Here is a 56,279-nt window from a genome sequence, read left to right as displayed (position 1 = left end):
CTCAACTGCGACGGCCGGCAGGACCACCGGCCCGCCGCAGTGCGCACCCACCCCGACCACCGCGAACCACCGAACCACCCCGCAAACGGGACCCGGCCGAACCAGTCGGGATGGTCAGTCGGCGGAGCGGGCGGCGCGGTGGCGGAGGAGGAGCATGGCGGCGTCGTCGGCCAGCGGGCGGCCGACGTGGTGGAGGAGGTCGGCGCGGAGGGCGTCCAGGGCGAGCTGCGGGTCGGCGCCGTCCAGCAGGTGGGCGCGGGAGTCCAGGGGATAGAACCGGCCCGAGCGGTCCCGCGCCTCGATGACCCCGTCGGTGTAGAAGAGGACCTGGTGGCCGGGCTCGAACGGGAGCTGGTACGGCACCGGCTCCCCGGCCTTCAGCGCGCCCATCCCCAGGGGAAGCGCGTCCTCCGGCGGACCGGCGAACCAGTGGTCGCCCTCGGCGGTGAGCACCATGGGCGGCGGATGGCCGCAGTTCAGGACGGTGATGGAGGCGCCGCCGGTGATCTCGGCGAGTACGGCGGTGACGAACTGCTCACCGGACAGCTCCCGGCTCAGCGCGTTCTCCAGGCGGGACACCACGCCCTGGAGCTTGGACTCGTCGTAGGCGGCCTCCCGGAAGGCGCCGAGCACCACCGCGGCCGTCTCGACGGCCTCCAGCCCCTTGCCCTGGACGTCGCCCACGATGACCCGGACCCCGTGCGGGGTGGTGACCACCTCGTACAGGTCACCGCCGATCCGGGCCTCGGCCGTGGCGGAGGTGTAGGAGACGGCGACGCCGATCCCCGGTCCGGCGCGGCGCGGCACCGGCCGGAGCAGGACCCGCTGGGCGGCCTCGGCCACCGAGCGGACGTCGGCGAGCCGCCGTTCGTGGCGGAGCCGCCCGGCGCTGGCCAGGACGCTGGCCATGGTCACGCCGAGGATGGCGATGACGGTGACGTTGGTGCGGGGCGTCCAGAGGATGTCGTTGTAGGCACCGAGGGCCACGCCGAGCAGGAGGGCGATGACGCCGACCAGCGTGGTGCGGGCCAGGCCGCAGGCCACACTGGCGAAGGCGGGGCCCAGGGCGAGCAGGGGGAGGAGACCGGTCGTCGGGCCCGTGCCGAAATCGATCGTGGCCACCACGGCCATCACGATGAACGGCAGCAGCTTCAGGACGGCGTGGGTCTTGCCGGTCTCGACGGAGGAGAGGAGCCTGACGAAGGCGCGGGCCCTGGTCGAGGAGAGGGAGGCGCGGAGAGAGGCGAGCCGGTTTTTCGGGCGTGACGGGGAGCGATCCTGGCGGTCGTCTCTCCTGAGCATCTCACCACGTCTCGTTAAACAGCGCGTTTGTTTTTTCCTACCACAGCGATGGACATCGGCGGCGGACTACACGCGAGGTTCAACGGAAGAACGCATCCCTGGCCGGATGGGTACGCCGGAACCGGCGCACCCATGAGACGGTCCGGGATCAGAAGGAGTCGACGGCGCGGCGCGCCTCGGGGTCCAGGACGCCCCAGTTGATGAGCTCCTCGGTGAGCTCGCTGGGAGACTTGTCGTAGATCACGGCGAGGGAGCGCAGGTCCTCCTGGCGGATGGACAGCACCTTGCCGTTGTAGTCACCACGCTGGCTCTGGATGGTCGCCGCGTAACGGGCAAGGGCGCCGGCCTTCTCCTTGGGGAGCTGGGAGAGGCGCTCAAGGTCGATCACAAGCTTCGGTGTGGGTCCCAGCGGGCTCGGGGCGGCGCCTCCGGGCAGCAACTCCGAGACGGGCACCCCGTAGAAATCCGCGAGCTCGGCAAGCTTCTGCACCGTGACCGCGCGGTCGCCACGCTCGTAGGAGCCGACGACGACCGCCTTCCAACGTCCACGGGACTTCTCTTCGACTCCGTGCAGGGACAATCCCTGCTGGGTGCGAATGGCGCGGAGTCGTGCACCCAGCGACTTGGCGTATTCAGACGGCATCGTGTGGCCCCCCGGCTCTCTAATGTACTGCTTTCACTTGATTGTGCTACCTCACGCCGTATGCTCCGGTCACCGGGTCGGCGCCCAGGGGTAGGCGCCTGCGATGACCGGAGAGTGAGGGTTCACCCGGTAACGTCACGACGTGTGGTTACGGACAGTGACGGTAAAGGGGCGGACGCCGAAGGTCAAGCTGATTGGAAAAAAGAGGTCGAATCCGGTCCGGCGGGTTCCGCCTTGAATGCCGCATTTGTTCCCTCTGTCGGGCCTCTGAATCCGCTCCGCGGGCGTCAGACGCCGTCGCGCTCGATCGGGCAGCTCATGCAGCGCGGGCCCCCGCGCCCCCGGCCCAGCTCGCTGCCCCGGATGGTGATCACCTCGATGCCGGCCGCGCGCAGGCGGTTGTTGGTGGTGGTGTTGCGCTCGTAGGCCACGACCACGCCCGGCTCCAGCGCCAGCACGTTGCAGCCGTCGTCCCACTGCTCGCGCGCGGCGGCGTGCACGTCCTGGACGGCGGTCAGCACCCGGATGCCGTCCAGGCCCAGCGCGGCGGCGATCGCCCGGTGCATCTCCTCCGGCGCGTGGTCGGTGATCTTGAGTTCCTTGTCGTTGCCGCCCGGCTCGATCGTGTAGGACGGCAGCATGCCCAGTCCGGCGTACTTGGTGAACGTCCCCTCGTCGACCTGGGTCATCACCGTGTCCAGGTGCATGAACGCGCGCGCCTTCGGCATGTCCAGCGCCACGATCCGGCTCGCCGAGCCCCGGGCGAACAGGCTGCACGCGAGCATCTCGACGGCCTGCGGCCGGGTGCGCTCGCTCATCCCGACCAGGACCGCGCCGCGCCCGATGACCAGCACGTCGCCGCCCTCGATGGTGGCCGGGGCGGCGGCCATGCCGGGCATCCACACGTGGTAGCCGTCCTGGCCGGGCCGGTCGTAGCCGCCGGCGAACAGCGGGTGGTGGCGGTAGATCGCCTCGTAGTTGACCGTCTCGCGGCGGCGGGCCTTCTTGCGCATCGCGTTGATCGAGACGCCGTCGTAGATCCAGCACGAGGTGTCGCGGGTGAACAGGTGGTTGGGCAGCGGCGGCAGGACGAAGCCGTCCATGTCCAGCGTGTGGAAGGCGACGCTGCGGGGCTCGGGGGACAGTTCCAGGAACTCGCGCTTGGTCAGGCCGCCGGTGAGGTACGGCTGCAGCTGTGCCGGGTCCATCGCGTCGAGCGTGTTGCGGACGGCGTCGGTGGCCAGCGGCCCGAACCAGCGGGGGTCCACGATGCCGTCGAGGATGTGCCTGCGCGCCTCGGGGACGGCGACCGTCTCGCGGAGCAGGTCCGACAGCAGGTGCACCGTGACGCCCCGGTCCCGCAGGACCTGCTGCCACTCCTCGTGCTCCTCCACCGCGCGCTGCACCCACAGCACGTCGTCGAAGAGGAACTCGTCCTTGTTGGAGGGGGTCAGCCGCTTCAGCGCCAGGTCGGGCTCGTGCAGGACGACCTGCCTGAGCCGGCCCACCTCGGAGCCGACGTGAAAGGCCATGGCAGTCTCCTCGGTCGCCGCGGGACGGTCCGCGGGAGGGCGGTGCCGAGTGGGATTCCCGGGCGGGGAGGGGCGAAACCCGGTCTCTCCGGCAAGGCGGGGCCCGGCCGCGGAGCGCACGTCCCGCGGCCGGGACCGCGGTGCCGCTCCCGGCCGCGGGGTGCGCCGGCCCCCTGACGAGGCCGGCCGGAGGTCATCGAGATGAATAGTCACCTTGGTCAGGTTTTGTCGCTATTGGTGCAATAAACGCCCGATTCTGAGCGGCCGTCCTCCTGCTGATACCTTGAGGGTGTCGACTTCCTTTAAGACCCGTCCCGTGAGGCGGGAAAGGTGGTGTTCTCTTGACCGACGCCGTTTCGCGTGCCCGCGACCAGATCCGCGGCCCCGCGCACGCCGTCCTCGAAGGCCCCGACATCAACCGGGCGCTGATCCGCATCTCCCACGAGATCCTCGAACGCACCAAGGGCGGCGAGGATGTCGTCCTGCTCGGGATCCCCACGCGCGGCGTCCACCTGGCCCGCCGCCTGGCCGAGCACATCCGGCAGTTCGAGGGCCGCGCCGTCCCGGTCGGCTCCCTCGACATCACGATGTACCGCGACGACCTGCGCACCAAGCCCGCCCGGCCGCTGGGGCGCACCGACCTGCCGGCCGACGGGGTCGACGACAGGACGGTCGTCCTGGTCGACGACGTGCTCTACTCCGGCCGCACCGTCCGGGCCGCGCTCGACGCGCTGGGCGACCTGGGCCGCCCGCGGGCCGTGCAGCTCGCCGCGCTGGTGGACCGCGGCCACCGGGAGCTGCCCATCCGCGCCGACTACGTGGGCAAGAACCTCCCCACCTCCAAGAGCGAGATCGTCAAGGTCTACCTGGAGGAGAACGACGGCCGGGACGCGGTCGTGCTGCTGAAGGAGGGCGACAAGTGAGGCGGCATCTCATCTCGGCGGCGGACCTGAGCCGCGACGACGCCCTGCTGATCCTGGACACCGCCGACGAGCTGGCGAAGATCTCCGAGCGCTCCATCAAGAAGCTGCCGACCCTGCGCGGCCGCACGGTGGTGAACCTCTTCTTCGAGGACTCCACCCGGACCCGGATCTCGTTCGAGGCCGCGGCCAAGCGCCTGTCCGCGGATGTGATCAACTTCTCCGCCAAGGGCTCCAGCGTCTCCAAGGGCGAGTCGCTCAAGGACACCGCGCTGACCCTGGAGGCGATGGGCGCCGACGCCGTGGTCATCCGGCACGGCGCCTCCGGCGCGCCGCACCGGCTGGCCGGCTGGGTGCGCGGCAGCGTGGTCAACGCCGGAGACGGCACGCACGAGCACCCCACGCAGGCGCTGCTCGACGCCTTCACGATGCGCCGCCGTCTGGGCCCGCTGGACGGCAGGAGGGTCACGATCGTCGGCGACGTGCTGCACAGCAGGGTGGCCCGCTCCAACGTGCTGCTGCTGGCCACCCTCGGCGCCGAGGTGACGCTGGTGGCCCCGCCGACCCTGCTCCCGGTGAGCGTCGGCTCCTGGCCGTGCGCGGTCTCCTACGACCTCGACGCCGTGCTGCCCAAGTCCGACGCGGTGATGATGCTGCGCGTGCAGCGCGAGCGGATGAACGCCGCGTTCTTCCCCACCGAGCGGGAGTACAGCCGCCGCTACGGCCTCGACCGCGACCGCGTCGCGAAGATGCACGACGACGCCATCGTGATGCACCCCGGGCCGATGAACCGGGGCATGGAGATCGCGGCGGAGGTGGCCGACTCGCCGCGCTCGACGATCGTCGAGCAGGTCGCCAACGGGGTGACCACCCGCATGGCCGTTCTGTACCTGCTGCTCGGCGGCGCCAACCTCGGGGGAGAAGACCAGTGAGCTCGAAGACCACCGCGACCACCGTCATCAAGGGCGCCCGGATCCTCGGCGGCGAGCCCGCCGACATCCTGATCGACGGCGGCCTCATCGCCGCGGTCGGGCCGGGCCTGGCCGGCGACGAGACCGTCGAGGCGGCGGGCCTGGTCGCCCTGCCCGGTCTGGTGGACCTCCACACCCACCTGCGCGAGCCGGGCCGGGAGGACGCCGAGACCGTCGAGAGCGGCACCCGCGCCGCGGCCCTCGGCGGCTTCACCGCCGTGCACGCCATGGCCAACACCTCCCCGGTCGCCGACACCGCGGGCGTCGTCGAGCAGGTCTGGCGGCTGGGCCTGGCGGCCGGCCACTGCGACGTGCAGCCGGTCGGCGCGGTCACCGAGGGCCTCGGCGGCGAGCGGCTGGCCGAGCTCGGCGCGATGGCCGACTCCGCGGCCCGCGTCCGGGTCTTCTCCGACGACGGCAAGTGCGTCTCCGACGCGGTGCTCATGCGCCGCGCCCTGGAGTACGTCAAGGCCTTCGACGGCGTGGTCGCCCAGCACGCCCAGGAGCCGCGGCTGACCGCCGGCGCGCAGATGAACGAGGGCGCGGTCTCCGGCAGGCTCGGCCTGACCGGCTGGCCCGCGGTCGCCGAGGAGGCGATCATCGCCCGCGACTGCCTGCTCGCCGCGCACGTCGGCTCCCGCCTGCACGTCTGCCACGTCTCCACGGCGGGCTCGGTGGAGATCATCCGCTGGGCCAAGTCCAAGGGGTGGAACGTCACCGCCGAGGTGACCCCGCACCACCTGCTGCTCACCGACGACCTCGTCGAGGACTCGCCGGTCGGCGCCTACAACCCGATCTACAAGGTGAACCCGCCGCTGCGCACCCGCGCCGACGTCGAGGCGCTGCGCGCGGCCCTGGCCGACGGCACGATCGACGTCGTGGCCACCGACCACGCCCCCCACCCGGTCGAGGACAAGGAGACCGAGTGGGCCGCGGCGGCGATGGGCATGATCGGCCTGGAGACGGCGCTGGCGGTGGTCCAGGAGGCCATGGTGGAGACCGGCCTGCTCGACTGGGCCGGCGTGGCCGAGCGCATGTCGTACGCCCCGGCCAGGATCGGCCGCCTGTCCGGTCACGGCCGGCCGCTGGCGGCCGGCTCCCCGGCCAACATCACCCTCTACGACCCCTCCGTGCGCGCGCAGGTGGACCCGTCCTCCTACGCCTCCAAGAGCCGCAACACCCCCTACGAGGGCAGGTCCCTGCCCGGCCGGGTCGTGGCCACCTTCCTGCGGGGCCGCCCGACCGTCCTCGACGGCAAGCTCGCGTGACGGCCGCGCCCGCCCGCGCCGGCGGGCGTCCCACATCGTGGAGACGTCCTCCGCCCATGCGCCGGATATTTCATACTTTCAGAAGTAATGACCGAGATGAGTGGGATGTTCTGTGAGTGAGCGAAGCGAGCGGACCGGCGGCCGCCCGGCGGGCGGCGGGACCGGGACCGCGGTTCTCGTGCTGGAGGACGGACGCGTCTTCCACGGAACCCCGTACGGAGCCGAGGGCGAGACCTTCGGCGAGATGGTCTTCAACACCGGGATGACCGGTTACCAGGAGACCCTCACCGACCCCTCCTACCACCGCCAGATCGTCGCGATGACCGCGCCGCACATCGGCAACACCGGCGTCAACGACGCCGACCCCGAGTCGTCCCGGGTCTGGGTGGCGGGCTACGTGGTCCGCGAGCCCGCCCGGGTGCACTCCAGCTGGCGCGCCACCCGCTCCCTGGACGACTACCTCGCCGACTCCGGCGTCGTCGGGATCGCCATCCCCGGCACCCGCGCCCTCACCCGGCACCTGCGCGAGCGCGGCGCCATGCGCGCCGGCATCTTCTCCGGCGGGGCCGTGGCCCCGGTCGAGGAGCTCCTGGAGCGGGTCCGCCTCAGCCCCCCGATGGAGGGCGCCGACCTGGCCGAGCAGGTCTCCACCGCCGAGCCGTACGTCGTGCCCGCCCGCGGCGCCAAGAAGTACACCGTGGCGGCCGTGGACCTGGGCATCAAGTCCATGACCCCGCACCGGATGGCCGAGCGCGGCTGCGAGGTGCACGTCCTGCCCGCCACCGCCACCGCCGCCGACATCCTCGCGCTCGACCCCGACGGGGTGTTCTTCTCCAACGGCCCCGGCGACCCGGCCACCGCCGACGGCCCCGTCGAGGCGCTGCGCGGCGTGCTGGACGCGGGCCGGCCGTTCTTCGGCATCTGCTTCGGCAACCAGATCTTCGGCCGCGCGCTGGGCCTGGGCACCTACAAGCTGCGCTACGGGCACCGCGGGGTCAACCAGCCGGTCCAGGACCGGCGCACCGGCAAGGTGGAGATCTCCGCGCACAACCACGGCTTCGCCGTGCAGGCCCCGCTGGACGGCGCCTTCGACACGCCGTACGGCCCGGCGGAGGTCAGCCACGTCAACCTCAACGACGACTGCGTCGAGGGGCTGCGGCTGGTCGACCGGCCCGCCTTCAGCGTCCAGTACCACCCCGAGGCCGCGGCCGGCCCGCACGACTCCGCAGGGCTCTTCGACCAGTTCTGCGCTCTGATGGAGGCGAACAAGAGTGCCTAAGCGCACGGACATCCAGTCGGTCATGGTGATCGGCTCCGGGCCGATCGTGATCGGGCAGGCCTGCGAGTTCGACTACTCCGGCACCCAGGCGTGCCGCGTGCTGCGCGCCGAGGGCTTCCGCGTGATCCTCGTCAACAGCAACCCCGCGACCATCATGACGGACCCGGAGTTCGCCGACGCCACCTACGTCGAGCCGATCACCCCCGAGTTCGTCGAGAAGATCATCGCCAAGGAGCGCCCCGACGCGCTGCTGCCCACCCTGGGCGGCCAGACGGCGCTCAACACCGCGATCGCCCTGCACGAGGCGGGCGTGCTCGCCAAGTACGAGGTCGAGCTCATCGGCGCCGACGTGGACGCCATCCAGGCGGGCGAGAACCGCGAGAAGTTCAAGGAGATCGTCGCCAAGGTCGCCGCCGAGCGCGGCCTCAACGCCGAGTCGGCCCGCTCGGTCGTCTGCCACACCATGGACGAGTGCCTGGCCGCGGCCGGCGGGCTCGGCTACCCGCTGGTCGTGCGGCCCTCCTTCACCATGGGGGGCGTGGGCTCCGGCTTCGCGCACGACGAGACGGACCTGCGCCGCATCGCCGGTGCGGGCCTGGACGCCTCGCCGACCACCGAGGTGCTCCTGGAGGAGTCCATCCTCGGCTGGAAGGAGTACGAGCTGGAGGTCATGCGCGACCGGGCCGACAACGTCGTCATCGTCTGCTCCATCGAGAACATCGACCCGATGGGCGTGCACACCGGCGACAGCGTCACCGTGGCCCCCGCGCTGACCCTCACCGACCGCGAATACCAGAACATGCGCGACGTCGCCATCGCGGTCATCCGCGAGGTCGGCGTGGACACCGGCGGCTGCAACATCCAGTTCGCGGTCGACCCGAAGACCGGCCGCATGGTAGTCATCGAGATGAACCCGCGCGTGTCGCGCTCCTCGGCGCTGGCGTCGAAGGCCACCGGCTTCCCGATCGCCAAGATCGCGGCCAAGCTCGCCGTCGGCTACACCCTCGACGAGATCCCCAACGACATCACCCGCGAGACCCCGGCGTCGTTCGAGCCGACGCTCGACTACATCGTGGTGAAGGTGCCGCGCTTCGCCTTCGAGAAGTTCGCCGGGGCCGACCAGACGCTGACCACCCACATGAAGTCGGTCGGCGAGGCCATGGCCATCGGCCGCTCCTTCCCCGAGGCGCTGCAGAAGGCGCTGCGCTCGCTGGAGAAGAAGGGCGCCCCCTTCTCCTGGACCGGCGAGCCGGGCGACAAGGACGAGCTGCTGGCCGCCTGCCGCACCCCGCACGACGGCCGCCTGACCACCATGCAGCAGGCCATCCGGGCCGGGGCCACGGCCGGGGAGCTCTTCGAGGCCACCGCCGTCGACCCGTGGTTCATCGACCAGCTGCTGGCGATCGACGAGGTCGCCGCCGAGCTGCGCGAGGCGTCCCAGCTGGACGCCGCCGCGCTGACCAGGGCCAAGCGGTACGGCTTCTCCGACGCGCAGATCGCCGGGATCCGCGGCCTGGACGAGGCGCGCGTGCGCGACCTGCGCCACGCGCTGGGCGTGCGCCCGGTCTACAACACCGTGGACACCTGCGCCGCCGAGTTCGCCGCCCGCACGCCGTACCTCTACTCCACCTACGACGAGGAGACCGAGGTCCCGTACGGCGACCGCCCGAAGGTCCTCATCCTCGGCTCCGGCCCCAACCGGATCGGCCAGGGCATCGAGTTCGACTACGCGTGCGTGCACGCCTCCTTCGAGCTGTCACGGGCCGGTTACGAGACCGTCATGGTCAACTGCAACCCCGAGACGGTCTCCACCGACTACGACACCTCCGACCGGCTCTACTTCGAGCCGCTCACCCTGGAGGACGTGCTGGAGGTGGTCCACGCCGAGCAGCAGACGGGCCCGGTCGCCGGCGTCATCGTCCAGCTCGGCGGGCAGACCCCGCTCGGGCTGGCGCAGGCGCTCAAGGACGCGGGCGTGCCGATCGTCGGCACCTCGCCGGAGTCCATCCACCTGGCCGAGGAGCGCGGCGCGTTCGGCCGCGTGCTCGCCGAGGCCGGGCTCCCGGCGCCCAAGCACGGCACCGCGGTGACCGAGGCCGAGGCGCTGGAGATCGCCGCGGAGATCGGCTACCCGGTCCTGGTGCGGCCGAGCTACGTGCTGGGCGGCGCCGGCATGGCCATCGTCTACGACGACGCCACCCTGGTCACCTACATGTCGCGCGCGGCCGGCGACCACCCGGTGCTGGTGGACAAGTTCCTGGACGAGGCCGTCGAGATCGACGTGGACGCGCTCTTCGACGGCGAGGAGCTGTACCTCGGCGGCGTGATGGAGCACATCGAGGAGGCCGGCATCCACTCCGGCGACTCGGCCTGCTCGCTGCCCCCGATGACGCTCGGCGGCTTCGACATCAAGCGCATCCGCGCCGCCACCGAGGCGATCGCCCGGGGCGTGGGCGTGCGCGGCCTGCTCAACGTCCAGTACGCCATGTCGGCCGGCATCCTGTACGTGCTGGAGGCCAACCCGCGCGCCAGCCGTACCGTGCCGTTCGTCTCCAAGGCCACGGCGGTGCCGCTGGCCAAGGCCGCGGCCCGGGTGATGATGGGCGCGACGGTGGCGCAGCTGCGCGCCGAGGGCATGCTCCCGGCCTCCGGCGACGGCGGCACGATGCCGCTGGACGCGCCGATCGCGGTCAAGGAGGCGGTGCTGCCGTTCAACCGGTTCCGGGGCGTGGACACCATCCTGGGCCCGGAGATGCGCTCCACCGGCGAGGTCATGGGCATCGACGCGTTCTTCGGCACGGCCTACGCCAAGTCGCAGGCCGCCGCCTACGGCTCGCTGCCGACCAAGGGGCGGGCCTTCGTCTCGGTCGCGAACCGGGACAAGCGGGCCATGATCTTCCCGGTGAAGGCCCTGGCGGACCTCGGCTTCGAGATCCTGGCCACCGAGGGAACCGCGGAGGTGCTGCGCCGCAACGGCGTCCATGCCAAGATCGTGCGGAAGCAGAGCGACGGACCCGGTCCCGACGGCGAGCCGACGATCGGCAGGCGGATCCTGGACGGCGAGGTGGATCTCATCGTGAACACGCCCTTCGGCAGCCCCGGCCAGTCCGGGCCGCGGCTGGACGGCTACGAGATCCGCACCGCGGCCGTGCTGCGGGGCGTGCCCTGCATCACGACCGTCCAGGGACTGGCCGCGGCCGTTCAGGGCGTTCAGGCCGTCGTTCGCGGCGACATCGGCGTACGGTCCCTTCAGGAGCACGCCCACAGGCTGCGGGGATGATGCCCTGAGCGGGAGGTGAGCAAGACGCCTGTCACTCCGGTACAGGTCACGGGCACGGTGCTGACGACGCGCCGGGTCGACGCCTACCATGCGCTGACCGTGGTCGCGCCGGGCATCGTCGAGCGGTTCCGCCCCGGCCACTTCGTGGCGGTGGCCGTCGGCGGGCCGGGGACGTCGATGCTGACGCGCCGTGCCTTCTCCGTCCACGACGTCAAGCCCGACTACGGCGGCACGGTGGAGTTCGTCTTCACCGCCGGCGGTGCGGGCACGGCCTGGCTGGCCGAGCGCCGCGCCCGGGACACGCTGGACCTGGTGGGCCCGCTCGGCCGCCCGTTCCCGCTGCCCCGGGACCCGGTGACCTGCGTCCTGGTCGGCGGCGAGTACGGCTCCGCGATGCTCTTCGCGGTCGCCGACGCCCTCCAGCGGCGCGGCTGCCGGGTGGACTTCGTGCTCGGCGCGGCCTCGGCCGACCGGGTCTTCGGCGCGCTGCGCGCCCGCCGGATGGGGGAGACCACCACGCTGACCACCGAGGACGGGTCGCTGGGCATGCGCGGCCGGGTGACCGACGTGCTGCCCGGTGTGATCGCCGACGTCCGCGCCGACGCGGTCTACGCCTGCGGTCCCATGGAGATGCTGCGCGGGGTGACCGCCGTGGCGGTCGAGTTCGACATCCCGGTCCAGGTGGCCGTGGAGGAGCGGATGGCCTGCGGGATCGGCGTGTGCATGACGTGCGTGCTCCCGGTCATCGGCGACGACGGCGTCACCCGGATGGTCCGCTCCTGCGTCGAGGGCCCGGTCTTCCGGGGCGAGCGCGTCCGCTTCGACGACGTGGGAACGATCCCGTTCGACGCGCTCGGAGCGCCCGGCGGAGGCACACGGCATGCCGGTTGACATGCGGACCTACCTCGGGCACGTGGAACTGGCCAACCCGATCACCACCGCCGCCGGGTGCGCGGCCTCCGGCGCCGAGCTGGCCCAGTTCTTCGACCTGGGCCGGCTCGGGGCGGTGACCACCCGGTCGATCACGATGGCGCCCAGGGCGGGCCGCCCGACCCCCCGGATGGCGGAGACGCCCTCGGGCCTGCTGGCCGCCGTGGGGCTGCAGGGACCCGGCGTGGACGCGTTCCTGGCGCGGGAGCTGCCCTGGCTGGCCCAGCGCAACATCAGGACCGTGGTGTCCATCGGCGGCGGCACCGTCGCCGAGTACACCGCGCTGGCCCGCAGGCTCACCGACGCACCCGGCGTGACCGCCGTGGAGGTCAACCTGTCGTGCCCCAACATCGAGGACCGCGGGCGGGTCTTCGCCCGCGACGGCGCCGCCTCCGCGGAGGTGGTCGCCTCGGTGCGCTCGGTGATGCGCTACGACGTGCCGGTGGTGGCCAAGCTCTCCCCGGACGCGCTGGACGTGGTGAGCGTCGCCCGCGCGTGCGTGGACGGGGGCGCCGACGCGCTGTCCATGATCAACAATCCGCTCGGCATGAGCATCGACACCGACGCCATGCGCCCCTCGCTCGCCGCGGTCACCGGCGGCCTGTCGGGACCGGCGATCCGGCCGCTGGCCGTACGATGCGTCTGGCAGGTCCACGCGGCGCTGCCCGGCGTGCCCATCATCGGCATGGGCGGCGTGCTGACCGGCCGGGACGCCTTCGAGTTCGTCCTGGCGGGCGCCTGCGTCGTCGCGGTGGGCACCGCGCTGTTCCACGACCCCTACGCCGGTCTGCGCGTCCTGCGCGAGCTGGAGGAGATCCTGGCGGCGCGGGGGTTCCACCGGCTGGCCGACGCGGTCGGACTGGCCCACCGCCCGCCGGGGGCGACCACCCGGCACCGTACGGACTTCGAGGAGAGCCCGCTGTGATCCCCGCCCCCATCGCCGTCGCCCTGGACGCGCCCGACCTGGAGACCGCGGCCCGCTGGGCGAGCCTGGTGACCCCGCACGTCAGCACCGTCAAGATCGGGCTGGAGCTCTACCTCCGCTACGGGCCGGACGTCATCGCCTCGGTCCGGGGGGCGAGCGGGGTGCAGGTGTTCCTCGACCTGAAGCTGCACGACATCCCGAACACCGTGGCGGGCGCGGCGCGGTCGGTGGCGCGGCTCAAGCCCGCGATCCTGACCGTCCACGCGGCCGGAGGGGCCGCGATGGTCCGCGCGGCGGTGGAGGCCGCCCCCGCGGCGCGCATCGCGGCCGTGACGGTGCTCACGTCGCTCTCAGAGGCCGATCTTGAGCGGGCGGGCATCTCGGGACCCCCCGACGACGCCGTGCGCCGCCTGGCGGTCCTGGCCGTCGGGGCGGGCGCGCAGGCGCTGGTGTGCTCCCCCCGGGAGGTGGCCGCGGTGCGGGCCGAGGTCGGTCCGGACGTCACGCTCATCACCCCGGGCGTGCGCCCCGCGGGAGCCGACACCCAGGACCAGGCGAGGGTGGCCACGCCCGAGCGGGCGCTCGCCGACGGCGCCGACCTCCTCGTGATCGGCCGTCCGATCACCGGCTCGGCGGACCCCGGCGCCGCGGCCGCCGGCATCGCCGCGGCGCTCCGGAAGGCCTCCGCGACCGGCGGCCGGGACATGTGATCTTCGTCGCGGAAAACCCCGGGCTGAGCGTCGTTTGACCGACAATGAGCTATATCTCTACTACTCAGGGTGAAGAACCGGGCTTTCTGGGCGCAGAAACCGGGGTTGACGTTGCTTGGATCGCGATGACCAGCTAGTTTCCCTTCCCGTCCGAGTACATCGACAGGAAATTCGAGGTGACCCGGCGTGGCTCTTCCTCCCCTTACCCCCGAGCAGCGCGCCGCAGCCCTGGAAAAGGCTGCCAAGGCCCGCCGAGAGCGTGCCGAGGTCAAGAACCGCCTGAAGCACGGCGCGGTCTCTCTGACTGAGGTGCTCAAAGACGGGCAGGCCGATGACGTCATCGGCAAGATGAAGGTGTCGGCCCTTCTCGAGTCGCTCCCCGGCGTGGGCAAGGTCCGCGCCAAGCAGCTCATGGAGCGGCTGGGCATCGCAGAGTCCCGCCGTGTGCGGGGTCTCGGCGCCAACCAGCGCGCCTCCCTGGAGCGTGAGTTCGGCGGAGCCGAGAGCTAGGACTAGTCTCGGTTCCACAGTTCGCACGCTTCACCCCGCGCAGCGGGGACGGCATCACGGGGGTCTGGAGTGACCGGAACGTCAACCGGAGCATCGCGGCCCGACGAGGGCCGGGCTCCGGACGAGACCGCGACGAGCGGATCCGGTGGCTCCACACCCCCGGCCGGGAGTCCGGAGGAGGCGCGAGCCTCCACCGGGCCGACCGGCAACCGCCTGACGGTCCTGTCCGGGCCGTCGGGCGTCGGCAAGTCCACGGTCGTCGCCGAGCTTCGGCGGGCACACCCCCAGGTGTGGCTGTCGGTCTCGGTGACCACCAGGAAGCCCCGCCCCGGCGAGACCCACGGGGTGGAGTACTTCTTCGCCGACGATGAGGAGTTCGACCGCCTCGTCGCCTCCGGGGGGCTGCTGGAGTGGGCCGAGTTCGCCGGCAACCGGTACGGGACTCCACGGACGCCCCTCGTGGAGAAGCTCGCCGCCGGGATCCCCACCCTGCTGGAGATCGACCTGCAGGGCGCCCGCCAGGTCCGCGCGACCATGCCGGAGGCGCTGCTGGTCTTCCTGGCCCCGCCGAGCTGGGAGGAGCTGGAGAAGCGCCTGCGCGGCCGCGGCACCGAGCCGGAGGACGTCATCGCCCGCCGCCTGGCGGCCGGCCGGATCGAGATGGCCGCCGAGCGCGAATTCGACCTGACACTGGTGAACACGTCGGTCCAGGAGGTGTGCCGGCGGCTGATAGCCTTGCTGGCTGGTGCTCCCGAGGCTTCGAGCCCCGGACGTTCAACTAGCTAGGGGGACACGACGTGGCAACCAACGCCGCATACAGCGAAGGCATCACCAATCCGTCGATCGACGCGCTGCTCGACATCGTCGACAGCAAGTACAGCCTGGTGATCTTCGGATCCAAGCGGGCCCGCCAGATCAACGCCTACTACTCCCAGCTCGGCGAGGGCCTGCTGGAGTACGTCGGCCCGCTGGTGGAGACCCACGCGCAGGAGAAGCCGCTGTCCATCGCGCTGCGCGAGGTCAGCGAGGGCCTGCTCACCGCCGAGCCCATCGAGGGCTGAGACCCGCCCGATGCGAACGTCCGAGGACGCGCCCGCCAGGCCGAGCGTCGTGCTCGGGGTGAGCGCCGGCATCGCCGCCTACAAGGCGTGCGAGCTGCTCCGCCTGTTCACCGAGTCCGGCCACGACGTCCGCGTCGTCCCGACCCGGGAGGCGCTCCGCTTCGTCGGTGAGCCCACCTGGGCGGCGCTCTCCGGCAACCCGGTGACCGCCGACGTCTGGGACTCCGTGCACGAGGTGCCGCACGTCCGCATCGGCCAGGGCGCCGACCTGGTGGTGGTGGCCCCCGCCACCGCCGACGTGCTGGCCAAGGCCGCGCACGGCATCGCCGGCGACCTGCTGACCAACACCCTGCTGACCGCGCGCTGTCCGGTGGTGTTCGCCCCGGCGATGCACACCGAGATGTGGGAGCACCCGGCGACGCAGGCCAACGTGGCCGTCCTGCGCGAGCGCGGCGCGCTCGTCCTCGACCCGGCCGTGGGGCGCCTCACCGGCGCCGACACCGGCCGCGGGCGGCTGCCCGACCCCGCGGAGATCTTCGAGGTCTGCCGCCGGGTCCTGGCCGGCCGCTCCCTCGACCTGGCCGGCCGCCACGTGGTCGTCTCGGCGGGGGGCACCCGCGAGGCCATCGACCCGGTCCGCTTCATCGGCAACCGCTCCTCGGGCCTGCAGGGATACGCCCTGGCCCGGACGGCCGCCGCCCGCGGCGCCCGGGTCACGCTGGTCGCCGCCAACGTCGCGCTGCCCGACCCCGCGGGGGTCGCGGTGGTGCGGGTCGAGTCGGCGCTCCAGCTGCGCGACGCCGTGCTGGCGGCGGTGGCCGACGCCGACGCCGTGGTCATGGCCGCGGCCGTGGCGGACTTCCGGCCCGCGGCGCGGAGCGACTCGAAGATCAAGAAGACCTCGGCCGAGCCCGAGGCCGTCCACCTGGTGAAGAACCCGGACATCCTCGCCGAGCTGGGGGAGCGCCGCCGCGAGGGCGCCGCGCCGTACCCCGCGGTGATCGCGGGGTTCGCGGCCGAGACCGACGACGTGCTCGCCAACGGGCGGGCCAAGCTCGCCCGCAAGGGCTGCGACCTGCTCGTCGTCAACCAGGTCGGGGAGAACCTCGCCTTCGGCACCCCGGACAACGCGGCGGTCGTCCTGTCCGCGGACGCGGAGCCGGTGGAGATCCCGCGCGGGCCCAAGGAGGCGCTGGCCGACGTGGTCTGGGACCTGGTGGCCGAGCGGCTTCCCTGATCCGCTTGCCGGAGATCGCCTTCCGGCGGATACTGCGTCGGACAGAGCGACCCGGAACGCCGTGTCAGGGAGGGGTCCGATATGCCGGTGCCGGCCGCCGTCAGGGCGCGCTGCCGCGCGCTGCTCCCTCCCGGGCAGGACATCCGCTACGTCCTGCCCGCGCTGTCGGTGGGGCCGCCGGGGATGGCGGCCTTCCTGGTCGTGGTGTCCGACCAGGCGATCCACGTGCTGTCCACGGCCTTCTTCGACAGGAACGTGCCGACCGCGATCCACTCCACCCACGCCCGGCGGACCCGGATCGGCCCGGTGGAGTTCTCCGCCGGCGCGGCCATCGAGCTCGGCGGCACGGTGTTCGAGATCGAGGAGGAGTACGCCGCGGTGGTCCACGCCGCCGACGCCGAGGTCTTCGCGCCCGAGACGCTGCCGCCCGACCCGCTTCCCGACCTTTGATCCGCCCGCCTCGGGAGCGGTTCGGGTGCGGAACCGCCGCCGGGAGAGGACGGATCCCCGGTGTGCGCCGCCCTCCCGCCGGCCGGAGGCGGAAGGGAGAATCGCGAACGGCCGGTGAGCGGCTAGACTTCGGCGGAGCGCTCGCGGTGCGCCCCCGCACCGGAGCCCCGTCGCCAGCAGCCGCTGCATGAGGAGCCACTGACTTGTCCCGTCGCCTGTTCACCTCCGAGTCGGTCACCGAGGGCCACCCGGACAAGATCGCAGACCAGATCAGCGACGCGATTCTCGACGCCATGCTCAAGGGAGACCCCAAGAGCCGGGTCGCGGTCGAGACGCTGATCACCACCGGTCAGGTCCACGTCGCCGGAGAGGTGACGACGGAGACCTACGTAGACATCCCGGGTCTCATCCGCGAGAAGATCCTCGAGATCGGCTACGACGCCTCGCACAAGGGCTTCGACGGCGCCTCCTGCGGTGTGTCGGTGTCCATCGGCGCGCAGTCCCCCGACATCGCTCAGGGCGTCGACGCCGCCTACGAGGCCCGTGAGGGCGAGGCGGGCGACGAGTTCGACCGCCAGGGCGCCGGCGACCAGGGCCTCATGTTCGGCTACGCCTGCCGGGAGACCCCCGAGCTGATGCCGCTCCCGATCCAGCTCGCGCACCGCCTGGCCGAGCGCCTGTCGCAGGTCCGCAAGGACGGCACGGTCCCCTACCTGCGCCCCGACGGCAAGACCCAGGTCACCATCGAGTACGACGGCGACAAGCCGGTCCGCCTCGACACGGTGGTCGTCTCCACCCAGCACGCGGCCGAGATCGACCTCAAGGAGATGCTCGCGCCGGACATCAAGGAGCACGTGGTCGACCCGGTCCTGGCCGGTCTGGAGCTGGAGACCGAGGGCTACCGGCTGCTGGTCAACCCGACCGGCCGCTTCGAGATCGGCGGCCCGATGGGCGACGCCGGCCTGACCGGCCGCAAGATCATCGTCGACACCTACGGCGGCATGGCCCGCCACGGCGGCGGCGCCTTCTCCGGCAAGGACCCGTCCAAGGTCGACCGCTCGGCCGCCTACGCCATGCGCTGGGTCGCCAAGAACATCGTGGCCGCCGGTCTGGCCGACCGCGCCGAGGTCCAGGTCGCCTACGCCATCGGCAAGGCGCACCCGGTCGGCGTGTTCGTCGAGACCTTCGGCACCGAGAAGACCGACATCGCCAAGATCCAGGCCGCCGTGCTCCAGGTCTTCGACCTGCGCCCGGCCGCGATCATCCGCGATCTCGACCTGCTCCGCCCGATCTACTCCGAGACCTCCGCCTACGGCCACTTCGGCCGCCCGGAGTTCTCCTGGGAGGCCACCGACCGGGCCGACGCCCTGCGCACCGCCGCCGGTCTGTAGTCCCATCGCGACGAGAGCCCCCGGCGGACCCGTTCCACCGGGGGCTCGTCGTGTCCTCACCCTCACCGCCGTCGACGGGAGGTCCGGAAGGCGGAGGCGGCGATGCGGGCGATGCGGACGGCGGGGGTCCCGGCTGATCGGCGGGAGGTGCCCGCGAGGTCTGGTAGGACATGGGGGTGACCCTCGCGACCCCCTCCCCGGACGACGGCGCCCTGCTTCCGCTGGACGCCGTCCGTGAGCGCCCCGCCCCCGCGCGGAGCGCCGGACCGGTGCGGGGCGTGCCGGAGCCGGCCGCGGAGCTGCCCGTCGCGCGGGTCGCCGTGGACACGCCGCTGCCCCACCTGGACCGGCCGTTCGACTACCTCGTCCCGGCGACCCTGGACGCCGCGGCCGTCCCGGGCTGCCGGGTCCGGGTCCGTTTCGCGGGCAAGCTCGTCGACGGGTTCCTGCTGGAGCGGGTGGAGACCAGCGAGCACCCCGGGAAGCTGGCCCGGCTGGAGCGGGTGGTCTCCGCCGAGCCGGTGCTGACCCCGGAGATCGCCGCCCTGGCCCGCGCCGTCGCCGACCGCTACGCCGGGACCCTGGCCGACGTCCTGCGCCTGGCCGTCCCGCCGCGCCACGCCAGGGTCGAGGCCGAGCCGCGCACGAGGGAGCCGGAGGAGCCCCTGCAAGCCGCCGGGCCGGGCCCCTGGGCGAACTACCCGGGCGGGGAGGCGTTCCTGGCGGAGCTGGCCGCCGGGCGCGCCCCGCGGGCGGTGTGGACCGCGCTGCCGGGGACCGGGCCGCGGGGCCCGGAGTGGCCGGAGGCGGTGGCGGTGGCGGTGCGCGAGACGCTGCGCGGCGGCCGGGGCGCGCTCGTGGTGGTGCCCGACGGCAAGGACGTGGCGCTGGCCGGCGCGGCGCTGGAGGCGGTCCTGGGCCCGGGCCGGCACGTGGCGCTCACCGCGGACCTGGGGCCCGCCGAGCGCTACCGGCGCTGGCTGCGGGTGCTGCGCGGCGAGGCCCGGGTGGCGCTGGGCACCCGGGGCACGGCGTTCGCCCCGGTGCGGGACCTGGGCCTGGCGGTCGTCTGGGACGACGGCGACGACCTGCACGCCGAGCGGCTGGCGCCGTACCCGCACACCCGCGAGGTCCTGGCGCTGCGCGCCCACCGGGGGCGCGCGGGCCTGCTCGTCGGCGGCCACGCCCGCACCGCGGAGGCCACCCGGCTGGTGGCCACCGGCTGGGCCGCCGCCCTGGCCGCGCCCCGCGAGGCGGTCCGGGCCCGGGCGCCGAGGGTGCGGCCGGCCGGCGACGACGCGGAGCTGGCCAGGGACGAGGCGGCGCGGGCGGCCCGGCTGCCCAGTCTCGCCTGGCGCACGCTGCGGGCCGGGCTGGAGCACGGCCCGGTGCTGGTGCAGGTCCCCCGGCGGGGCTACCTGCCCGCGCTGTCCTGCCAGGGCTGCCGGGCCGCGGCGCGCTGCGGGCACTGCGCCGGGCCGCTCGCGCTGCGGAGCGGCCACGCGGCGCCGTACTGCCGCTGGTGCGGGCGGATCGCGGGGGAGTGGCGCTGCGCGGCCTGCGGCGGGACGCGGGTGCGCGCCCGGGTCGTGGGCGCCCGCCGGACGGCCGAGGAACTGGGGCGGGCCTTCCCCTCGGTCCCGGTCAGGACGTCCGGCCGGGACGGCGTGCTGGCCGCGGTCGGGCCGGGCAGGGCGCTGGTGGTGGCCACCCCGGGGGCCGAGCCGGTGCCGGAGGGCGGTTACGCGGCGGCGGTGCTGCTGGACGGGTGGGCCCTGCTGGGGCGGCCGGACCTGCGGGTGGCCGAGGAGACGCTGCGCCGGTGGCTGAACGCCGCGGCCCTGCTGCGGCCCGGGGCCGAGCTGGTCGTGCTGGCCGACTCCTCGCTCTCCGTCGTGCAGGCGCTGCTGCGCTGGGACCCGGTCACGCACGCCGAGCGGGAACTGGCCGACAGGACAGAACTCGGTTTCCCCCCGGCGGTGCGGATGGCGACGCTGACCGGGTCCCCGGCGGCGGTCCGGGAGATGCTGGGGGAGACCGCGCTGCCGGAGGGCGCGCGGGTGCTCGGGCCGGTGCCCGTGGAGACGCCCCGGGGCGATCAGGTGCGGGAACGCGCCATCGTGCGGGTGCCGTGGGGGGCCGCCCCGGTGCTCGCCTCCGCGCTGAAGGGGGCCGCCGGCGTGCGTTCCGCGCGTAAGGCGCCGGAGGTGGTCAGGGTATGCATTGACCCTATGGACGCCATTTGAGTAGTTTCCCCGATTCGCGGTGCTGACAGTAAGCCGTTAATTTCTCCCTGTGTCGATTGAATGGGTGAATCGGGCCATCGACGATCTTCGGGCGTGGGGGCGTGCGCACGGCCGCGAGGTCGACGCGGACGAGGCACGTCTGCTCTGCGACTACGCCAGCGACTACCTGGACGTGAACGAGCTGGGGGATTTCACCTCGGTCACTTTCGAGGAGCTGCTGCTCAACATCTATCCGCGCAAGGTCATCGCCCCTCCGGAAAGCGCCCCGGAGACGGTCGCCGCCGCCCGGACCCTCGTCGACTTCCTGCTCGAGACCGAGGAGATCGGCGGCAAGATGGCCGCGCGCATGCGCGCCACCCTGGACCGGATCGAACCCGAGATGCCGGCCGCGCTGGCCGACACCTCCCGGTTCGGCATGGCCAAGAGCCTCTTCAGCGCGATGGGCGCCGACTCGCTGGACGGGGGCGAGGACTCCCCGCCCGCCGAGGACGCCCAGGAGGGCGAATACTGCGAGTGCCCGGGCTGCTCCCCGCTCCCGCCGGTACGGCTGGCCTCCCGCGAGGCGCTGGCCGAGGCCGCGCTGCGGGTCCCCCTGCTGACCGACGCCCGCCGCCTGGTCCAGTGGATGCTGGCCGGAGGGCGCACGCCCACCCGCAAGGGCGCCCTGCGGGTGCGCGACGCCGCGGAGGCGAGCGCGCAGCTGGCGGTCGGCGACCCCGCGTTCCTGTGGGACCTGGCGGTGCACACCGGCCTGGTCGAGACGGAGGGCGCGGCGGTCTTCGACGGGGACGACCCCGACCCCCTGGAGGTGTGGGCCGCGACGGTGCGGTTCGCCGTGGAGAAGGACACCGGCGGGGCCTTCAGCGGCGACCGGCTCGTCGACGAGGAGCTCTACACCCTGCTCGACCTGTTCTACCGGGTGCAGGCGCCGGTGCCCGTGCCCGTCGTCCGGGAGTACCTCGAGGACGAGATCGGCCTGGCCGACGAGGGCGCCGAGCTCGACCTGGAGGAGGCCGGGCGGCGGCTGGCCTACTGCGGGCTGCTCAGCCGGGGCGAGGGGACGCTGGAGCTGACCCCGCTGGCGGTCTGGGGCCTGCACGAGCTCTACGACGTCTTCGGCATGGACGCGCCCGAGGCCCCCGACCTGGCCGAGGCCGACGCGACCGGCCTGATCGAGGGCCTGCTGGCCGGCGTGCTCCCCGACGTGGCCGAGTCCGACATCGCCGGCTGGCTGGCCCGCCGGAGTCCCGCCGGGGCCGCCGCCGAGCTGCTGGGGGCGGCCTCGGGCGCGCCCGCCGTCGCCCGGGGGGTCGCGGTCACGATCGTCGACCGGCTCGGCGCGGAGGCGGAGGAGTCCGTCCGGGGCTTCCTGGAGGACGCCGAGCTGCGGCCGCACGCCGTGCACTGGCTGTCCGCGCGCGGTCTGGCCGCACCGACGCTCACCCCGGACGAGGTGCTGTGGATGAGCGTGGACATGCTCGCCCTGGCGCTGCCCGCGGCCGCGGAGGACCCGGAGGCGTTCGCCGAGAACATGGCGGCCTCCGGCCCCCCGTCGCACGTGATCGAGGAGATGTGGCGGGTGGACCACCCCGACGCCGTCGACGTGCTGGAACTCCTCGGGCGCTCCCTGCCGGACCAGAACGCGGCCAAGGCGGCGCGCAAGGCGGCCTTCAAAGCGCGTTCGCGCGCGATCGGCTGAGCCGTACATCCGTGGGGCTCTTGTGGAGTAAGTTTCACGGGTGGCAAAGAGCGGGAACACCGGCAACGTCTTCGATCTCGGCGAACTGCGGAGGCTGGTCGACGAGTTGGGGACCGCGCCCCGGGAGGCGCGGGCGGCGGTGCTCGACGAGGCCGTCGCGGGGGACGCGGGGGACGCCGACTGCGACTGCCCGAGCTGCGGCAGCGAGGTGCTGAGCTTCCCGCCGGTCGAGCTCGCCCCCGACGCCGAGCTGGCCCGCGCGGTGCTCCGGGTCCCGCTGGTGCGGGACGCCCGGCGGCTGGCGGCCTGGACCGGCACCCGGCAGGTGACCCCCGAGTGCCTGCTGCCCGACCCGTTCCTGGCGGCCGCCGAGCTCGGCCTGCCCGGTCCCGCCCGCATCCACCTGCTCTGGGTCGTCGCGGTCAACACCGGCATGCTCCGGATCTCCCGGGGCACGGCCGCCCCCGGGCCGCTCGTCCTGACCGGCGACCTGCCTGCGCGGGCGCTGCTGGAGTTCTGGGACGGCGTGGTCATGGACGTGCTGGACCGGGCCGACGAGAGCCTGACGGGCTCCGCCGTGGTGGACGAGCACCTCGCCGAGATGCTCGCGACGATGTACGCCGTGAGCGACGGCCTGTCCCCCGCCACCCTGGTCAAGGGCATCCTCCAGTCGCACGAGGTGGCCTGCGAGGCCCGCCCGGCGCAGATGCGGCAGCTGGCGGCCTCCCTGCCCGGAGAGCTGGCGGCCGCGCTCGACCTGCTGGGCTACTGCGGCCTGGTCGAGCGCTCGCCGGCCGGCTGGCCCCGGCTGACCCCGCTCGGCGTGTGGGCGGTCCGCCAGGACCTGATGCGGGAGGGCCACGACGCGCCCACCGGCGCGGAGGTCGCGGTCTTCGCCGACCTCGGCGCGGGTGAGCTTGTCGAGGCGATCGTCAAGGGCTCCGCCGCGCCCAGCGCCGTCACCGTGTGGCTGGAGTCGCGCGGCCCCGAGACCGCCGCCCGGGAGCTGCTCGGGGTCGCCGCCTCCGGCGCGGCCGGGCAGCGCGGCGTGGTGAGCACGATCCTGGAGGAGCTCGGGCCCGAGGCCGAGGTCCCTGTCCGGGAGGCCCTCGCCGAGCCCTCCCTGTGGCGCTACGCGGCCTCCTGGCTGCACATCCGCGACCTGCCCGCGCCCACCCTCACCCCCGCCGACAACACCTGGATCGCGGTCGACACGCTCGCCTCGCTGATCCACCAGGGCCGGGCCCCCGAGGGGATGGGCGAGTTCGCCGCGCTCGAGCCGGGCGAGGACCTGGTCCGCCTGGTCGAGGAGATGGCCCTCGTGGAGCATCCCGACGCGATCGTGGTGCTCGACATGCTCGGTGTGCACCACGCCGACGCCGCCGTGGCCAAGGCCGCGCGCAAGGCGGTCATGAAGGCCCGCTCCAGGTAGGTCCGCGCCGCCGGGGCCCCTAAACTGGGGGGATTCCGTGGAAGGAGCCCTGTTGGCCATTCAGTCAATCCGCCTCTTCGGCGACCCGGTGCTGCGCACGCCCGCGGAGCCGGTGAAGGACTTCGACAAGGAGCTGCGCAAGCTCGTCAAGGACCTCACCGACACCATGATGGACGCGCCCGGAGCGGGTCTGGCCGCACCGCAGATCGGGGTCGGGCTGCGGGTCTTCACCTACTACGTGGACGACCGGCTCGGTCACCTGATCAACCCCAACCTCGACCTGTCCGAGGACCTCGACACCGAGGGGGAGGAGGGCTGCCTGTCCTTCCCCGGCCTGTCCTACCCGACGCCCCGGGCGATCCGCGCGGTGGCCAAGGGCTTCGACATGCACGGCGAGCCGGTCACCCTCGAGGGCACCGACCTCATGGCCCGCTGCTTCCAGCACGAGACCGACCACCTGGACGGCATCCTGTTCATCGACCGGATGGACCCCGCGCAGCGCAAGCTCGCGATGCGGGAGATCCGCCAGGCCGAGTGGAGCGGGCTGTCCGCGCCCACGTTCAAGTTCTCCCCGCACGCCACCCACGGGAAGGCTCTGTAGGAACCTTGCGCCTGGTCTTCGCCGGAACCCCGGACACCGCCCTGCCCTCGCTGCGCGCGCTGCTGGACTCGCCGCGCCACGACGTCGTCGCCGTCGTCACCCGCCCGGACGCCCCGTCGGGCCGGGGGCGGAAGGTCCACCCCAGTCCCGTCGCCGAGCTGGCCGAGGAGGCGGGCATCGAGGTCCTCAGGCCGCCGAAGGCGGGTGACCCCGCGTTCCTGGAGCGGCTGCGCCGGATCGGGCCCGACGCCTGCCCGGTGGTCGCCTACGGGGCCCTGCTGCCCCAGGCGGCACTGGACGTCCCGCGCCACGGCTGGATCAACCTCCACTTCTCGATCCTGCCCGCCTGGCGGGGGGCGGCCCCGGTCCAGCACTCCGTGCTGCACGGCGACGAGATCACCGGCGCGAGCACCTTCCAGATCGTCAAGGAACTGGACGCCGGACCCGTCTACGGCGTGGTCACCGAGAAGATCCGCGCCACCGACACCAGCGGCGAGCTGCTGGCCCGGCTGGCCGAGTCCGGCGCCGAGCTGCTGGCGGCCACCCTCGACGGGGTCGAGGACGGCACGCTGGAGGCCAGGCCGCAGCCCGCCGAGGGCGTGAGCCTCGCCCCGAAGATCAGCGTCGAGGACGCCCGGATCGACTGGACCGTCCCGGCGATGCGGGTGGACCGCCTGGTCCGCGCCTGCACCCCCGCCCCCGGCGCGTGGACCGGATTCCGCGGCCAGCGGATCAAGCTCGGCCCGGTGCGGCCCGCGCCCGACGCGCCCGCGCTGGCCCCCGGCCAGGTCGCGGCCGCCAAGAACTCCGTCCTGGTCGGTACGGCCACGCACCCGGTGGAGCTGAGCGAGGTGCAGCCGCAAGGCAAGCGCCTGATGACCGCGGGGGAGTGGGCCCGCGGCGTACGGCCCACCGACGAGGATCGGCTGGTCTGAGAGATGAGCGATCGGGGGAACGGCGGCGCTCCGCGCGGCGGGGACCGTGAGGGGGGCCGTCCGCACGGCGGGTCCGGCGGCGGAGGGCAGGGCTCCGGCGGAGGTCGGCGCCAGGGGCCGGGCGGTCGCGGCCGGGGTCCCGCGGGCGGCCGCGGAGGCGGGAGCCGGGGCGGACGCCCGCCCCGGCCGGTCCACGACGAGGCCCGCAACACCGCCTACGACCTGCTGCGAGCCGTGGACGAGCGGGACGCCTACGCCAACCTGCTGATGCCCGCGCTGCTGCGCGAGCGCCGCCTGTCGGGGCGCGACGCGGGACTGGCGACCGAGCTGGCCTACGGCACCCTGCGCGGGCTGGGCACCTACGACGAGGTCATCGCCGCCTGCAGCGACCGGGCCCCGGAGGAGCTGGACCCGCCGCTGCTGGACGCCATCCGGCTGGGCGTGCACCAGTTGCTCAAGACCCGCGTGCCCCCGCACGCCGCCGTCGGCACGACCGTCGACCTGGTCCGGCTCCGGGTCGGCGCGGGCCCCGCGAAGTACGCCAACGCGGTGCTCCGCAAGGTCTCCACCCGCTCCCTGGAGCAGTGGCTGCCGATCGTGGCCCCGGACCCGGCCGACGACCCGGTCGGCCACCTGGCCGTGTCGCACAGCCACCCCCGGTGGATCGTCACCGCGCTGCGCGACGCCGTCGGCGGGGACATCGAGGAGACGGCCGCCCTGCTGGCCGCCGACAACGAGCGCCCCCGCGTCACCCTGGTGGCCCGCCCGGGCCGCTCGTCGGTGGAGGAGCTCCTCGACTCCGGCGCCGAGCCGGCCGACTTCTCCCCCTACGCCGCCCACCTGCCCGAGGGCGACCCCGGTGCGGTCCGCGCCGTGGCCGAGTCGCGCGCCGCCGTACAGGACGAGGCGAGCCAGCTCGTGGCGGTCGCGCTCACCAGGGTCCCGGTGGCGGGCGGCGACTCCCGCTGGCTCGACGTGTGCGCCGGGCCGGGCGGCAAGGCGGGCCTGCTGGACGCCCTCGCCGCGCAGGGCGGCGCCCGCCTGCTCGCGGCCGAGCTCCAGCACCACCGCGCCCGCCTGGTCAGGCAGACCACCCGGGACGCCGCGGTGGTCGCCGCCGACGGCCGGGTCCCGGCCTGGCGCCCGGGCGTCTTCGACCGGGTCATGCTGGACGCCCCCTGTACCGGTCTCGGCGCCCTGCGCCGCCGCCCGGAGGCCCGCTGGCGGCGTGATCCCCGGAGCCTCCCGGAGCTGGGCCGGCTCCAGCGCGAGCTGCTGGCCTCCGCCCTGGACGCCACCCGTCCCGGCGGCGTGGTGGCCTACGTGACCTGCTCGCCGCACCTGGCCGAGACGGTCACCGTGGTCGGCGACGTGCTGCGCGGCCGCGAGGACGCCGAGGCGCTGGACGCCCGCGCGTACCTGCCGGAGGTCGAGGGGCTGGGCGAGGGCCCCTACGCCCAGTTCTGGCCCCACCGCCACGGCACCGACGCCATGTTCCTCGCCCTGCTGCGCCGCCGCTGACCGTCCGCCCGCGGGGCGGCCGCGGCCCCGCCCCTCCGGCGGGACCCGCCGGCTCGGCGGCGCGGTCGCCGGTCCCGCCCCCTGAGGGCCACCGGGGCCGCGGCGCGGTCGCGGCTCTGGAAGGCCGCCGGGCCGCGGCGGGCCGGCGGTCTCACTCCCGGGTCGCGTCCGCCGGGTCCGCGGCGCGGCGGCTGCGGTAGGAGCGCATCGCCACCTGCGCCCCGCAGCGCTTCGGGCTGCAGTACGCCGCGGAGCAGTTGCGGGTGCGATCGTAGAAGCCGAGATGGCAGGGCGGGTTCCGGCACGCCTTCACCCGTGCCCAGATGCCGCCCCTGGCGAGCTCGGCCACGGCCGCGAGCAGGCCGCCGAACGCTCCGGGCACGCCCTCCTGGGCCGGGACGAGCCGTACGTCGTGCGCGGTGACGACGGGCGACAGGGGGTACAGGGCTCCGCTCCGGCGCAGGTAGGCCTCCGCCTCCTCCAACGCCGTCCCGCCGTCGCCCGGGCCGTCGCCGCCCGGTCCGCCGTCGGCCTGCTCGCCGGCGTGGGCGAGCAGGACCGTGACCAGGGCCTGCCTCAGCTCCCGGGCGGCCGCGGCGTCCGCCTCGGTGACCAGGGTCCCCTCGTGGGCCAGCTCGGCCGCGCGCAGCCACCGGGCCGCCGCAGATGCGTCGGCCAGTCGCTCCTCGCGTCCGTCGATCGGGCGGGTGTTGACGAAGTCGAGCACGAGATCCGCCGCCTCGGGCGGGCTGAGAGGACTGTGCCGTCCCTGATCGGTGACCACGCCCGCCATGATAGTCGTGTCCTGAGCCAAACGTATTAGAGCATAACCCAATGCGGGTTCTGTGTTTGATAGTTATGAGTAAACACTGTACGGTCACAACCATGTCGATCAAAGCAGAGACCGTGACCACGCCCGCCCCCCGTTCCTGGTTCGTCACCGGAGGCTCCTCCGGCATCGGCCGCGAGCTGACGCTCGCCGCCCTCGGCCGCGGTGACCGCGTCGCCGCCGCGGCGCGCCGCGTCGACGGCCTCGCGGAGCTCGCCGAACGCTTCCCCGGCAGGTTCCTCGCCCTGGAGCTCGACGTCCGCGACGAGGCCGCGGTGCGCCGCGGCGTCGAGCGGGCCGTCGCCGCGTTCGGCCGCCTCGACGTGGTGGCGAACAACGCGGGCTACGGCCTCTTCGGGGCCGTCGAGGAGGTGACCGACGCGCAGGCCAGGGCCGTCTTCGACACGAACGTCTTCGGTGTCCTGAACGTGCTGCGCGCCGTGCTGCCGGTGCTGCGGGCCCAGCGTTCGGGGCACGTCCTGCAGGGCTCGTCGGTGTACGGGCAGGTGGCCCATCCGGGGGTGGGCCTGCTGGCCGCGACCAAGTACGCGGTGGAGGGCCTGTCGGACGCCCTGGTCGCCGAGCTGGCGCCGCTCGGGATCAGGGTGACGCTGGTCGAGCCGGGCTACGCGGCCACCCCGTTCCTGTCCAACCTCGCCTTCGCCGAGCCGGTGGCCGACTACGACCCGACCGTGCGCGCCGTGCAGAGCTCCCTCGGCGGCCTGCCGCCGGAGGCGTTCGCCGACCCGGCCGAGGTGGCCCGGGCCGTGCTGGCCGCGGTGGACGCCGACCGCCCCCCGCTCCGTCTCACGCTGGGCGGCCGGGCGGAGGCCGACGTGCGGGCCGCTCTCGCCGCCCGGCTGCGCGACCTGGACGAGTGGGCGGCGGTGACCCGGGAGGTCGGCCGGGCGCCGGTCGCCTCCTGACGGCCGGCGGTCCGGCGCGCCGCCGGTGGACGAGGGGCCGGAGCGCCGCCGGCGGACGAGGGGCCGGAGCGGCGGCCGGCCGGGGGTGCCCCGTCGGCACGGGGGCACCCCGGGAGGGCCGGTCAGGCGCGGGTGAGGGTGAAGGCGATGCCGTCGCCCAGGCCCTGGCCGTAGGCGAGCTGGATGAGCAGCTCGACCGCGGGCTCGGTGTAGCGGGCGTTGGCCAGCGGGCCGGCGTCCACGGCGTCGAAGCCGAGCTGCGCGGCGAGGTCCAGGACGGTCTTCTTGGCGGCCTCGTCGTCTCCGGCGACCGGCAGGAAGCGGCCGGCGCCGTCCTCGCCCAGGTGTGCGGCGAAGACGGTGTTGAAGGCCTTCACGACCCGGGCGCCCGGCAGGGCGGCGGCCACCCGCTCGCCGCCGGAGGCGGTGTGGCCGACGGTCAGCGACATGAAGTCGGGGGCCAGCGGGTTCGTGGCGTCGACCACGACCTTGCCCGACAGCGCCGCCCCGACCCGGGGGTCCAGGGCTTCGACGGCGGTGAACGGCACCGCCAGGATCACGACGTCGGCCTGCGCGGCCTGCGCGGCCGTACGCTCCGGGCCCGTGGAGGTGTCGGCGGTGGCGACCTCGTGCCCGATCGCGGTGAGGCGGGAGGAGAGGGCGGAGCCGACGTTGCCGGAGCCGAGAATGCTGATCTTCATGATGGGCGCCCTTCGCTGGTGCTTCGAATGTGAAGCACATGGCCGATGTGCTTCGAATTCGAAACACAAGGGAACCGTACAGGTGCTTCGAATTGGAAGCAACCCGGTATCGTGGGCGCATGAGCGAACCGCGCTGGCTGAACGAGACCGAACTGCGTGCCTGGACCGGGTTCCTGGAGACCTCCGACCTGCTCCACCGCATGGTCGAGCAGCAGCTCCGCGAGGTCGGCGGGGTCACCACCGTGCAGTACGACATCCTGCACCGGCTCAACGAGAGTCCCGAGAAGCGCCTGTGCATGACGGACCTGGCCGAGCGCCTCGTCTCCTCCCGCAGCGGCATCACCTACCAGGTCGCCCAGTTGGAGAAGGCGGGCCTCCTCCGCCGCGAGGACGCCCCCGACGACGAGCGCCGCGTGCTCGCCGCCATCACCGAGAAGGGGCGCCGGGTGCTGGAGAGGACCGCACCCGGCCACGTGGAGGCGGTCCGCGCAGGACTCCTCGACGCCCTGACCCCCGACCAGACCGCCCAGCTCGCCGCCATCATGGACGCCGCCCGGACCCGCCTGCGCGGCACCGTCCGGCTCCATCCGCCCCGCCGGCCGCGCTCCCGCTGAACGGGCCACCCGGCCGCGCCGGGAGGCGGCCGGTGGGAGGGGGCGGAGGGGCGCCCCATAGACTCGGGATCACCATGGCCGTACAGATCTCGCCCAGCATCCTGTCCGCCGACTTCGCCCGCCTCGCCGAGGCGGCCGCGGCGGTGTCCAACGCCGACTGGCTGCACGTCGACGTGATGGACAACCACTTCGTGCCCAACCTGACGCTCGGCCTGCCGGTCGTCGAGTCCCTGCTCAAGGCCACGTCCCTGCCGCTGGACTGCCACCTGATGATCGAGGACCCGGACCGCTGGGCCCCCGCCTACGCCGAGGCCGGCGCGGGCAGCGTGACGATCCACGCCGAGGCGGCCAGGGCCCCGGTCCGCACGCTGCGCCAGATCCGCGCCGCGGGGGCCCGCTCGGGGTTCGCGCTGAACCCGGCCACCGCGGTCGAGCCGTACGAGGACCTGCTCGGCGAGATCGACATGCTGCTGCTGATGACCGTCGAGCCCGGGTTCGGCGGGCAGAAGTTCCTCGACGTGGTCCTGCCGAAGATCCGCCGGGCCCGTGCGCTCATCGAACGGCACGGCGGGCAGATCTGGCTCCAGGTCGACGGCGGGGTCGCGGCCGAGACCATCGAGCGCTGCGCGGAGGCGGGCGCCGACGTCTTCGTCGCGGGCAACGCCGTCTACGGCGCGGGCGACCCGGCCGCCGCAGTGGACGCCCTGCGGGCCTTGGCCGCCGGGGCCTGACGGCCGGCGCGGGATCCGGCTCCGGGATCGGGGCTCGGGATCCGGATCCGGCTCCGGGAAAGGCCGACAGGGCGTTCTGGGCGCTCCGGATGTTCCAGGCGTTCCCGATGCTCCGGCGGGTCCGGAAAAGCGCGGCCGTGCCGTGACGGACCCGCCGCTCTCATGTCCGGACGATGTGGCCTGCATGGTAGGTGTGACGGCGGAAGGGTAGGGTAACCAGTCACTTACGAGGGAGGTGGCCCATGGACCACGGACTCTTCGGGCCGGGCTCGGTGACCTGGCGGGTGATGGGCGAGCCGATCCTGCTGGTCGGCGGTTTCCGGGCGCTGCTCATGCAGGGGCTGCACCCGCGCGCCATGCGCGGGGTCGCGCAGAACTCCGCGCTGATGGACCCCGGCGAGGCCTGGGCCCGCTTCCAGCGGACCACCGAGTTCGTCCGGGTGCGGACCTACGGCACGCTGGAGGAGGTCGAGCGGGCCGGCGCCCGGGTCAGGAAGATCCACTCCATGCTCACCGCCGTCGACCCCGGCACCGGCGAGCGCTTCCGCCTGGACGACCCCGAGGCGCTGCTGTGGGTGCACGTCGGCGAGGTCGACTCCTACCTGTCGGTGGCCCGGCGCGCCGGGGTGCGGCTGACCGACGCCGACGCCGACCGGTTCGTCGCCGAGTGGCGCCGCGCCGCCGAGGTCGTCGGGCTGCGGGCCGCCGACGTGCCGGGCTCCGTCGGCGAGATGCGCGACTACATCCGGGCCTGCCGGCCGGGTCTCTACTTCGCCCCCGAGGTCCCGCACCCGATCCGCCAGTCGTTCAACGCGCCGCTCCCGCTGTACCTCCTCCCGCTCAAGCCGGTCTTCCCGGGCTTCGTCCTGTTCGCCTTCGCGACGCTGCCGCGCTGGGCCCGCAGGCTGTACGGCCTGCCCGCCACGCCGCTGGAGGACCTGTGGGCGACGGCGGCGCTCAAGGCCCTGCAGACGGGCATCGGCCTGGTCCCCGCGCCGGTCAGATACCCCCCGGACGCCCGCCGGGCCCGGCGCCTCGACGCGGCCTGACGCGTAACCGCCGGGCGCTTGCCTGGTCCACATGCTGGAGGGGGTCCCGTCCGGTTTGCCGGACATGGCACACTGATGTACGGGAGCCGTGCCGTACGGCCGGCGACCCGAGAAGCAGAGCAGCGTGCTCCGGGGTCGGTGAAATTCCGAACCGGCGGTTACAGTCCGCGACCCGGTCGAAGCCATCGACCGGTTGACCCGGTGAAATTCCGGGACCGACGGTTAAAGTCCGGATGGGAGGAAGCGCGCGAGCGGACAGTGCCGTCGAGGCACCCTCCGCCGACGGGTCCGTGGACCCGTCATCCCCGGGGCCCGCCATGGCAGGAAGCTACTGGCGAGTGGGAGGCCCCCCGGATGTTCACCGGAATCGTCGAGGAACTCGGCGAGATCGCGGCGATAGAGCCGCTCAAGGATGCCGCGCGCATGTCGATCCGCGGCAGGACCGTCACTTCCGACGCCGGGCACGGCGACTCCATCGCGGTCAACGGCGTCTGCCTGACCGTGGTCGGCGTCGACGGCGAGGTGTTCACCGCCGACGTCATGAAGGAGACGCTGGACCGCAGCTGCCTGGGCGCGCTGCGCCCCGGCTCCCGGGTCAACCTGGAGCGCGCCGTCCGCGCCGACCAGCGGCTCGGCGGCCACATCGTGCAGGGCCACGTGGACGGCACCGGCGTGCTGCTGTCGCGCGAGCCCGGCGAGCACTGGGAGGTCGTGCGGATCTCCCTGCCCGCCGGGCTGGACCGCTACGTGGTGGAGAAGGGCTCCATCGCGGTCGACGGCGTCAGCCTGACCGTGGTCGGCGTCGACGGCGACGCGTTCTCGGTCAGCCTGATCCCCACCACCCTGAAGCTCACCACCCTCGGCGCCAAGCAGCCCGGCGACCCGGTGAACCTGGAGACCGACGTGATCGCCAGGCACGTGGAGAAGCTCGTCGGCGCCTACGTGCGGGGAGGCCGGGCGTGAACTGGGCCGAGGCGGGATTCCACCTGTTCGGGGTGAAGGTCCTCTGGACCGACCTGGTCGGCAACGCGGCCGCGCTGGCCACCGTGCTGCTGGCGATCCGCAAGTCGATCTGGACCTGGCCGGTGCAACTGACCGGCTCGGTGCTGCTGCTCGTCGCCTCGATCAGCGCGCAGCTCACCGGCAACGCGCTCAAGCAGGTCATGTTCGGCGTGCTGGCCGTCTACGGCTGGTGGAAGTGGTCGCGCGGCACCGCGGGCGGCCAGGAGCTGGCCGTACGGCCGGCCACCTCGCGCGAGCGGCTCGGGCTGGTCGCGGTCATGCTGGCGGGCACGGCGCTGGTGGGCGTGCTGTTCTTCGTCACCGGCCTGTCGTGGGGCGCGCATGCCCCGCTGCCCGACGGCTACTTCCTGGTCGCGGCCGACGCCTACATCTTCGTCGGCAGCGCCGTGGCGACCTGGGCGCAGGGCCGGGCGCTGGTCGACTTCTGGATCATCTGGGTCGCGGTGGACCTGGTCGGCGTACCGCTGGCGTTCAGCTCCGGGCTGGTCGTCTCCGGCGCCGTCTACGGGATCTTCTTCGTGCTCGTCCTGATCGGGTTCGCGAACTGGCTCAAGGAGTACCGGTCGCGGACCGTGCTCGTCCCCAAGGAGGCCGTGTGACCACCATGCTGGACCCCGTCGAGCGGGCGATCGCCGACATCCGCGAGGGCAGGCCCGTCGTGGTCGTCGACGACGAGAACCGCGAGAACGAGGGCGACATCATCTTCGCCGCGGCCAAGGCCACCTCGGAGCTGCTGGCCTTCACCATCCGGCACACCAGCGGCGTCATCTGCGTCTCCATGCCCGGCGAGGACCTCGACCGGCTCGGCCTGCCGCTGATGGTCCACGACAACCGCGAGCGCATGCGCACGGCCTACACGATCAGCGTGGACGCCCGCGACGGGGTGACCACCGGCATCTCGGCGGCCGACCGGGCCCGGACGATCCGCACCCTGTGCGACTCGGCCACCGAGCCGTTCGAGCTGGTCCGGCCCGGCCACGTCTTCCCGCTCCGCTACCGGGAGGGCGGCGTGCTGGTCCGGCGCGGCCACACCGAGGCGGCCGTGGACCTGTCCCGGCTGGCCGGACTGAGCCCGGCGGGCGCGCTCGCCGAGGTCGTCAACGACGACGGGACCATGAAGCGCCTGCCGGAGCTGCGCGCCTTCTGCGACGAACACGACCTGGCGCTGGTCTCCATCGAGCAGCTGGTGGAGTTCCGGCGCAGGACCGAGCGGATGGTCACCCGGGTCGCCGAGACGCGCATCCCGAACGCCTACGGGGTCTGGAGGGCCTACGGCTACTCCAGTGCCCTGGACGGCGGCGAGCACCTGGCCCTGGTCTACGGCGACCTCGGCGACGGCGAGAACGTCCTGGTCCGGGCGCACTCCGAGTGCCTCACCGGGGACGTGCTCGGCTCGCTGCGCTGCGACTGCGGGGTGCAGCTGGACCACGCGATGGCCGAGATCGCCGCGCAGGGCCGCGGGGTCGTGGTCTACCTGCGCGGGCACGAGGGCCGCGGGATCGGCCTGCTGGCCAAGCTCCGGGCGTACGGCCTGCAGGACGGCGGGAGCGACACCGTCGACGCGAACCTGGAGCTCGGGCTGCCGGTGGACGCCCGGGAGTTCTCCAACGCCGGGCAGATCCTCGCCGACCTGGGCGTGAAGTCGGCCAGGCTGCTGACCAACAACCCGGCCAAGCTGCGCGGCATGGACGGCTACGGCATCAAGGTGCTGGGCCGGGAGCCGATGCCGGTGGCGATGAACCCGTACAACGAGAAGTACCTCACGGCCAAGCGCGACCGCCTCGGCCACGACATCCACGATGAGATCGAGATCGCATGAGCGGGGGAGACCGTATGACCGGGCGGAGCGAGCGGAACGGGGCGGCCCGATGAGCGGGGAGGGGCGGCCGGGAGCGGAGGCGGTCGACGCCGCGGGACTGACGGTCGGGATCGTGGCGGCGCGCTGGCACGAGAAGATCACCGACAGGCTGCTGGAACGGGCCGTGCGGGCCGGCGAGGACAGCGGCGCGACCGTGACCGTGGTCCGGGTGGCCGGGTCCCTGGAGATCCCCGTGGTGGCCCAGGCGCTGGCCCGGCGCTGCGACGCGGTGGTGGCGCTGGGTGCGGTGATCCGCGGCGAGACCGCGCACTTCGACTACGTCTGCGACTCGGTGACCTCCGGCCTGACCAGGATCTCCCTCGACGAGGAGACGCCCGTCGGCAACGGCGTGCTGACCTGCGACTCGGTGGAGCAGGCCCTGGACCGGTCGGGCCTGCCCGGCAGCCACGAGGACAAGGGGTACGAGGCCACCGTCGCCGCGCTGGAGACCGCCGTGCTCCTGCGCGGCCTGCGCGGCTGACACCGCCCGAGGGGGCGGCCGGGGCGTGCGGTAGGTTGCGACCGCGGGTGCCCGGCCGCCCTCCGGCGCGGCGGACGGCCGCCCGGACCGGCGGCCCGGCGGCCGTCCGACCAGCGGTTCCGTAGAGGGAAAGTGATCGTCAAGTGAGCCCCGAGAACGTCGTCCCGCCCCCGCTGCCCGTCGTGTGGCGGCCGAAGACGGGGCGGATCGTGGCCTACGGCTTCGCGGCCGTGCTCATGGTGGGCGCGGTGGTCATGGCGGTCTTCCTGCCGCCGCCGTTCACCCTCGCCGACAAGGTCGCGGTGGTCGCGCTGGCCGGGGTGATCGCCGGGGTGCTGCACCTGCTGGGGCGGTGCCGGGTGGAGGCGGACGAGCAGGGGATCACCCTGGTCAACGCCCTGCGGGTGCACCGCTACGAGTGGCCGGAGGTGCTCGCGGTCACGCTGACCGAGGGGGAGCCGTGGGCGAAGATCGACTTCGCTGACGGGATGACCGTGGGGGCCATGGGACTGCAGGGGTCGGAGAAGGACCGGACCGTGCGCCAGGTGCGCGAACTCGCCGCGCTCATCCGGGAGCGCGGCGAGGCCGAGGAACTCGGCTGACGGTCCCGCCGGCACGGCGGAGCCGTCAGCCGGCCAGGACGGACGGTTCCCACGAGTCCGCGCCGAGGTCCGCGCGGCGGGTCTTCAGGATCTGCTCGATGTTCCCCGGCGAGAGCGGCGGCGCGAAGTGGAAGCCCTGGGCCAGCCGGTAGCCCAGCTCGTGCAGCCGCTCGGCCTGGGCCGCGGTCTCCACGCCCTCGGCCACGGTGCTCAGCCGCAGCGCCCGGGCGATGTGCGGCAGTGAGGTGGCGATCGCCGCCTGCTCGGTGGTTCCGGTCACCCCGTCGATGAACAGCTTGTCCACCTTGAGCACGTCCACCGGGCAGGTGCGCAGCAGGCCGAGCGAGGAGTGCCCGGTGCCGAAGTCGTCCAGGGCGATCGCGACTCCGAGCTCCTGGACGGCCTGCACGGTCTCCACCGCGAGCCCTCCGTCGAACACGGACGTCTCGGTGATCTCCATCACCAGGTCGGCCGGGCGCAGCCCGGTCTCGGCCAGCGCCTCGGCGACGGTCTCGGCGAAGGACCGGTCCCTCAGCTGCCGGGCCGAGACGTTCACGCTCATCTTCACCGGTGCGGCCGGGCCGTACCGGTGCTTCCAGTCGGCCATCTGGCGGCAGGCCTCGCGCAGCACCCAGGCGCCGAGCTCGACGATCATCCCGGTGCGCTCGGCGACCGGGACGAACTCCGCCGGGGACACCAGCCCGCGCTCCGGATGCCGCCAGCGCACCAGCGCCTCCACCCCGGACAGCTCGCCGCCGGGCAGCGTGACGACCGGCTGGTACAGCAGAAACAGCTCGTCCCCTTCGAGGGCCCGGCGCATCTCCGTCTCCAGCCGGGCGTGCTCGAGGGCGCGGGCGTCCAGATCCGGGGAGTAGCGCACGTACCGGCTCTTGCCCTGCTCCTTGGCGGTGTACATGGCCACGTCGGCGCGGCGCAGCAGTTCACTGGCGCCCGCCGCGCCCTGCGGGCTGTCGACCAGGCCCACGCTGGCCTGTACGAGCAGCTCGTGACCGTCGGCGCTGACCGGGGTGCGGAGCGCCTGGATGATCCGTTCGACGATCTGCTCGGCCTCGGCGACCGTGACGTCGAGCAGCAGCACGGCGAACTCGTCGCCGCCCAGCCGCGCGACCGTGTCGCCCCGCCGGACGCATGCCCGGAGCCGGTGGGCGACCGCCACCAGCAGGGTGTCGCCCACCGCGTGCCCGAGCCGGTCGTTGACCGCCTTGAAGTCGTCCAGGTCGATCAGGGCCAGCGCGGAGCCGCGGAGCCCGGTGTCGGCGAGCGCCTCGGCGGTGCGCTCGGCGAACAGGGCCCGGTTGGCGAGCTGGGTCAGCGTGTCGTGGGTGGCCTGGTGGGCCAGCTGCCGATGCAGGTCGGCGTTGTCACGGAAGGCCACGACCTGGCGGATCACCACCAGGGCGGTGAGGGCGATCGTCGCGGCCGCGATCACACGGATCTCCGGGCCGGGCCGCTGGGCCGAGAACAGGAGAAGGGCGTCGGCCGCCGCGATCGCGCCGTACGGCAGCAGGCTGAACGGCCGGCGGCGCGGAGCGGGAACCGGCCTGGCCGCGACCTGCCGCTGCCGCTCCGCGGCGAGAGCGACGAAGAAGACGATGATCGGGAGGCTGAAATGGATGACGTTGACGTCGGGCCTGCCCTCGCTGAGAGGGGAGAGCGCACCGCACGTCGCCGCCGCGACGAACGCCATCCCCAGCGCGATCAGGACGCTGCGGTGCAGCGGACCGGCTCCGGCCAGCATCACCTTGACGGCGGCGAGCACCTCCAGGAAGCCCAGCGCGACGATCAGCAGGACGGACCAGGACGTGTTCCCGGCGGTGAGCAGGTACGGCGCGGTGCGCAGCATCAGGTACCAGGTGAACAGCGCCGCGGCCAGCATGACGATCCCCGCGTCGAGCCCCAGGGTCAGGTACGCCTTGCGGGAGCGCCGCCCGAGGGGCAGCCGCAGCAGGGCCCAGATGGCGGTCAGCAGGGCGCCCAGGTACAGCGCCAGGGCCGGCGCTCCGATGTACCGCGTCGCCTCCGGCGCGGTGAGGGCGGTGTGGGCGTTGCTCATCAGCCCGCCCGTGACGAGTCCCATGGACACGCCGAGGTGCCGCCAGAAGGTCCGCACCGCCCCGGCCGGCGTCGACCGGTGAACGCGCACGCAGGCGAACGTGGCGAGCGCGCTGGAGAGGACCACCGGAACCCAGGCCACGACGGGCCACACCGCAGGGTGCGCGAGCGTGACCGCGAACCAGGCGAGGCCGAACACGGCGAGCAAGGCGAGAGCGGACAGCATCGGATGCTCCCGGACGCGGCCGAGGAGGACGCGTGACAGCGCATTCCGCTCTCTCAGGCCATCCGTCATCGCTTGCTCTCCGTCGCTGTGGGAAATCTCCGTGACGGTCGTGTCCATCGGCGGGCGGGAGCCGGTCCTGAGGTGTTCGCGTCCGGCGGGGCGGACGCGGGCTCAGGTCTCCTCGGAGAAGCGCTCGGCCTGGTCGGTGTCGCCCGCGACGAGCAGGGTGTCGCCGGAGCCGATGACGGTCTGGGAGGTGGCGTAGGTGAACTTGGCGCCGGGCTTCTTGACCGCGACCACGGTCACGCCGTACTCCGTGCGGATGCCGAGGTCGCCCAGGGTCCTCCCGGCCGCCCAGCCGGGGGCCTTGGTCTTGATCAGGGCGTAGTCCTCGTCGACCTCCACGTAGTCGAGCATCCGGCCGGTGACCAGGTGCGCGACCCGCTCGCCCATGTCCGCCTCGGGCTGGACCACGTGGCGGGCGCCGACCCGCTGCAGGATCCGGGCGTGCTGACGGCTGATCGCCTTGGCCCAGATGTCGGGCACGCCGAGGTCGGTCAGGATCGAGGTGGTCAGGATGCTCGACTCGATGTCGGTGCCGATGCCGACGACCGCCCGGCCGAACTCGGCCACGCCCAGCTGGGTCAGCGCCTCGGGGTCGGTGGAGTCGGCGCAGACGACGTGGGTGAGCCGCCCGGAGAACTCCTGCACGTTCCTGGAGTCGCTGTCCACGCCGAGCACCTCGACGCCGCGGACGACGAGCTCGGCCGCCAGGGCCCCGCCGAAGCGGCCCAGGCCGATGACCACGACGGCGGCGTCGCGGTCGACGCGGTTCTTCTTCTCAGCCAACGAGGGGACGCTCCTCCGGGTAGCGGAACCTGCGGGTCTGGACGTGCAGGGCCAGCGCGGCGCCGAGGGTGACCGGGCCCAGCCGGCCGACGAACATCAGGGCCGTCAGGACCAGGTGCCCGGCGGTGCCCACCTGGGCGGTGATCCCCGTAGAGAGCCCGACGGTGCCGAACGCGGAGATCACCTCGAACAGTACGCGGTCGAGCGCGAACGGGGTCAGCATCATCATCACGAGCGTGCCGGTGACCACCGCCGCCACGCTGACCAGGGCGATGGTGAGCGCCTGGCGCTGCAGCTGCTCGGAGATGCGGCGGCGGCCGGCCGTGACGTCGGGCTCGCCGCGCAGCTCGGCCAGGATGACGTAGCCCAGCAGTGCGAACGTGGTCACCTTGATGCCGCCCCCGGTGCTGGCGCTGCCCGCGCCGATGAACATCAGCACGTCGCTGATCAGCCAGGAGTTCTCGTGCATCTGGGAGGTGTCGACGGAGTTCAGGCCGCCGCTGCGGGTCATCGCGCTGTGGAAGAAGCCGGCCAGGATGCGCAGGCCGGGGGAGAGCGGGCCGAGCGTCGCGGGGTTGTTCCACTCGGAGATCGTGATGGCCAGGGCGCCGCCGGACAGCAGGATCGCGGTCATCCCGATAGTGATCTTGGCGTGCAGCGACCACCGGGACGGCCGCCGCCAGTGCCGCCGCAGGACGGCGTAGACCGGGAAGCCCAGGCCGCCGACGACCACGGTCAGCGCCAGCGGCAGGCAGATCCACACGTCGCGGACGAACCGCATCACGCTGTCGGGCCAGAGCGCGAAACCCGCGTTGGTGAACGCCGAGACCGAGTGGAAGATCCCGTAGTAGACGGCGCGGCCGAGCGGCTCGCCGTACCCGATCACGAAGCGGGCGGCGAGGACCGCGGCCGTCACCGCCTCCACCGCCAGCGTGACCTTGGCGACTCCCACGATCACCTGGCGGATGTCGCCGGGGCCGAGGGACCTGGTCTCGGCCTGGGTGCTGAGCCGGGCGCGCAGCCCGAGCTTCCCGGAGACGAGCAGCGCGAGGATCGAGGCCAGCGACATGATCCCGAAGCCGCCGATCTGGATCAGCACCAGGATCACGACCTCGCCGAAGGTCGTCCAGTGCGCCGCGGTGTCGAGCACGGCCAGGCCGGTGACGCAGACCGCCGAGGTCGCGGTGAACAGCGCCGAGGTCCACGACGCCTCCTGGCCCGGCTCGACCGCGACGGGCAGGGAGAGCAGCCCGGTGCCCGCCAGGACCACCCCGAGGAACGCCAGGACGACCACTCTCGAGGGCGAGGTGACCCGCCCGGCCGGATTGCTCACCGGGAGAGGATACCGGCGTCCGCGACCGATCATCGGGATCGGGCCGTCCGGACGCCGCGGCGCGACCCTGGATTCCCGGGCTCCCCGGCGCGTACCCTGAGGCGGTGCTGAGGCGGACAATCACGGCAGCGGATCTCGCCTCGCCCGGGCAGCTCTCCGAGCTGCTCGACCGGCGGGCCTACCTGGCCGACGAGGGACTGGCGACGGCGGCGTTCCTCGCGCTGCGGATGGGCCGCCCGCTGTTCCTGGAGGGCGAGGCGGGCGTCGGCAAGACCGAGCTGGCCAGGACGCTCGCCGACGTGCTGGACGCGCCGCTGATCCGGCTCCAGTGCTACGAGGGGCTGGAGGGTTCCCAGGCCCTCTACGACTGGGACTTCGCCCGGCAGCTGCTGCACCTCAAGGCCGCCGAGGCGGGCGGCGGCGCCGACGCGGCCCGGCTGGAGGGCGAGGTCCACGACCGGCGCTTCCTGATCGCCCGGCCGCTGCTGCAGGCGGTCGAGACCCAGCCCAGCGTGCTGCTCGTCGACGAGGTCGACCGGGCCGACGTGGAGTTCGAGGCGATCCTGCTGGAGGTCCTGTCCGACTTCGCGATCTCCGTCCCGGAGCTCGGCACGATCCGCGCCCGGACTCCGCCGGTGGTGGTGCTGACCTCCAACCGCACCCGGGAGGTGCACGACGCGCTCAAGCGGCGCTGCCTCTACCACTGGCTGGAGCACCCCTCCTTCGAACGGGAGGTGGAGATCCTGCTGCGCCGGCTCCCCGAGTGCTCCAGGACGCTCGCCGAGCAGGTCGCCGGGGCCGCCGGGCGGCTGCGCGGGGCCGGGCTGGTCAAACCGCCCGGCGTCGCCGAGACCCTCGACTGGACCGAGGCGCTGCTCACCCTGGGCGCGCGCGAGCTGGACCCGGGGCTGGCGGCGGCCACGCTGGGCGCGCTGCTCAAGCACCGGGAGGACCACGAGGCCGTGCGCGGGAACGGACTCCTCGGTGCCTCCCGCGGCTGACGTCCCCGGCGCCCCCGGCGGTCCGCGGCGGGAGGACGCCGCGGCGGATCCCCTCGTCCCGGAGATGGCGCCGCGGGAGCTGGTGGCGGCCATGACGGGCTTCGCCAGGAGCCTGAGGGCCGCCGGGGTCCCCGCCGACCACGAGCGGACCCGGAGCCTGCTGCGCGCGCTGGCCCACCTGGACGCCGCCCGCCCCGGCGACGTGTACTGGGCGGGCCGTGCCACCCTGTGCGCCTCCGCCGACGACCTGCCCCGCTACGACCGGGTCTTCCGGGCCTACTTCGGCGGGGCGCGCCCGGGCCGCGCGCGGCAGGAGGCGGTCACCGTCACCCGGCACACGGTGCCGACCGGCGGGACCCCCGGCGAGCCCGGCGGGGATCCGCCCCTGGCCGCCGGAGCGAGCCCGGCGGAGGTGCTGCGCGGCCGCGACGTGGCCGGGCTGACCGCGGCGGAGCTGGCCGAGGTGCACCGGCTGCTCGCCCTGCTCCGGGCCGGGCGCGAGCGGCGCCCGTCCCGCAGGTTCCGGCCGGCGCGCCGGGGGCGGCTCGACGTCCGGCGGACGGTGCGCGAGGCCCTGAGCCGGGGCGGGGAGCCCGCCCGGCTGCACCGCCGCGCCAGGAGGACCCGGCCCCGCCGGGCCGTGCTGGTGGTGGACGTGAGCGGGTCGATGACCCCCTACGCCGACACCCTGCTCCGCCTGGCCCACGCCCTGGTCAGGTCCGAGCCCGGGGCCACCGAGGTGTTCAGCGCGGGCACCCGGCTGACCCGGCTCACCGCCGAGCTGCGCCACCGCGACCCGGACCGGGCGATGGAGGCCGTCTCGCGCGCGATCCCCGACTGGAGCGGCGGGACCCGGCTGGGGGAGGAGCTGCGGGAGCTGCTGCGCGGCGGTGACGCCCGGGGCGCGACCGTGGTGATCGCCTCCGACGGCTGGGAACGCGGCGACGTCTCGCTGCTCGGGACCCAGATGGCCCGGTTGTCTCGGACGGCGCACCGGGTGGTCTGGGTGAACCCGCACAAGGGCCGGGAGGGCTACCGGCCGCTCACCGCCGGGATGCGCGCCGCCTGGCCGTACATCGACGACTTCGTGGCGGGGCACAGCCTGGCCGCGTTCGAGGAGTTGGCCCGGCTGCTGGGAGGCGCCCGTGCGTGACGTGCTGTCGCAGATCGTCCGCTGGTGGGAGGCGGGGGAGACCTTCGGGCTGGCCACCGTGGTGGCCACGTTCCGCAGCGCGCCCCGCCCGCCCGGCGCGTCGATGGCGGTGCTCGGCGGGGAGGCCGAGGGCAGCGTCTCGGGCGGTTGCGTGGAGGGGGCCGTCTACGAGCTGGCGGGCGAGGTGGCCGCCTCCGGCGAGCCCGTCCTGCAGCGGTACGGCGTGAGCGACGACGACGCGTTCTCGGTCGGCCTGACCTGCGGCGGTGTTCTCGACGTGTTCGTGGAGCCGGTCTCCAGGCGGACCTTCCCCGAGCTGGGGGAGATCGCGGCCTCCGTGCGCGGGCACGAGCCGGTGGCGGTGGCGACCGTGCTGTCGGGTCCCGGCCGGACCGGGGCCCGCCGGGTGGTCTGGGCGGACCGCTCGTCGGGCTCGCTGGGCCCGGCCCGGCTGGACGAGGCGGTCGACGACGACGTGCGGGGCATGCTCGCACAGGGGCTCACCGGCGTCAGGCGGTACGGCGCGCACGGTGAGCGGCGCCTCGACGAGTTGTCGGTCTTCGTGCACTCCTTCGCCCCGCCGCCCCGCATGCTGGTCTTCGGGGCGATCGACTTCGCCGCCGCGGTGGCCAGGATCGGGAAGTTCCTCGGCTACCACGTGGTGGTGTGCGACGCCCGGCCGGTCTTCGCCACGGCCAGGCGCTTCCCCGAGGCCGACGAGGTGGTCGTCAGGTGGCCGCACGACTATCTGACCTCGGCCGCGGTGGACGAGCGGACCGTGATCTGCGTGCTCACCCACGATCCCAGGTTCGACGTCCCGCTGCTGGAGGTGGCGCTGCGCACCCCGGCGGGCTACGTCGGGGCGATGGGCTCGCGCCGTACCCACGCCGACCGGCTGGAGCGCCTGCGCGAGGCGGGGCTGACGGAGGCGGAGCTGGCGCGGCTCCGCTCGCCGATCGGCCTGGACCTGGGCGCCCGGACCCCCGAGGAGACCGCGGTCTCCATCGCCGCCGAGCTGATCCAGCTCCGCTGGGGTGGCACGGGCCGGCCGCTCACCGGCGGATCCGGCCGCATCCACGGTGACGGCCATGGTGAGGACGCGTGAGCCCGGGCGGAGGGGACGGCGGGGGCTGCGCGGGGCTGCTGCTGGCGGCCGGGGCGGGCGAGCGGCTGGGCAGGCCCAAGGCCCTGGTGGAGTTCGGCGGGGAGCGGCTGCTGGACCGGGGGATCCGGACGCTCCGCGACGGCGGCTGCCATCCGGTGGTGGTGGTGCTCGGCGCGGTGACCGTGCAGGTGCGCGGAGCCGTGGCCGTGCGCAATCCCGGCTGGCGCTCCGGGATGGGCTCGTCGCTCCGGACCGGCCTGGAGGTGCTGCCCCCGGACGCCGGGCATGCGGTGGTGGCGCTGGTGGACCAGCCGCTCATCGGGGCGGCGGTGGTCGGGCGGCTCGTCCGGGCGGGGCTGGACGGCGCCCCGATCGCGGTCGCCACCTACGGCGGCGCGCGGCGGAACCCGGTGCTGATCGCCCGGGAGCACTTCGCGGGGGTCGCGGAGCTCGCCGTGGGCGACGTCGGAGCCCGGCCGTTCCTCCGCGCCCACCCCGAGCTGGTCGTCGAGGTGCCCTGCGACGACCTGGGTGACCCGGCCGACATCGACACCCCCGCCGACCTGGCGAGACTGTCAGCGTCGCGATATGCGCAGTGAGGGGGCTCCGGCGTCTGGACTGAGGAGCGCGCGCAGCGAAGCGAGCACGTGACGAGGGAAGACGGCGGTTACCGGTCCCCGAGCCGCGACGCGTCAGCGTCGCGATATGCGCAGTGAGGCGACCGCGGCGCGGTGGTCGCTGCCGGCGGCGGGCTCGACGCCCGCGCTGGTCGCGGTGAGCCCCCGGTAGAGGATGTGGTCGGGGCGGGTGACCGGGAACGAGGCGGGCCAGGTGAATCCGAACCCCGTCCCGGCCTCCTCCTGGGCGTCGAGGAGCGGCGGGACCAGGTCGGCGCGCTTGCGGTCGGTGGTGGCGGTGTTGAGGTCGCCGAGCAGCAGCAGGCGCTCGCTGTCGTCGGCGTCGACGAGCCGCCGGGCGTGGGCCAGCGTCCGATCGCGCTGGGCCGTCTCCCCGGGGCGGGCCGAGGCCAGATGCACGACGTAGACGGTCACCCTCCCCTTGGGGGTCTCCACCACGGCCCGCAGCGCCCGCACCCAGTCCAGGCCGATGTCGGCCTGGCTCCGCTCGACGATGGGGAAGCGGCTCCACAGCCCGACCGTGCTGATCTGCACCTTGTGCGGGAAGAGGGTGTCGAGCTCCGCGGCCGCCGGGCCGCCGGGGGTCAGCTCCTGGGCGGCGAACAGGTCCCGGCCCTTGGCGACGGTCCGTACGGCCAGCCCGGAGGAGTCGTTGACCACGCCCACGTTGAGCGTGGCGACGGACAGGTCGCTGGGACCGCCCGGCGCGGTGCGCAGCAGGTCCGGGCCGAACATGACCCCCCACACCGCCGCGGGGAGCAGGGCCGCGGCGGCCGCGGCCCGCGATCTGGCCAGCAGCGCGCCGAGCAGCAGGAGGGGCACGGTGGTCCCGAGCCAGGGCAGCAGGCTCTCCAGCACGGGTGTGAACCCGCCGAACTCCGGTAGCAGCCCGTGCCCGCCGAGCACCAGGGACACCGCAACCGCCACCGCCACCAGCACCGCGACGATCACCCGCTTCAGCACACCGCTCCTCGTCCGCCGTCCGTCCGCCGTTCGGGAAAAGGCGTTCCATGCCCCGGAACGCGTAGGGTACTCGCCCCGGGCCCGGGGGTTGGTGCCGGGCGGCGGAGTCGATAGCCTTTGTTGCGGAGACAACGGAACAACATTCGGTTTCGTCGGCGTGCGGAAGGACGATCTCACGATGCGTATCGGTATGGCCCTGAACTACTCGGGGGGCTTCAAGGAGACGGTGGCCGAGCTGGCCGACTACGAGAAGGCCGGTCTCGACATCGTCTTCGTCGCCGAGGCCTACAGCTTCGACGCGGTCAGCCAGATGGGCTACATCGCGGCCAGGACCGAGCGGCTGCAGATCGCCTCGGGGATCCTGCCCGTCTACTCGCGGACCCCGACCCTGCTGGCGATGACCGCCGCGGGCATGGACTACGTCTCCGACGGCCGCTTCACCCTCGGGCTGGGCGCCTCCGGGCCGCAGGTCATCGAGGGCTTCCACGGCGTGCCGTACACCGCGCCGCTCGGCCGGACCCGCGAGGTCATCGAGATCTGCCGCCAGGTCTGGCGCCGCGAGCGCGTCGACCACCGGGGCAAGCACTACACGATCCCGCTCCCCGCCGACCAGGGCACCGGCCTCGGCAAGCCCCTCAAGCTCATCAACCACCCCGTCCGCGAGCGCATCCCCGTGGTGATCGCCGCCATCGGCCCGAAGAACGTCGAGCTCGCCGCCGAGATCGCCGAGGGCTGGGAGCCGATCTTCTACATGCCGGAGAAGGCCGCCGACGTCTGGGGGCCCTCGATCGCGGCCGGGAAGGCCAAGCGCGACCCCGGGCTCGGCGAGCTGGACGTCATCGCCCAGGCGAGCCTCGCCATCGGCGAGGACGTCTCGGGCTGGCTGGAGCTCGGCCGCCCCATGGCCGCCCTCTACATCGGCGGCATGGGCGCCAAGGGCAAGAACTTCTACAACGACCTCGCCCGCCGCTACGGCTACGAGAAGGAGGCCGAGCAGATCCAGGAGCTCTACCTGTCCGGGAAGAAGGACGAGGCCGCGGCCCTCGTCCCGCAGGAGCTGCTGGAGTCGATGTCGCTGATCGGCTCGGAGGGCTTCGTCCGCGACCGGCTCCAGGCGATGCGGGAGTCCGGCGTGACGACGATCAACGTCACCCCGCTCGGCCGCACGCACGACGAGCGCATCCGGCTCATCGAGAAGGTCGGGGAGCTCGCCTCCTGACGCGCCCGCGGGCCCCGGTCGCGGCCGGGGCCCGGACCCGCCCGAGGGATCCGGGTCCCTCCCGCGCCGAGGGATCCGAGCTCTTCCCGCGCCGAGGGATCCGGCCCCGCCCGCGGGCCCGGCCCCACGGCGGAGTCCTGTGGCCCCTCTCACACGGACGGGAGGAATGCCCCCGCAGGGAGGGGTGTTCCAACCCTTCGTGAGGTTCTCCCTGACGTCCGTGCGGCTGGTCGAGCGGCTCCACGTCGACCTGTGCCGTCTCAACGGCGATCTCTGTCGCTAGAACGCGCCTTCGAGTCCTTTTCCTCACCCCGCATGACCGTGTCCGCTCCGGCATGCCCTTTCTCGGAAGTCACGTTCGTGAAGAGATTCTCCTTCTCCCTGCAGCTCCTGCTGGGCCTGGTCGCCGGCGTCGCCCTGGGCCTGGCCGCCCGCGCCGGCGAGGTCGCCTGGCTCACCACCGCGCTGACCCAGGTCGGCTCGATCTTCGTCCAGCTCCTCAAGCTCGCCGTCCCGCCGCTGGTCTTCACCGCCGTCGTGGTCAGCGTGGCCAACCTGCGCAACGTCAACGGAGCCGCCCGGCTCGCCGGCAAGACGCTCGGCTGGTTCATGGCGACCTCGCTGGCCGCGGTGGCCGTCGCCATCGGCCTCGGCCTGCTGATCGACCCGGGCCGGGGCGTCACCATCGCCCTCGACGGCGCCAAGGCCGTGGACCTGGAAGGCGCCGGCACCTGGACCGACTTCCTGACCGGCATCGTCCCGACCAACATCGTCACCGCGTTCGCCGAGGTCAAGGTCCTGCAGATCGTCTTCCTGGGGATCGTGCTCGGCGCCGCCGCGATGGCGGCCGGCGAGAAGGCCGAGCCGTTCCTCGCGTTCAGCCGCTCCGTCCTGGAGCTGGTCCAGAAGGCCCTGTGGTGGGTCATCCGGCTGGCCCCGATCGGCACCGCGGGCCTGATCGGCAAGGCCGTGGCCACCTACGGCTGGGACCTGCTGGCCCCGCTGGCCAAGCTCAGCGCCGGCGTCTACCTCGGCTGCCTCGCGGTCCTGCTGGTGGTCTACCCGGCGCTGCTCTCCCTCGTCGGCAGGGTGAGCCCGGTCGCCTTCTACCGCAACGCCTGGCCCGCCATCGAGCTGGCCTTCGTCTCCCGCTCCTCGGTCGGCACCATGCCGCTGACCCAGCGCGTCACCGTCGAGCGCCTCGGCGTCGACCGCGACTACGCCTCCTTCGCGGTGCCGTTCGGCGCCACCACGAAGATGGACGGCTGCGCCGCGGTCTACCCGGCGCTCGCCGCGATCTTCGTGGCCCAGGTCTTCGGCGTCCAGCTCGGTCTCGGTGACTACCTGCTGATCGCCTTCGTCTCCGTGGTCGGCTCCGCCGCCACCGCGGGCCTGACCGGCGCGATCGTGATGCTCACCCTGACCCTGAGCACGCTCGGCCTCCCGCTGGAGGGGGTCGGCCTGCTGCTGGCGATCGACCCGATCCTCGACATGATCCGCACCGCCACCAACGTCGCCGGCCAGATGGTCGTCCCGGTCCTGGTGGGCAGGTCGGAGGGTCGCCTGGACGAGGACGTGCTGAACGCTCCGCCGCAGTCCCTGGAGGAACCGCCCGCCGCGGCGCCCGCCGGCCGGGACGCGGACTCCAGGGACGCCGAGCCCGCCCTGGCCTGAGCGGGCCCGCGCAGGCCGTACGGCCCGCACCCCGGCCGGGGTGCGGGCCGTACGGCCTGCGCGGGGCCCGGCGGGTCCCGCCGCGGAACCGGAGCGCGGGCGCGGGCACGGTAGACTAGACGATCGAGTTCCGATCACCGATCCGCCCCCGGGCCCGCCGCAGGGACAGGGCCCGCGGGGGACCCCGCAGAGACCCTGCGGGGCAAGGCGCTCAGGGCGCCCCCGCAGGGGAGGCGCCCATGACGCGTGAGGACGGGCCGGAGCTCCCCACACCGGACGACCAAAGAGCTGCTCGTCCCCAAGAGCGGCCGTACGCAGGAGAAACCAGTGGCGACGACGAACGACCTCAAGAACGGTCTCGTGCTCAAGCTCGAGGGCGGTGAGCTCTGGACGGTTGTGGAGTTCCAGCACGTCAAGCCCGGCAAGGGCGGCGCGTTCGTTCGCACCAAGCTCAAGAACGTGATGTCCGGCAAGGTCGTCGACAAGACCTTCAACGCCGGCGTCAAGGTCGAGGTGGCCAACGTCGACAAGCGCGAGATGCAGTTCTCCTACATGGACGGCGAGGAGTTCGTCTTCATGGACACCGAGACCTACGACATGCTCCACGTCTCCCGCACCGCCGTCGGCGACGCCGCCAACTACCTGCTGGAGAACATGCTCGCCACCGTGGCGATCAACGAGGGCAACGTGCTCTACGTCGACCTCCCCGCGGCGGTCGAGCTCACCATCGCCGAGACCGAGCCGGGCCTGCAGGGCGACCGCTCCACCGGCGGCACCAAGCCCGCGAAGCTGGAGACCGGCGCGGAGATCAAGGTCCCGCTGTTCATCACCACCGGCGAGAAGGTCAAGGTCGACACCCGCACCGGCGATTACCTCGGCCGCGCCTGATGTCGGCACGCGGTAAGGCGCGCAGGCGCGCGCTGGACGTCCTGTTCGAGGCCGAGGCGCGCGGGGAGGACCCGCTCCGGGTGCTCGCCGAGCGGCTCGAGCGGGCCGACCCGCCGGTCAACGAGTACACCTCGACGATCGTCGAGGGCGTGTGCCGCCACCGGTCGCGCATCGACGAGCTGATCACCACCTACGCCGAGGGCTGGACGCTCGACCGCATGCCCGCGGTCGACCGCAACCTGCTCCGCGGCGGCACCTACGAGCTGCTCTGGATGCCCGACGTCCCCGAGGGCGTCGTCATCAGCGAGTGGGTCGGCCTGGCCTCCGAGCTGTCGACGGACGAGTCGCCGCAGTTCGTCAACGGGCTGCTGGCCCGGTTCAAGCAGCTCAAGCCCTCCCTGGCGCTGTAGCGGCCCCGGCCCGCGGAGGGTCCGCCCCTTTCTGCGGACGGGCGGGTGCCCGCGCGCGTCGCCGGTTCCACCGGCGCGGCGTAGGCTGGGCTCGTCACCGACGAAGGAGGCGATCGGAAGTTGCATGCCGTAGGCACCTCACGACAGCCCGGGGCTCCGGCGGTCCGCACCGCCGTCGTCTGGGACGTCCTGCGGGCGGCGCTGGCCGATCGCGTGGCCGTGACCGGCCGCGACCGACTCGACATCGTCGACGCCGGGGGCGGCACCGGGGGCTTCGCCGTGCCGCTCGCCGCGCTCGGGCACGCCGTCACGGTCGTGGACCCCAGCCCCGACTCGCTGGCCGCGCTGGAGCGCCGCGCCGCCGAGGCGGGAGTGGGCGTCCGCGCGCTGCAGGGCGACGCGGCCGACCTGGGCGAGCTGCTCCCGGCCGGCGGCACCGACCTGGTGCTCTGCCACAGCGTGCTGGAGTACGTCGAGGACCCCGCCGACTCGCTGGCCGCCATGGCCCGCCTGCTGCGGGAGGGGGGCATGGTCAGCGTGCTCGCCGCCAACCCGCTGGCCGCCGCACTGCACCGCTCCGTCTCGGGCCGCTTCGACGAGGCCCTGAAGGTCCTCGGCGACCCCGAGGGCCGCTGGGGCGACCGCGACCCCACGCCCCGGCGCTTCACCCGCGAGTCCCTGGTGCGGCTCCTCGGCGCCTCGGGCCTGCGGCCGGGCGAGGTCCACGGTGTGCGCGTCTTCGCCGACCTCGTGCCGAGCAGGCTGCTCGACGGCGAGCCCGGGGCGGCCGGAGCGCTGATCGCCCTGGAGCAGGCGGCGGCCGAGCACCCGGTCCTGCGCGACATCGCCTCCCAGCTGCACATCCTCGGCCACCGATGAGGCCTGCACCGAACGGGTGTTCCCATAGGATGGCGCCGTGTCGAGGAAACAGCAGGTGCCCCGCCCCGGTTCCGACCTCGGCGGGGACGACAGCGGCTGCCCGATCCTCCATGCCGACATGGACGCCTTCTTCGCGAGCGTCGAGCTGCGGGAGCGGCCCGAGCTCGTCGGCACGCCCGTCATCATCGGCGCGCCCGGCCCGCGCGGCGTCGTCCTCAGCGCCACCTACGAGGCGAGGAGGTACGGCGTGCACTCGGCGATGCCCATGACGCGGGCCCGGCGGCTCTGTCCACGGGCCACGGTCATCCCGCCGAGCCACGGCAAATACTCCGAGGTGTCCCGCGGCGTCATGGAGATCTTCCGGACCTTCACCCCCGAAGTGGAGCCGATAGCCTCCGACGAGGCCTTCCTGGACGTCTCGGGGGCGCGCCGGCGGCTCGGTCCGCCGGCCGGGATCGCCGCCATGATCCGCGAGCGGGTCGCCGCGGAGCACGGCGTCACCTGCTCGGTCGGGGTGGCGAGCAGCAAGCTCGTGGCCAAGCTCGCCTCGCAGCACTGCAAGCCCGACGGGCTGTTCGTCGTGCCCGCCGACCGGGTGGTGGACTTCCTGCACCCGCTGCCGGTGGCGGTCCTGTGGGGCGTGGGGGAGCGCACGGAGCGCTCCCTGGCGCGGCTCGGCGTGCGGACCGTCGGCGACCTCGCCAGGACGCCGGTGGAGACTCTCCAGCGCGAGCTGGGCCGGGCCTCCGGCGCGCACCTCGCCGCGCTGGCCTGGGGCCGCGACGACCGGCGGGTGACCCCGCACGTGCCCGACAAGAGCATCGGCGCGGAGGAGACCTTCGCCGTGGACGTCGACGACCCGGTGGAGATCCGCAGGGAGCTGCTCCGGCTCTCGGAGCGGGTCGCCGCGAGGCTCAGGGCGGGCGGCCACGCCGGCCGCACGGTCAGCGTCAAGCTCCGCCGCCCCGACTTCACCACGCTCTCCCGGTCCCGGACCCTGGCCGAGCCCACCGACGTCGCCCGGGAGCTCTACTCGGTCGCCTGCGACCTGTACGCCGCCTCCGGCCTGGAGGGGGCCCTGGTCCGCCTGGTCGGGGTGCGGGTGGAGAACCTGCTCCCCGCCGACGCGGCCCCCCGGCAGCTCGCCCTCGGCGAGCGGGAGGCGGGCTGGCGGGAGGCCGAGCGGGCGATGGACCGGGCGGCGCAGAGGTTCGGCCGCGACGCGGTGCTCCCGGCCTCGCTCGTCCGCATCCGATCCGAGGAGGAATAGCCGTGATCGCACCTCCGGTTTGGACTACGTTGGACGTTTTCTTTCGTCTACGTCTACAGCCTCGTATTCTGGGGATAACCGACCGCGAGGTTCGGACACCCCGTGTCGTCCGTCACCGTTTTCCCCGTCCTGGGGCTGTCCTTGGGAGGCGCCGTGCCGCTCTCTGAGCACGAGCAGCGCCTGCTCGACCAGATCGAGCAGGCCCTCTACGCCGAGGACCCGAAGTGGGCCAATACCGTAAGGATCAGTGATCCGCGCAGTCACTACAAGCGGCGTCTGGTGAAGGCCTCCATCGGCTTCGTCCTCGGCGTCGTCCTGTTGATGGTCGGCGTTGTGATCAACCTCATCCCTCTCGGCGTCGGCGGTTTCGTGGTCATGCTCGCCGCGTGCTTGTGGGGTCTGTCCAGTTGGAAGCGGATGAACGGGTTCGGTGAGGGTTCCTCATCCCCGGCTCCCCGCGGGCAGCGAGGAGGCAAGGCGGCGGGCCGCGGCGGCTCCCGTCAGAGCTTCATGGAGCGGATGGAAGAGCGCTGGCGCCGTCGCCACGACGAGCGCTGACCTCTCCCGCCTTCCGCGGGTCAGCGGATGAGCCGCCCTCCACGGGGCGGCTCACGGTTCGCCCGGCACCTTGGCGCGCCCCGGCGGCCCGGTGACGCCTCCGCCGTCCCTGAGGCCGGTTCCCGCTCCGGCCCGGGAGCGGACGCCGCCGGGTTCCCGCCCGGTCCGCGGCATGGGAAGAGGCATGGGAAAGGGCCCCGGCGCGCCGGGGCCCTTTCCCATGCCTCCGTCAGGCGTCCCTGCGGGCCGGGAGCCGGAGCCGGATGTTCCCGAGCCGGTCGAAACCGTCGAGTATCCGCGCCCCCGCCGCCCGCATCCGCAGCAGCGTGGACGGCGGGAGCAGGACGGCCCTGATCCGCCTTCCGCGCGGGACGGTGGCGGCCAGGGCCCGCCGGACGCGCCGGACGTCCTCGCTCATGGGCCCGGTCGCGCCGGGTGTCCTGGCGAAGAGCAGGCGCTCCACCGCCGCGGCGATCCTCGTCACCGAGGCCGCCGCCTCCGCGTCGAACCCGTACTGCCGCACCAGGCGCCGGGCCAGGGCCCGTGGGCTCTCGCTCGGCTCCCGCGCCATGCCGTAGTCGCACAGGGCGTCGTCGAGATCCGCCCAGGCCGCGGCCACCGCCGCCCCCGCCGCATTCCCGCGCTCGGCGCTGACCGCCGTGACGCCCGCAGGTTCCGGCGCCTGCCGGGCCGGCCCGGACTCCCGGGCGGGCGCGGCCTCCCTGGAGTAGAGGCTCCGCCGCCGCCGCCGCGTCCCGTAGCCGAGCAGCGCCGGGATCAGCAGGACCAGCAGGGCGGCCGCCGCGCCGATCCCCGCCTTCGCGGCGGCCGGCATCCCCTCGTCCACCGCGAGCGGCACGCCGCCGAAGTCGCGGTCGAGCGCGGGGTTGCGGCGGGCGGCGGACGGCCCGCTGGACGGGTCCGCGCCGGTGGAGCCGGCGCTCGGGGCCGCGGACGGCTCGTCACCCCGGTCGGTGAGGACCTCCGGGTAGGTGTAGGAGGGCCGGGAGGCGCTGGCCTGCCCGACCGGACCCGACGGGGTGGGCTCGAAGCGGAGCCAGCCCGCGCCCTCGAAGTAGAGCTCGGGCCAGGCGTGCGAGTCGTGCGTGCGCACGCTCCACCGGCCGGAGACGCTGCCGCCGCCGGTGTAGCCGATGGCGACCCGGGAGGGGATGCCCAGGACCCGGGCCAGCACGGCCATCGAGGCGGCGAACTGCTCGCAGTACCCGGACCTGCTGCGGAGCAGGAAGTCCGCCAGGGCGGAGCCGTCGTGGCCCTGCGTGGCCAGGCTGTAGGTGAACCCGCCCTTGGTGGTGAAGAACTCCTGGAGCAGGATCGCCTTCTCGTACGGGGTGGCGCCCTCCCCGGTGACCTCCTCGGCCAGCCGCCGGATCTCCGAGGGCAGGTCGTCGGGGAGCGGCAGATATCTCTCCCTGATCGCCTCGGGGGCCGGCCCCGCCGCCTTGAGCATGGCCGCCGTGGGCCTGGGCTCGGCGCTGACGACCTCGTAGGAGGCCCCTCCGGCGGTGTCGGTGTGGGAGAACACCATGAGCGTCTCCCGGTCGGGCCGCCAGTCCCCGTCGATCCGGATCGTGCCCGGCGGGTACGGCAGCGGCAGGAACTTCAGGTCCCTGACCTCCTCGCTCACCGTGATGCGGGTGGTGACCTGGGAGGCGGGCACGCCCGGACCCTGCCCCGGGGCGGGGGGCAGCGGCCCCGCGGAGGTGCGGTCCTCGGGCCGCCCGGTCGGCTCCGTCATCGTCCACTGCTCGCCGTCGAAGACGTCCAGCGAGTACAGCCGCAGGTAGCGGGAGGAGTTGTCACTGGTCAGATAGGTGAGGACGGTGGAGTTGGCCGGCAGCGAGAGCTCCCGGCGCAGGTTGGCCACCGGATTGGGAAAGCTGATCGCGTTGCCGCTCCCGCCCTTGCCGCTGCCCACGCCGAAGCCGAACAGCGGGTCGGGCTCCAGGGTGGGCAGCAGCGAGGGCAGCAGGATGGCCAGGGCGATCGCGGTGAAGCCGACCCGCTTGCCCGACAGCCGCAGGGCGGAGGGGTCGTCGGCGGGCCGGGGCGCGACGAAGGAGGGCGCCCGGCGCACCAGCACCGTCCGCCCCCAGTGGCCGACCCGCTCCCGCCCGTCGGCGACCAGCAGCCCCAGGAAGCCCAGCGCGCCGAGGACGACCACCCACCACCCCAGCGGGTCGTCGAGGAACGAGGCGGGCACCACGAACAGCGACAGCAGCGGCAGGCCGGCCAGTGCGGCCCGCCGGAGCCGGACCGCAAGGAAGTCGACGCAGACCGCGATCAGCCCGACGCCGGTGCAGGTCAGCAGGGTGATCCCGGGGCTGGAGGGGACCGGGACCGCGAACCGCTGGATGTCGGTGAACCCGTCGGCCGCCAGCTCCGCCAGCCGGAGGACCGAGTCCTTGGTGGGCACCGCCAGGGCCCACGCCTGCGGACCGGTGAACACCGCCGTCAGGTAGATCCAGACGGCCGTCAGCTGCGCCGGCGGGACCAGCCAGTACGGCAGCGTGTAGTGGGCGGCCAGCATGCCGATCCCGGTCACCACGAGGATGATCCCGAGGCTGGTCCAGAACCAGGCGCCCCCCTGGAAGAGGGGATGGAGCGCGATCGCCACCGCTGCGGTGGCCACGCCGGACATGACGGGAAGTCTCATGAGCCGCCTCCGGTGAGTGCGAATCGCCCGCGCTGCGCCGCGTCCGGCCAGACGTCCGCGATCGGGACACCCGCCGGGAGCCGTACGATGCGCCAGCCCGCTCCGGCGAGCACCGCCTGCGCGGCCCGGTACTCCCGGCCGTCGGCGAGCTCGGGCCGGTCCCAGCCCGCCACGTCCAGGAGGACCGCGACGCCGGTGACGTTGCCGTGCCTGAGCCGGGCCAGGGACTGCGCCTCCTCCAGGGTGACGCCGCCGAGCACCGCCACGATCAGCCCGTCTCCGCCGCCCTGCCGCAGCGCGGTGACGCCGTACTCCAGCGACCGCGCCGAGCTGGTCCGGGCGACGGCGAGGGTGTCCAGCAGCGACCAGCTCTGCCCCGTGTCGGTGAGATGCTCGGCACCCTGGTCGGTGACCAGGCGCAGGCCCAGCCCTTCGTGGGCCAGGTGGACGCCGATGGAGGCCGCGGCCGAGACCGCCACCTCGAAGGAGGAGCGGGGGCCCTCGCCGCGGTGCGCGTGCCTGCGGGTGTCCAGCAGCAGCGCGCCCCGGCTCTGCCACTGCTGCTCCTCGCGCCGGACCATCAGCTCGCCGTACCGGGCGGTCGAGCGCCAGTGCACCCGCCGCAGGTCGTCGCCCTGACGGTACTCGCGCGGCGCGATGTCGTCGTCGCCCGCCGCCGCCACGCTCCTGGTACGGCTGTCGCCCCCGCCCGTCCACTCGCCGGACAGGCGGACGTGGGGGAGGGCCACCACCTGGGGGGTCACCACCAGCGTGTCGCTGACGGTGAACGACCGGGTCAGCTCGACCAGGCCGAAGGGGTCGCTGATCCGGATCGAGAGGGGGCCGATGGGGAAGCGGCCGCGCAGGTCGGAGCGGACCCGGTACTCGATCTCCCGGACGCCCCGCGGTTCCACCCGGTCCAGGACGAACCTGGGCCGGGCGCCGAGCGCGTAGGGGACGGTGTCCTCGATCATCAGCAGGCCGGTGGGCAGCCGGGTGACGTTCTCCAGCCGGAGGGTCACGGAGGCCTCGCTGCCGACCTCGGCCCGGGGCGGGTCGAGGCGCCGCGCGCAGCTCAGCCGGTAGCGGGTGCGCGCCACCACTACGGCCGCGATCAGCGGGAGGGAGACGACGAGCACTCCGACGCGGAGCAGGTCGTGCTCCCCGATGAAGAAGGCGCAGGCCAGCGCCGCGAGCCCGGAGGCCAGGAAGGACCGGCCGCGCGTGGTGAGCGCCCTGAGCCCGGTCATCACGCCCCCATCCGGCACGGCGGGACGGCCGGAGGCGCCCAACCGCGTCCGCCGCGCCGGCCGCGGCCACGGAGCTCATCGGGGGAGCCGGTCCGCCCGTCCCGCGGGCTCATCGGGCCTGCGCCTCGGGTACGGGCACCCGGCGGACCAGTTCGGCTATCACCTGCTCGGGCAGGCGGCGCTGGCCCTGGGCCTCGACGCTGGGCAGCAGGCGGTGGGCCAGCACGGGCAGGCACAGCTCCTGCAGGTCGTCGGGGATGACGTAGTCGCGCCCGGCGAGCGCGGCGTGCGCCCGGGCCGCGCGGACCAGCTGCAGGGTGGAGCGCGGGGAGGCGCCGAGCCGCAGGTCGGGGGAGCGGCGGGTGGCGGTTACCAGGTCGATCGCGTACTTCTTGATCGGCTGGGAGACGTAGACCGCACGCACCGCCTCGATCAGGGCGCGGACCTCGGCGGTGG

General features: G+C 73.7%; 52 protein-coding genes and 1 riboswitch (1 of these 53 running past the window's edge). Of the genes, 40 read left to right on the top strand and 12 right to left on the bottom strand.

Translation table 11 applies throughout. The annotated features are described in order from the left end of the window. Positions 1-114 precede the first annotated feature (114 nt). The 3 genes from IEZ06_RS11735 to IEZ06_RS11725 form a co-directional block, all read right to left on the bottom strand. A complete protein-coding gene (locus IEZ06_RS11735) occupies positions 115-1,302 on the bottom strand; it encodes a PP2C family protein-serine/threonine phosphatase (protein ID WP_189236697.1) in 1,188 nt (395 codons plus the stop codon). Between the two features lie 148 nt (positions 1,303-1,450). Further along, the gene (bldD, locus tag IEZ06_RS11730; RefSeq protein WP_068894204.1) at positions 1,451-1,945 is read right to left on the bottom strand and encodes a transcriptional regulator BldD; all 495 of its coding nucleotides are present in this window, start codon (positions 1,943-1,945) and stop codon (positions 1,451-1,453) included. Between the two features lie 287 nt (positions 1,946-2,232). Next, positions 2,233-3,477 (bottom strand): arginine deiminase, encoded by a 1,245-nt coding sequence (locus tag IEZ06_RS11725; RefSeq protein ID WP_189236696.1) that lies wholly within the window; start codon positions 3,475-3,477, stop codon positions 2,233-2,235. A gap of 341 nt (positions 3,478-3,818) precedes the next feature. On the opposite strand from IEZ06_RS11725, the gene pyrR reads away from it, so the two are divergent. The 20 genes from pyrR to IEZ06_RS11625 all read left to right on the top strand — a co-directional run bounded on the left by pyrR (position 3,819) and on the right by IEZ06_RS11625 (position 26,843). Next, a complete protein-coding gene (gene pyrR, locus IEZ06_RS11720) occupies positions 3,819-4,400 on the top strand; it encodes a bifunctional pyr operon transcriptional regulator/uracil phosphoribosyltransferase PyrR (RefSeq protein WP_068894202.1) in 582 nt (193 codons plus the stop codon). Further along, complete coding sequence (locus IEZ06_RS11715) at positions 4,397-5,329, top strand: aspartate carbamoyltransferase catalytic subunit (RefSeq protein WP_189236695.1); 933 nt, start codon at positions 4,397-4,399, stop codon at positions 5,327-5,329. The genes pyrR and IEZ06_RS11715 overlap by 4 nt, the downstream gene beginning before the upstream one ends. Next, entirely contained in the window at positions 5,326-6,636 is a 1,311-nt protein-coding gene (locus IEZ06_RS11710) for a dihydroorotase (protein ID WP_189236694.1), read from the top strand. The genes IEZ06_RS11715 and IEZ06_RS11710 overlap by 4 nt, the downstream gene beginning before the upstream one ends. A 112-nt stretch (positions 6,637-6,748) precedes the next feature. After that, positions 6,749-7,915, top strand: coding sequence for a glutamine-hydrolyzing carbamoyl-phosphate synthase small subunit (gene carA / locus IEZ06_RS11705; RefSeq protein ID WP_189236693.1), 1,167 nt, complete (start codon positions 6,749-6,751; stop codon positions 7,913-7,915). After that, positions 7,908-11,195, top strand: coding sequence for a carbamoyl-phosphate synthase large subunit (carB, locus tag IEZ06_RS11700; protein ID WP_189236692.1), 3,288 nt, complete (start codon positions 7,908-7,910; stop codon positions 11,193-11,195). Before carA ends, carB begins: the two co-directional genes overlap by 8 nt. A 15-nt stretch (positions 11,196-11,210) precedes the next feature. Next, positions 11,211-12,086 (top strand): dihydroorotate dehydrogenase electron transfer subunit, encoded by an 876-nt coding sequence (locus tag IEZ06_RS11695; RefSeq protein WP_189236691.1) that lies wholly within the window; start codon positions 11,211-11,213, stop codon positions 12,084-12,086. Continuing rightward, entirely contained in the window at positions 12,076-13,050 is a 975-nt protein-coding gene (locus IEZ06_RS11690) for a dihydroorotate dehydrogenase (RefSeq protein WP_189236690.1), read from the top strand. The genes IEZ06_RS11695 and IEZ06_RS11690 overlap by 11 nt, the downstream gene beginning before the upstream one ends. After that, a complete protein-coding gene (pyrF, locus tag IEZ06_RS11685) occupies positions 13,047-13,760 on the top strand; it encodes an orotidine-5'-phosphate decarboxylase (RefSeq protein WP_189236689.1) in 714 nt (237 codons plus the stop codon). The genes IEZ06_RS11690 and pyrF overlap by 4 nt, the downstream gene beginning before the upstream one ends. Before the next feature lie 186 nt (positions 13,761-13,946). After that, positions 13,947-14,270 carry an integration host factor, actinobacterial type gene (gene mihF / locus IEZ06_RS11680; protein WP_068894195.1) on the top strand — a complete coding sequence of 108 codons (324 nt, stop codon included), beginning with the start codon at positions 13,947-13,949 and terminating at the stop codon, positions 14,268-14,270. Between the two features lie 213 nt (positions 14,271-14,483). Further along, the gene (gene gmk, locus IEZ06_RS11675) at positions 14,484-15,056 is read left to right on the top strand and encodes a guanylate kinase (RefSeq protein WP_189236723.1); all 573 of its coding nucleotides are present in this window, start codon (positions 14,484-14,486) and stop codon (positions 15,054-15,056) included. An 11-nt stretch (positions 15,057-15,067) separates the two neighbouring features. Next, a complete protein-coding gene (gene rpoZ, locus IEZ06_RS11670) occupies positions 15,068-15,331 on the top strand; it encodes a DNA-directed RNA polymerase subunit omega (RefSeq protein ID WP_189236688.1) in 264 nt (87 codons plus the stop codon). 10 nt (positions 15,332-15,341) lie between these two features. Further along, positions 15,342-16,568, top strand: coding sequence for a bifunctional phosphopantothenoylcysteine decarboxylase/phosphopantothenate--cysteine ligase CoaBC (coaBC, locus tag IEZ06_RS11665; protein WP_189236687.1), 1,227 nt, complete (start codon positions 15,342-15,344; stop codon positions 16,566-16,568). 81 nt (positions 16,569-16,649) lie between these two features. Next, positions 16,650-17,018 (top strand): hypothetical protein, encoded by a 369-nt coding sequence (locus IEZ06_RS11660; protein WP_068894192.1) that lies wholly within the window; start codon positions 16,650-16,652, stop codon positions 17,016-17,018. 203 nt (positions 17,019-17,221) lie between these two features. Next, positions 17,222-18,409 carry a methionine adenosyltransferase gene (gene metK, locus IEZ06_RS11655; protein ID WP_189236686.1) on the top strand — a complete coding sequence of 396 codons (1,188 nt, stop codon included), beginning with the start codon at positions 17,222-17,224 and terminating at the stop codon, positions 18,407-18,409. Positions 18,410-18,579: 170 nt separating this feature from the next. Beyond that, positions 18,580-20,655, top strand: coding sequence for a primosomal protein N' (locus tag IEZ06_RS11650; protein ID WP_189236685.1), 2,076 nt, complete (start codon positions 18,580-18,582; stop codon positions 20,653-20,655). 49 nt (positions 20,656-20,704) lie between these two features. Beyond that, positions 20,705-22,354 carry a hypothetical protein gene (locus IEZ06_RS11645; protein ID WP_229797965.1) on the top strand — a complete coding sequence of 550 codons (1,650 nt, stop codon included), beginning with the start codon at positions 20,705-20,707 and terminating at the stop codon, positions 22,352-22,354. 40 nt (positions 22,355-22,394) lie between these two features. After that, a complete protein-coding gene (locus tag IEZ06_RS11640) occupies positions 22,395-23,786 on the top strand; it encodes a hypothetical protein (RefSeq protein ID WP_189236684.1) in 1,392 nt (463 codons plus the stop codon). Positions 23,787-23,838: 52 nt separating this feature from the next. Continuing rightward, a complete protein-coding gene (def, locus tag IEZ06_RS11635) occupies positions 23,839-24,387 on the top strand; it encodes a peptide deformylase (RefSeq protein WP_189236683.1) in 549 nt (182 codons plus the stop codon). 5 nt (positions 24,388-24,392) lie between these two features. Next, on the top strand, positions 24,393-25,322 hold the full coding sequence (gene fmt, locus IEZ06_RS11630) for a methionyl-tRNA formyltransferase (protein ID WP_189236682.1): 930 nt from the start codon (positions 24,393-24,395) through the stop codon (positions 25,320-25,322). A 3-nt stretch (positions 25,323-25,325) separates the two neighbouring features. Further along, positions 25,326-26,843 (top strand): RsmB/NOP family class I SAM-dependent RNA methyltransferase, encoded by a 1,518-nt coding sequence (locus tag IEZ06_RS11625; protein WP_189236681.1) that lies wholly within the window; start codon positions 25,326-25,328, stop codon positions 26,841-26,843. A 151-nt stretch (positions 26,844-26,994) separates the two neighbouring features. Here IEZ06_RS11625 and IEZ06_RS11620 read toward each other — a convergent pair whose 3' ends face one another. After that, complete coding sequence (locus tag IEZ06_RS11620) at positions 26,995-27,627, bottom strand: CGNR zinc finger domain-containing protein (RefSeq protein WP_189236680.1); 633 nt, start codon at positions 27,625-27,627, stop codon at positions 26,995-26,997. Positions 27,628-27,728: 101 nt separating this feature from the next. Here IEZ06_RS11620 and IEZ06_RS11615 point away from each other — a divergent pair, with 101 nt between their 5' ends. Next, positions 27,729-28,598 (top strand): SDR family NAD(P)-dependent oxidoreductase, encoded by an 870-nt coding sequence (locus IEZ06_RS11615; protein WP_189236679.1) that lies wholly within the window; start codon positions 27,729-27,731, stop codon positions 28,596-28,598. Between the two features lie 122 nt (positions 28,599-28,720). Here IEZ06_RS11615 and IEZ06_RS11610 read toward each other — a convergent pair whose 3' ends face one another. Beyond that, the gene (locus IEZ06_RS11610; RefSeq protein WP_189236678.1) at positions 28,721-29,299 is read right to left on the bottom strand and encodes an NADPH-dependent F420 reductase; all 579 of its coding nucleotides are present in this window, start codon (positions 29,297-29,299) and stop codon (positions 28,721-28,723) included. A 119-nt stretch (positions 29,300-29,418) separates the two neighbouring features. Here IEZ06_RS11610 and IEZ06_RS11605 point away from each other — a divergent pair, with 119 nt between their 5' ends. The 8 genes from IEZ06_RS11605 (at position 29,419) to IEZ06_RS11570 (ending at position 35,657) form a co-directional block, all read left to right on the top strand. Continuing rightward, positions 29,419-29,913 (top strand): MarR family winged helix-turn-helix transcriptional regulator, encoded by a 495-nt coding sequence (locus tag IEZ06_RS11605; RefSeq protein WP_189236677.1) that lies wholly within the window; start codon positions 29,419-29,421, stop codon positions 29,911-29,913. A gap of 74 nt (positions 29,914-29,987) precedes the next feature. Continuing rightward, positions 29,988-30,644, top strand: coding sequence for a ribulose-phosphate 3-epimerase (gene rpe, locus IEZ06_RS11600; protein WP_068894183.1), 657 nt, complete (start codon positions 29,988-29,990; stop codon positions 30,642-30,644). 242 nt (positions 30,645-30,886) lie between these two features. Next, on the top strand, positions 30,887-31,693 hold the full coding sequence (locus tag IEZ06_RS11595; RefSeq protein ID WP_189236676.1) for an oxygenase MpaB family protein: 807 nt from the start codon (positions 30,887-30,889) through the stop codon (positions 31,691-31,693). A 120-nt stretch (positions 31,694-31,813) separates the two neighbouring features. Then, positions 31,814-31,944: riboswitch (FMN riboswitch) on the top strand. A 103-nt stretch (positions 31,945-32,047) separates the two neighbouring features. Beyond that, positions 32,048-32,656, top strand: a complete 609-nt coding sequence (locus IEZ06_RS11590) for a riboflavin synthase (RefSeq protein ID WP_189236675.1) — start codon at positions 32,048-32,050, stop codon at positions 32,654-32,656. Beyond that, the gene (locus tag IEZ06_RS11585) at positions 32,653-33,315 is read left to right on the top strand and encodes a nicotinamide mononucleotide transporter family protein (protein WP_189236674.1); all 663 of its coding nucleotides are present in this window, start codon (positions 32,653-32,655) and stop codon (positions 33,313-33,315) included. The genes IEZ06_RS11590 and IEZ06_RS11585 overlap by 4 nt, the downstream gene beginning before the upstream one ends. A 5-nt stretch (positions 33,316-33,320) precedes the next feature. Further along, positions 33,321-34,535: a bifunctional 3,4-dihydroxy-2-butanone-4-phosphate synthase/GTP cyclohydrolase II gene (locus IEZ06_RS11580; protein WP_189236721.1), complete on the top strand. Its 1,215-nt coding sequence runs from the start codon at positions 33,321-33,323 to the stop codon at positions 34,533-34,535. A 49-nt stretch (positions 34,536-34,584) separates the two neighbouring features. After that, positions 34,585-35,055 (top strand): 6,7-dimethyl-8-ribityllumazine synthase, encoded by a 471-nt coding sequence (gene ribH, locus IEZ06_RS11575; RefSeq protein WP_189236673.1) that lies wholly within the window; start codon positions 34,585-34,587, stop codon positions 35,053-35,055. Positions 35,056-35,198: 143 nt separating this feature from the next. Further along, positions 35,199-35,657 carry a PH domain-containing protein gene (locus IEZ06_RS11570; RefSeq protein WP_189236672.1) on the top strand — a complete coding sequence of 153 codons (459 nt, stop codon included), beginning with the start codon at positions 35,199-35,201 and terminating at the stop codon, positions 35,655-35,657. Between the two features lie 25 nt (positions 35,658-35,682). Here IEZ06_RS11570 and IEZ06_RS11565 read toward each other — a convergent pair whose 3' ends face one another. The 3 genes from IEZ06_RS11565 to IEZ06_RS11555 all read right to left on the bottom strand — a co-directional run bounded on the left by IEZ06_RS11565 (position 35,683) and on the right by IEZ06_RS11555 (position 40,171). Beyond that, on the bottom strand, positions 35,683-37,956 hold the full coding sequence (locus tag IEZ06_RS11565) for a putative bifunctional diguanylate cyclase/phosphodiesterase (protein ID WP_189236671.1): 2,274 nt from the start codon (positions 37,954-37,956) through the stop codon (positions 35,683-35,685). 171 nt (positions 37,957-38,127) lie between these two features. After that, entirely contained in the window at positions 38,128-38,805 is a 678-nt protein-coding gene (locus IEZ06_RS11560) for a potassium channel family protein (RefSeq protein WP_189236670.1), read from the bottom strand. Continuing rightward, on the bottom strand, positions 38,798-40,171 hold the full coding sequence (locus IEZ06_RS11555; protein ID WP_189236669.1) for a TrkH family potassium uptake protein: 1,374 nt from the start codon (positions 40,169-40,171) through the stop codon (positions 38,798-38,800). Before IEZ06_RS11555 ends, IEZ06_RS11560 begins: the two co-directional genes overlap by 8 nt. A gap of 71 nt (positions 40,172-40,242) precedes the next feature. On the opposite strand from IEZ06_RS11555, the gene IEZ06_RS11550 reads away from it, so the two are divergent. From IEZ06_RS11550 to IEZ06_RS11535, 4 genes are read left to right on the top strand one after another with little or no spacing between them, the layout of a single operon-like run. Then, positions 40,243-41,139 (top strand): AAA family ATPase, encoded by an 897-nt coding sequence (locus tag IEZ06_RS11550; protein ID WP_189236668.1) that lies wholly within the window; start codon positions 40,243-40,245, stop codon positions 41,137-41,139. Continuing rightward, a complete protein-coding gene (locus IEZ06_RS11545) occupies positions 41,123-42,292 on the top strand; it encodes a vWA domain-containing protein (protein WP_229797961.1) in 1,170 nt (389 codons plus the stop codon). The genes IEZ06_RS11550 and IEZ06_RS11545 overlap by 17 nt, the downstream gene beginning before the upstream one ends. Continuing rightward, the gene (locus IEZ06_RS11540) at positions 42,285-43,397 is read left to right on the top strand and encodes an XdhC family protein (RefSeq protein ID WP_189236667.1); all 1,113 of its coding nucleotides are present in this window, start codon (positions 42,285-42,287) and stop codon (positions 43,395-43,397) included. The genes IEZ06_RS11545 and IEZ06_RS11540 overlap by 8 nt, the downstream gene beginning before the upstream one ends. Then, positions 43,394-43,996, top strand: a complete 603-nt coding sequence (locus tag IEZ06_RS11535; protein ID WP_189236666.1) for a nucleotidyltransferase family protein — start codon at positions 43,394-43,396, stop codon at positions 43,994-43,996. Before IEZ06_RS11540 ends, IEZ06_RS11535 begins: the two co-directional genes overlap by 4 nt. Positions 43,997-44,089: 93 nt before the next feature. On the opposite strand, the gene IEZ06_RS11530 is transcribed toward IEZ06_RS11535, so the two are convergent. After that, entirely contained in the window at positions 44,090-44,998 is a 909-nt protein-coding gene (locus IEZ06_RS11530; RefSeq protein WP_189236665.1) for an endonuclease/exonuclease/phosphatase family protein, read from the bottom strand. Between the two features lie 178 nt (positions 44,999-45,176). Here IEZ06_RS11530 and IEZ06_RS11525 point away from each other — a divergent pair, with 178 nt between their 5' ends. From IEZ06_RS11525 to IEZ06_RS11495, 7 genes are all read left to right on the top strand, one after another. Further along, complete coding sequence (locus tag IEZ06_RS11525; RefSeq protein ID WP_189236664.1) at positions 45,177-46,217, top strand: LLM class F420-dependent oxidoreductase; 1,041 nt, start codon at positions 45,177-45,179, stop codon at positions 46,215-46,217. Positions 46,218-46,577: 360 nt separating this feature from the next. Next, complete coding sequence (locus tag IEZ06_RS11520; protein ID WP_189236663.1) at positions 46,578-47,891, top strand: dicarboxylate/amino acid:cation symporter; 1,314 nt, start codon at positions 46,578-46,580, stop codon at positions 47,889-47,891. Between the two features lie 327 nt (positions 47,892-48,218). Next, positions 48,219-48,779 carry an elongation factor P gene (gene efp, locus IEZ06_RS11515; protein WP_068894172.1) on the top strand — a complete coding sequence of 187 codons (561 nt, stop codon included), beginning with the start codon at positions 48,219-48,221 and terminating at the stop codon, positions 48,777-48,779. Further along, positions 48,779-49,189, top strand: coding sequence for a transcription antitermination factor NusB (nusB, locus tag IEZ06_RS11510; RefSeq protein ID WP_068894171.1), 411 nt, complete (start codon positions 48,779-48,781; stop codon positions 49,187-49,189). Before efp ends, nusB begins: the two co-directional genes overlap by 1 nt. A 120-nt stretch (positions 49,190-49,309) precedes the next feature. Then, positions 49,310-50,068 carry a class I SAM-dependent methyltransferase gene (locus tag IEZ06_RS11505; protein WP_189236662.1) on the top strand — a complete coding sequence of 253 codons (759 nt, stop codon included), beginning with the start codon at positions 49,310-49,312 and terminating at the stop codon, positions 50,066-50,068. Positions 50,069-50,105: 37 nt separating this feature from the next. Then, positions 50,106-51,338, top strand: coding sequence for a DNA polymerase IV (dinB, locus tag IEZ06_RS11500; protein ID WP_189236661.1), 1,233 nt, complete (start codon positions 50,106-50,108; stop codon positions 51,336-51,338). A gap of 153 nt (positions 51,339-51,491) precedes the next feature. Continuing rightward, positions 51,492-51,896: an SCO2097 family morphological protein gene (locus tag IEZ06_RS11495; protein WP_068894447.1), complete on the top strand. Its 405-nt coding sequence runs from the start codon at positions 51,492-51,494 to the stop codon at positions 51,894-51,896. 229 nt (positions 51,897-52,125) lie between these two features. Here the strand turns inward: IEZ06_RS11495 and IEZ06_RS11490 are convergent, their stop codons facing one another. The 3 genes from IEZ06_RS11490 to IEZ06_RS11480 form a co-directional block, all read right to left on the bottom strand. Continuing rightward, positions 52,126-54,573, bottom strand: coding sequence for a transglutaminase TgpA family protein (locus tag IEZ06_RS11490; RefSeq protein WP_189236660.1), 2,448 nt, complete (start codon positions 54,571-54,573; stop codon positions 52,126-52,128). Continuing rightward, entirely contained in the window at positions 54,570-55,823 is a 1,254-nt protein-coding gene (locus IEZ06_RS11485; protein ID WP_229797959.1) for a DUF58 domain-containing protein, read from the bottom strand. The genes IEZ06_RS11490 and IEZ06_RS11485 overlap by 4 nt, the downstream gene beginning before the upstream one ends. A 109-nt stretch (positions 55,824-55,932) precedes the next feature. After that, on the bottom strand, positions 55,933-56,279 hold the final stretch of the coding sequence (locus tag IEZ06_RS11480; protein WP_189236658.1) for an AAA family ATPase. 631 nt of this gene lie beyond the right edge of the window; the window shows 347 of its 978 coding nt (coding positions 632-978); its start codon lies off the right edge, out of view; the stop codon is at positions 55,933-55,935.

Origin of the sequence: Planomonospora antibiotica (genome assembly GCF_014647955.1) — a bacterium.
Lineage (GTDB): Bacteria > Actinomycetota > Actinomycetes > Streptosporangiales > Streptosporangiaceae > Planomonospora > Planomonospora parontospora.
This window is presented reverse-complemented; position numbering and strand designations above follow the sequence as displayed.

Excerpts from the sequence above, each read along its gene's own strand:
- IEZ06_RS11650 (WP_189236685.1), top strand. The coding sequence starts at position 18,580 with ATGGGGGTGACCCTCGCGACCCCCTCCCCGGACGACGGCGCCCTGCTT.
- nusB (WP_068894171.1), top strand. The coding sequence starts at position 48,779 with ATGTCGGCACGCGGTAAGGCGCGCAGGCGCGCGCTGGACGTCCTGTTC.
- IEZ06_RS11660 (WP_068894192.1), top strand. The coding sequence starts at position 16,650 with ATGCCGGTGCCGGCCGCCGTCAGGGCGCGCTGCCGCGCGCTGCTCCCT.
- IEZ06_RS11525 (WP_189236664.1), top strand. The coding sequence starts at position 45,177 with ATGCGTATCGGTATGGCCCTGAACTACTCGGGGGGCTTCAAGGAGACG.
- IEZ06_RS11610 (WP_189236678.1), bottom strand. The coding sequence starts at position 29,299 with ATGAAGATCAGCATTCTCGGCTCCGGCAACGTCGGCTCCGCCCTCTCC.
- IEZ06_RS11595 (WP_189236676.1), top strand. The coding sequence starts at position 30,887 with ATGGACCACGGACTCTTCGGGCCGGGCTCGGTGACCTGGCGGGTGATG.
- IEZ06_RS11485 (WP_229797959.1), bottom strand. The coding sequence starts at position 55,823 with ATGACCGGGCTCAGGGCGCTCACCACGCGCGGCCGGTCCTTCCTGGCC.
- IEZ06_RS11735 (WP_189236697.1), bottom strand. The coding sequence starts at position 1,302 with ATGCTCAGGAGAGACGACCGCCAGGATCGCTCCCCGTCACGCCCGAAA.
- IEZ06_RS11725 (WP_189236696.1), bottom strand. The coding sequence starts at position 3,477 with ATGGCCTTTCACGTCGGCTCCGAGGTGGGCCGGCTCAGGCAGGTCGTC.
- IEZ06_RS11580 (WP_189236721.1), top strand. The coding sequence starts at position 33,321 with ATGCTGGACCCCGTCGAGCGGGCGATCGCCGACATCCGCGAGGGCAGG.
- ribH (WP_189236673.1), top strand. The coding sequence starts at position 34,585 with ATGAGCGGGGAGGGGCGGCCGGGAGCGGAGGCGGTCGACGCCGCGGGA.
- bldD (WP_068894204.1), bottom strand. The coding sequence starts at position 1,945 with ATGCCGTCTGAATACGCCAAGTCGCTGGGTGCACGACTCCGCGCCATT.
- IEZ06_RS11605 (WP_189236677.1), top strand. The coding sequence starts at position 29,419 with ATGAGCGAACCGCGCTGGCTGAACGAGACCGAACTGCGTGCCTGGACC.
- IEZ06_RS11590 (WP_189236675.1), top strand. The coding sequence starts at position 32,048 with ATGTTCACCGGAATCGTCGAGGAACTCGGCGAGATCGCGGCGATAGAG.
- IEZ06_RS11490 (WP_189236660.1), bottom strand. The coding sequence starts at position 54,573 with ATGAGACTTCCCGTCATGTCCGGCGTGGCCACCGCAGCGGTGGCGATC.
- IEZ06_RS11555 (WP_189236669.1), bottom strand. The coding sequence starts at position 40,171 with ATGATCGGTCGCGGACGCCGGTATCCTCTCCCGGTGAGCAATCCGGCC.
- rpe (WP_068894183.1), top strand. The coding sequence starts at position 29,988 with ATGGCCGTACAGATCTCGCCCAGCATCCTGTCCGCCGACTTCGCCCGC.
- coaBC (WP_189236687.1), top strand. The coding sequence starts at position 15,342 with ATGCGAACGTCCGAGGACGCGCCCGCCAGGCCGAGCGTCGTGCTCGGG.
- IEZ06_RS11565 (WP_189236671.1), bottom strand. The coding sequence starts at position 37,956 with ATGCTGTCCGCTCTCGCCTTGCTCGCCGTGTTCGGCCTCGCCTGGTTC.
- IEZ06_RS11615 (WP_189236679.1), top strand. The coding sequence starts at position 27,729 with ATGTCGATCAAAGCAGAGACCGTGACCACGCCCGCCCCCCGTTCCTGG.
- IEZ06_RS11690 (WP_189236690.1), top strand. The coding sequence starts at position 12,076 with ATGCCGGTTGACATGCGGACCTACCTCGGGCACGTGGAACTGGCCAAC.
- IEZ06_RS11625 (WP_189236681.1), top strand. The coding sequence starts at position 25,326 with ATGAGCGATCGGGGGAACGGCGGCGCTCCGCGCGGCGGGGACCGTGAG.